Annotated in this window: 33 protein-coding genes and 1 pseudogene; 19 read left to right on the top strand and 15 right to left on the bottom strand. The window is 61.4% G+C overall.

Translation table 11 applies throughout. The features are described from left to right. Nucleotides 1–124 precede the first annotated feature (124 nt). Nucleotides 125–478 (bottom strand): hydroxyisourate hydrolase, encoded by a 354-nt coding sequence (uraH, locus tag HWE17_RS24280; RefSeq protein ID WP_070303439.1) that lies wholly within the window; start codon nt 476–478, stop codon nt 125–127. Nucleotides 479–599: 121 nt separating this feature from the next. On the opposite strand from uraH, the gene puuE reads away from it, so the two are divergent. From puuE to HWE17_RS24230, 10 genes are all read left to right on the top strand, one after another. Continuing rightward, nucleotides 600–1,553: an allantoinase PuuE gene (gene puuE / locus HWE17_RS24275; RefSeq protein WP_176390535.1), complete on the top strand. Its 954-nt coding sequence runs from the start codon at nt 600–602 to the stop codon at nt 1,551–1,553. Between the two features lie 99 nt (nt 1,554–1,652). Beyond that, nucleotides 1,653–3,119, top strand: a complete 1,467-nt coding sequence (gene xdhA / locus HWE17_RS24270; RefSeq protein ID WP_176390534.1) for a xanthine dehydrogenase small subunit — start codon at nt 1,653–1,655, stop codon at nt 3,117–3,119. Nucleotides 3,120–3,129: 10 nt separating this feature from the next. Further along, on the top strand, nt 3,130–5,475 hold the full coding sequence (gene xdhB, locus HWE17_RS24265; protein WP_176390533.1) for a xanthine dehydrogenase molybdopterin binding subunit: 2,346 nt from the start codon (nt 3,130–3,132) through the stop codon (nt 5,473–5,475). Nucleotides 5,476–5,484: 9 nt separating this feature from the next. Continuing rightward, nucleotides 5,485–6,552, top strand: coding sequence for a xanthine dehydrogenase accessory protein XdhC (gene xdhC / locus HWE17_RS24260; RefSeq protein ID WP_176390532.1), 1,068 nt, complete (start codon nt 5,485–5,487; stop codon nt 6,550–6,552). Nucleotides 6,553–6,561: 9 nt separating this feature from the next. After that, a complete protein-coding gene (gene guaD / locus HWE17_RS24255; protein WP_176390531.1) occupies nt 6,562–7,908 on the top strand; it encodes a guanine deaminase in 1,347 nt (448 codons plus the stop codon). A gap of 12 nt (nt 7,909–7,920) precedes the next feature. Continuing rightward, nucleotides 7,921–9,408: an adenosine deaminase gene (locus tag HWE17_RS24250; RefSeq protein WP_176390530.1), complete on the top strand. Its 1,488-nt coding sequence runs from the start codon at nt 7,921–7,923 to the stop codon at nt 9,406–9,408. A gap of 531 nt (nt 9,409–9,939) precedes the next feature. Next, nucleotides 9,940–12,363 (top strand): TonB-dependent receptor, encoded by a 2,424-nt coding sequence (locus tag HWE17_RS24245; protein ID WP_176390529.1) that lies wholly within the window; start codon nt 9,940–9,942, stop codon nt 12,361–12,363. Nucleotides 12,364–12,575: 212 nt separating this feature from the next. Further along, nucleotides 12,576–14,228: a bifunctional UDP-sugar hydrolase/5'-nucleotidase gene (locus tag HWE17_RS24240; protein ID WP_255206375.1), complete on the top strand. Its 1,653-nt coding sequence runs from the start codon at nt 12,576–12,578 to the stop codon at nt 14,226–14,228. A 16-nt stretch (nt 14,229–14,244) separates the two neighbouring features. After that, nucleotides 14,245–15,474: a phospholipase D-like domain-containing protein gene (locus HWE17_RS24235; RefSeq protein WP_176390528.1), complete on the top strand. Its 1,230-nt coding sequence runs from the start codon at nt 14,245–14,247 to the stop codon at nt 15,472–15,474. 8 nt (nt 15,475–15,482) lie between these two features. Then, nucleotides 15,483–16,553 (top strand): S1/P1 nuclease, encoded by a 1,071-nt coding sequence (locus tag HWE17_RS24230; RefSeq protein WP_176390527.1) that lies wholly within the window; start codon nt 15,483–15,485, stop codon nt 16,551–16,553. A gap of 49 nt (nt 16,554–16,602) precedes the next feature. Here the strand turns inward: HWE17_RS24230 and HWE17_RS24225 are convergent, their stop codons facing one another. Continuing rightward, on the bottom strand, nt 16,603–17,367 hold the full coding sequence (locus HWE17_RS24225) for a DeoR/GlpR family DNA-binding transcription regulator (protein WP_035824967.1): 765 nt from the start codon (nt 17,365–17,367) through the stop codon (nt 16,603–16,605). A 75-nt stretch (nt 17,368–17,442) separates the two neighbouring features. On the opposite strand from HWE17_RS24225, the pseudogene HWE17_RS28785 reads away from it, so the two are divergent. Further along, nucleotides 17,443–18,027: pseudogene (locus HWE17_RS28785) on the top strand (NUDIX domain-containing protein); the annotation flags it as partial. Between the two features lie 421 nt (nt 18,028–18,448). Here the strand turns inward: HWE17_RS28785 and HWE17_RS24215 are convergent. From HWE17_RS24215 to HWE17_RS24185, 7 genes are all read right to left on the bottom strand, one after another. Continuing rightward, nucleotides 18,449–19,420, bottom strand: coding sequence for an ABC transporter permease (locus HWE17_RS24215; protein ID WP_176390525.1), 972 nt, complete (start codon nt 19,418–19,420; stop codon nt 18,449–18,451). A gap of 4 nt (nt 19,421–19,424) precedes the next feature. Beyond that, nucleotides 19,425–20,504 (bottom strand): ABC transporter permease, encoded by a 1,080-nt coding sequence (locus HWE17_RS24210; protein WP_035824975.1) that lies wholly within the window; start codon nt 20,502–20,504, stop codon nt 19,425–19,427. Continuing rightward, nucleotides 20,501–22,030: an ABC transporter ATP-binding protein gene (locus HWE17_RS24205; protein WP_176390524.1), complete on the bottom strand. Its 1,530-nt coding sequence runs from the start codon at nt 22,028–22,030 to the stop codon at nt 20,501–20,503. Before HWE17_RS24205 ends, HWE17_RS24210 begins: the two co-directional genes overlap by 4 nt. Before the next feature lie 81 nt (nt 22,031–22,111). Next, nucleotides 22,112–23,107 (bottom strand): BMP family protein, encoded by a 996-nt coding sequence (locus HWE17_RS24200; protein ID WP_035824980.1) that lies wholly within the window; start codon nt 23,105–23,107, stop codon nt 22,112–22,114. A 503-nt stretch (nt 23,108–23,610) separates the two neighbouring features. Next, the gene (locus HWE17_RS24195) at nt 23,611–24,513 is read right to left on the bottom strand and encodes a LysR family transcriptional regulator (RefSeq protein ID WP_176390523.1); all 903 of its coding nucleotides are present in this window, start codon (nt 24,511–24,513) and stop codon (nt 23,611–23,613) included. Nucleotides 24,514–24,598: 85 nt separating this feature from the next. Beyond that, the gene (locus HWE17_RS24190; protein ID WP_099665374.1) at nt 24,599–25,528 is read right to left on the bottom strand and encodes a pseudouridine-5'-phosphate glycosidase; all 930 of its coding nucleotides are present in this window, start codon (nt 25,526–25,528) and stop codon (nt 24,599–24,601) included. Between the two features lie 3 nt (nt 25,529–25,531). Then, nucleotides 25,532–26,689, bottom strand: a complete 1,158-nt coding sequence (locus HWE17_RS24185; RefSeq protein WP_176390522.1) for a carbohydrate kinase — start codon at nt 26,687–26,689, stop codon at nt 25,532–25,534. A 523-nt stretch (nt 26,690–27,212) separates the two neighbouring features. Here HWE17_RS24185 and xapA point away from each other — a divergent pair. From xapA to HWE17_RS24150, 7 genes are all read left to right on the top strand, one after another. Beyond that, nucleotides 27,213–28,052, top strand: a complete 840-nt coding sequence (gene xapA, locus HWE17_RS24180) for a xanthosine phosphorylase (protein WP_176390521.1) — start codon at nt 27,213–27,215, stop codon at nt 28,050–28,052. A 118-nt stretch (nt 28,053–28,170) separates the two neighbouring features. Then, on the top strand, nt 28,171–29,364 hold the full coding sequence (locus HWE17_RS24175) for a phosphopentomutase (RefSeq protein ID WP_176390520.1): 1,194 nt from the start codon (nt 28,171–28,173) through the stop codon (nt 29,362–29,364). Further along, nucleotides 29,361–30,320 (top strand): deoxyribose-phosphate aldolase, encoded by a 960-nt coding sequence (gene deoC, locus HWE17_RS24170; protein WP_034785577.1) that lies wholly within the window; start codon nt 29,361–29,363, stop codon nt 30,318–30,320. Before HWE17_RS24175 ends, deoC begins: the two co-directional genes overlap by 4 nt. Before the next feature lie 12 nt (nt 30,321–30,332). Then, nucleotides 30,333–32,714 carry an aldehyde dehydrogenase family protein gene (locus HWE17_RS24165; protein WP_369681773.1) on the top strand — a complete coding sequence of 794 codons (2,382 nt, stop codon included), beginning with the start codon at nt 30,333–30,335 and terminating at the stop codon, nt 32,712–32,714. 170 nt (nt 32,715–32,884) lie between these two features. Continuing rightward, a complete protein-coding gene (gene deoA / locus HWE17_RS24160; protein ID WP_176390519.1) occupies nt 32,885–34,207 on the top strand; it encodes a thymidine phosphorylase in 1,323 nt (440 codons plus the stop codon). 82 nt (nt 34,208–34,289) lie between these two features. Continuing rightward, the gene (locus HWE17_RS24155; protein ID WP_035824999.1) at nt 34,290–34,697 is read left to right on the top strand and encodes a cytidine deaminase; all 408 of its coding nucleotides are present in this window, start codon (nt 34,290–34,292) and stop codon (nt 34,695–34,697) included. Nucleotides 34,698–34,707: 10 nt separating this feature from the next. Next, nucleotides 34,708–35,919, top strand: a complete 1,212-nt coding sequence (locus HWE17_RS24150; protein WP_217916874.1) for a nucleoside deaminase — start codon at nt 34,708–34,710, stop codon at nt 35,917–35,919. On the opposite strand, the gene HWE17_RS24145 is transcribed toward HWE17_RS24150, so the two are convergent. From HWE17_RS24145 to HWE17_RS24120, 6 genes are all read right to left on the bottom strand, one after another. Beyond that, nucleotides 35,916–37,079 (bottom strand): dipeptidase, encoded by a 1,164-nt coding sequence (locus tag HWE17_RS24145; protein ID WP_176390518.1) that lies wholly within the window; start codon nt 37,077–37,079, stop codon nt 35,916–35,918. The genes HWE17_RS24150 and HWE17_RS24145 overlap by 4 nt on opposite strands. 11 nt (nt 37,080–37,090) lie before the next feature. Continuing rightward, the gene (locus HWE17_RS24140) at nt 37,091–37,513 is read right to left on the bottom strand and encodes a VOC family protein (RefSeq protein WP_035825006.1); all 423 of its coding nucleotides are present in this window, start codon (nt 37,511–37,513) and stop codon (nt 37,091–37,093) included. 160 nt (nt 37,514–37,673) lie between these two features. Next, nucleotides 37,674–37,943 carry a hypothetical protein gene (locus HWE17_RS24135; RefSeq protein WP_176390517.1) on the bottom strand — a complete coding sequence of 90 codons (270 nt, stop codon included), beginning with the start codon at nt 37,941–37,943 and terminating at the stop codon, nt 37,674–37,676. A gap of 142 nt (nt 37,944–38,085) precedes the next feature. Continuing rightward, nucleotides 38,086–38,601, bottom strand: coding sequence for a hypothetical protein (locus HWE17_RS24130; protein ID WP_081922693.1), 516 nt, complete (start codon nt 38,599–38,601; stop codon nt 38,086–38,088). 91 nt (nt 38,602–38,692) lie between these two features. After that, nucleotides 38,693–39,370 carry a TetR/AcrR family transcriptional regulator gene (locus tag HWE17_RS24125; protein WP_176390516.1) on the bottom strand — a complete coding sequence of 226 codons (678 nt, stop codon included), beginning with the start codon at nt 39,368–39,370 and terminating at the stop codon, nt 38,693–38,695. Between the two features lie 10 nt (nt 39,371–39,380). Beyond that, nucleotides 39,381–40,838, bottom strand: coding sequence for a PLP-dependent aminotransferase family protein (locus HWE17_RS24120; RefSeq protein WP_176390515.1), 1,458 nt, complete (start codon nt 40,836–40,838; stop codon nt 39,381–39,383). Between the two features lie 202 nt (nt 40,839–41,040). On the opposite strand from HWE17_RS24120, the gene HWE17_RS24115 reads away from it, so the two are divergent. Beyond that, nucleotides 41,041–42,354, top strand: a 1,314-nt coding sequence (locus tag HWE17_RS24115) for an aspartate aminotransferase family protein (protein WP_176390514.1), incomplete at its 3' end; no start/stop codon positions are given.

Raw genomic sequence — 42,354 nt, 5'->3', positions numbered from 1 at the left:
CGGTTTGATACGCCGCGGGTGGTGTCGGCTTACGCGCTGCGCGCTAAGCCGACCTACGGTCATGTAAAGTCCGGTAGGTCGGATTAGCGTGGCGTAATCCGACAACATTGTTGGCCTCGTGGCATCAGCTACCGCGGTAAGTAGAATACGACCAGGGCGACACCACCAGCGGCACGTGATAATTTTCATCCGTATGCGCAATACCGAAGGCCAGCGTCACCAGATCGATGAAGCGGGGCGAGGGCAGTTCCACCCCTTGGGCGGCGAAATAGTCGCCAGCATTGAACACCAGCTCATATTGGCCCGCTTTCATGCTCTCGCCCTCCAGCAATGGCGTGCTGCAACGGCCGTCGCTGTTCGTCATATCCATCTTCAATAGTACTTTTCCTTCCGGCGCGACTGAAAACAGGGCAACCTTGACGCCGGCTCCGGGCCTGCCGTGGGCGATATCGAGTACATGCGTGCTGAGTTTTCCCATTTGCTATCCTGTATATAGGGTGAGTGAATGTGCTTATCGTGCAAATCATATACCGGTGACTGCGCCTGGCTATATGATTGGGCATATAGCCAACATTGTCCTCCTATAGGCGCGCTTCCGCATGAACAATTACGAAGATTATCCACGCGACTTGATCGGCTATGGCCGCACGCCACCCCATCCGCAATGGCCGGGCAAGGCGCGCATCGCGCTGCAATTCGTCCTCAATTACGAGGAGGGGGCGGAAAACAGCGTGTTGCATGGCGATCCCGCATCGGAAACGTTTTTATCGGAGATGATCGGTGCGGCCGCCTTTCCCGCGCGCCACCTGAGCATGGAGTCGATTTATGAATACGGTTCGCGCGCCGGGCTGTGGCGCTTGCTGCGCATGTTCGAGGAGCGGCGCCTGCCGCTGACGGTCTTCGGCGTATCGATGGCCTTGAAACGCAATCCGGAGGCGGTGGCCGCCTTCCAGCAATTGGGGCATGAAATCGCCTGCCATGGCTTGCGCTGGATTTCCTACCAAAACATGGACGAGGCGACGGAACGCGAACACATGCGCGAAGCTGTACAGATCATTCGCGAATTGACGGGTTCCGCCCCGCAAGGCTGGTATACCGGGCGCGATTCGCCGAATACGCGCAAACTGGTGGTCGAGCATGGCGGTTTCCGCTATGACGCTGATTATTACGGAGACGACCTGCCATTCTGGGACAAGGTGGCGTACACGGATGCCGCCGGCATGCCGGCCGTGCAGCCGCAACTGATCGTGCCCTATACCCTGGATACGAACGATATGCGCTTTGCCGCCATGCAAGGCTTTAATTCGGGCACGCAGTTTTTTGACTATCTGAAGGATGCCTTTGATGTGCTGTACGCTGAAGGCGATCCGAACGGCTTGAATCAGCCGAAGATGCTGTCGGTGGGCTTGCATTGCCGCCTGGTGGGACGGCCTGGACGGGCCGCGGCGCTGGCGCGCTTCCTCGACTATGTGCAGGGCCATGAGCAGGTATGGATCACGCGCCGCATCGATATCGCCGAACATTGGCATGCGACGCATCCATTCCAGGACTGAGTTCTATTGAGATAAGATGATAAGTAAAATCAGTCTTTGCATATAGTTGTCTCATATGCCGGTGTTAATCTCCTATACTGGGACTATACCGAGGCCAGCATGTCAGAACCTATCCGCTTTTACTATCGTGGTGCCGTACAGGAAGTACGTGACGCCGCCCTTACGCAGACTGTGTTGCAGCACCTGCGCGAGGATTTGCATTGCACGGGCACCAAGGAAGGCTGCGCCGAGGGCGATTGCGGCGCCTGCACGGTGGTCATTGGCAGCCTGGTCGATGGCCAGGTCGAGATGAAGGCTGTCAACGCCTGCATCCAGCTCACGCCCACCCTCGATGGCAAGGCCCTGTTTTCCGTGGAAGACTTGCAGCAACCCGACGGCGCCTTGCACCCGGTGCAACAGGCGATGGTCGAGTGCCACGGTTCCCAGTGCGGTTTTTGCACCCCCGGCTTTGTCATGTCCTTGTGGGGCATGTATCTGAAAAAAAACGGCGAGACGCCCACGCGTTGCGAAATCGACGACAGCCTGTCGGGCAATCTGTGCCGCTGCACGGGCTACCGGCCCATCATCGATGCCGCCAGACGCATGGGCGAGTTGCCACATGTGACGTTCGACCGCGATGCGTTGCGAGTGCAATTGCAGGCGCTGCAGCGTAGCAGCCTGACTACGTATGAACATGGCGGCCAGCACTTCCACGCGCCGCGCACCGTCGAGGAACTGGTGGCGCTGTGTGCGGAAAAGCCGCAAGCGTGTCTGCTGGCAGGCTCCACCGATATCGGCTTGTGGGTGACCAAGCAGCTGCGCGACCTGGGCGACATTATTTATCTGGGCAACGTTGCGGCGCTGAAAACCATCGCCGTGGACGATGGCAAGGTGCACATCGGCGCCGGTGCCAGCCTCAACGATGCCTATGCGGCGCTGTGCCAGCATTATTCTGATGAGCTGTCGGAACTGTGGCAACGCTTTGCCTCCTTGCCAATCCGCAACGCCGGCACTTTGGGCGGCAATGTGGCCAATGGTTCTCCCATCGGCGACTCGATGCCATGGCTGATTGCGCTGGGCAGCGAGATCGTGTTGCACGGTCCAGGTGGCCAGCGGATCATGCCGCTGGAAAACTTCTATCTGGCTTACCAAAAGAAAGATTTGCAACCCGGAGAATTCGTCGAAGCCGTGCGCGTGCCCTTGCCCCGTGCCGACGTGCATTTCCGCACGTATAAACTGGCGAAACGCTTTGACCAGGATATTTCGGCCGTGTGCGCCGCGTTTGCCTTTGAACTCGATGGCGAGCGCATTGTTGACGCGCGCATCGCCTTTGGCGGCATGGCGGGCACGCCGCAGCGCGCCGCGCAAACGGAAGCGTTTTTGCGCGGACAGGCGTGGACGGAAGACAATCTGCTTATCGCCATGCGCTTGCTGGCCGACGATTACGCGCCCCTGTCCGACATGCGCGCGTCGAATACCTACCGCATGACGACGGCGCAAAACCTGTTGCGCCGCTTCTGGCTGGAAACACGCCCCGGTGCGCCTTTGCAACGCGCCGCCGTCAACGCCTACGCTTGCCGCGCCTGAAAGGACCAGCATGAACCATCCTGCCACGCCCGAATTGCAAGCAGCCGCCTGGGCCGCCGTGGGCAAGCCCAGCCCGCATGAATCGGCGCAATTGCATGTGCTGGGGCAAGCCACGTACACGGACGATATCGCCGAGTTGCAGGGCACCTTGCACGCAGCGCTGGGCCTGTCGCAAAAACCGCATGCGCGCATTACGGCCATGGATTTGTCGGCCGTGCGCAGGGCGCAGGGTGTCATTGCCGTCTACACGGCACACGACATTCCCGGCACCAATGATTGCGGCCCCATCATCCATGACGATCCCATCCTGGCTGCGGAACTGGTGCAATACGTAGGCCAGCCCATCTTCATCGTGGTGGCCGATACGCATGACCATGCGCGCCGCGCCGCCCGCCTGGCGCAGGTGTCGTACGATGAATTGCCTGCGATCATGACGCCGCAAGCGGCCAAGGCCGCGCAATCGTATGTGCTGCCGCCGATGCAGCTGACGCGCGGCAATTACCAGGCAGCGTTCGAGGGCGCGCCGCACGTGGTCAAGGGGCAGCTGTATGTAGGCGGGCAGGAACAGTTTTATCTGGAAGGACAGATTTCCTACGCGATTCCGAAAGAAGCGCAGGGCATGCTGGTGCTGTGTTCGACCCAGCATCCGAGCGAAATGCAGCACGTGGTGGCGCATGCGCTGGGCGTGCATTCGCACAACATCACCGTCGAATGCCGGCGCATGGGTGGCGGTTTTGGCGGCAAGGAATCGCAGTCGGCCCTGTGGGCGGCGGCCGCGTCGATCGCGGCGGCGAAACTGAAGCGTCCCGTGAAATTGCGCGCCGACCGCGACGACGACATGCTGGTGACGGGCAAGCGCCACTGTTTTTACTATGAGTACGAAGTGGGCTACGACGACGATGGCAAGATCCTTGCTGCCAAGGTCGACATGACCACGCGCGCCGGCTACTCGGCCGACTTGTCCGGTCCCGTCGCCACGCGCGCCGTCTGCCACTTCGACAACACCTATTATTTGTCCGACGTGGACATCCGCGCCGCCTGCGGCAAGACGAACACGCAGTCGAACACGGCTTTCCGCGGCTTTGGCGGGCCGCAGGGCGCCATTGCCATCGAGTACGTGATCGATGAAATCGCCCGCCATTTGCAACGCGATGCGCTCGATATCCGCCTGCTCAATTTCTATGGGCGCAACGATGCGGAAGGGCGTAACGTCACGCCGTACGGGCAGACCATCGTCGACAACGTCATTCATGAGCTCGTTGCTGAACTGGAAGAGAGCAGTGATTACCGCGCGCGCCGCCGCGCCATCGACGCCTTCAACGAGGCCAGTCCCGTGTTGAAGAAGGGTCTGGCATTCACGCCCTTGAAATTCGGCATCGCCTTCAACGTCACGCATCTGAACCAGGCCGGTGCGCTCGTGCACGTGTACGTGGATGGCTCCGTGCTGGTCAATCATGGCGGCACGGAAATGGGGCAGGGCATCAATACCAAGGTCATGCAAGTCGTGGCGCACGAGCTGGGTCTGGACCTGGACAAAGTACGGGCCACTGCCACCGATACCAGCAAGGTGGCGAACACGTCGGCCACGGCGGCGTCCACTGGCGCCGACCTGAACGGCAAGGCGGCGCAGGATGCTGCACGCCAGATCCGTGAACGCCTGGCCGATTACGCGGTCAAACTGTATGGCGGCGAGGCAGCTTGCGTGCGCTTCTTCGATAACCATCTCCACGTGAATGGTCACGTCGTTGCGTTTGCCGAACTGGTGCAGAAGGCGTATCTGGCTCGCGTGCAACTGTGGTCGGATGGTTTTTATGCCACACCGGGTTTATCGTGGGATGCAAAGACGATGACGGGGCATCCGTTTTCGTATTATGCGTATGGCGCGGCCGTGGCCGAAGTGGTGGTCGATACCTTGACCGGTGAATGGAAGTTGCTGCGCGCCGATGCCTTGTACGATGCGGGCCAGTCGCTCAATCCCGCGATTGATCTGGGTCAAGTGGAAGGCGCATTTATCCAGGGCATGGGCTGGCTGACGACGGAGCAGCTGTGGTGGAATGCGGCGGGCAAGCTGATGACGCACGCGCCATCGACGTATAAAATTCCCGGCATTTCCGATTGCCCGGAAGACTTCCGTGTGAACCTGTTCCAGAACCGCAATGTGGAAGACAGCATCCACCGTTCGAAAGCCGTGGGCGAGCCACCGCTGTTGCTGCCGTTTTCCGTGTTCTTTGCCATCCGCGACGCCATTTCCAGCGTGGGCCATCATGCCGTGCAGCCACCGTTGAATGCGCCTGCCACCAGCGAGGAAATCCTCAAGGCGGTCATGGCCGTGCAAGCGGCGCATGCCGGCGCCTAGGAGACGCGGATGAGCGACTGGCTGACAGCAATCGAGAATGACACGCAGGCATCCGTGCTGGTGACGGTCGCTCTGGTGGAAGGTTCCGGACCGCGCGAGGCGGGTGCGAAGATGCGCGTCACGCTCGATGGTCAAATGGACACTATCGGTGGCGGCCACCTGGAATTGCGCGCCGTGGAAATCGCCAAGACCATGCTGGCGACGGCAGATACCCATGCGCGGCTCGAACGTTTCGCGCTGGGCCCCAGTCTGGGGCAATGCTGCGGTGGCGTCGTTCACCTGGCTTTTGAATATGTCGATGCCAGCCTGCATGCATTGCTGGCCGCCTTGCGCGAACGCCGTCAGCAAGACAGCTGGCGTTTGACGGCGCTCGACGGCGAGAGCGCGTCCGTTCTGTTCGATGCCGCCGGCAGCTTGATCGCCGGCATGCCAGGCCAGGCACCCGACACGTTTTCCCGCGAACGCGCAACCCACGTGGCGCAGGACAGTGAAGGGCGGCGCTGGCTGGTCGACCCGTGCCTGGCGCCGCGCGCGCACCTGACCTTGTTTGGCGCCGGCCACGTGGGCGCCGCCATCGTGCGCGCGCTGGCCCACTTGCCCTGCACTATCACCTGGGTCGATGAACGCGAAGACATGTTTCCCGCGCAACTACCCGATAATGTGCGCATCGCCGCCACCGATACGCCCGAGGAGTTTGTCGCCATGGCGCCGCCGGGCGGCAGTTTTCTTGTCATGACGCATAGCCATGCGCTCGATCAACGCTTGACGCAAGCCATCATGGAGCGCGAGGATGCGGGCTGGTTCGGCTTGATCGGTTCGCACACGAAACGCAAGCAGTTCGAGCACCGCCTGCAGGCGCGCGGCGTGCCCGCTGAGCGCATCGCCGCCATGGTGTGCCCGATCGGCATGCCCGGCATCCGCAACAAGGCACCGGCCGTAATCGCCGCCTCCGTTGCCTGTCAATTACTGATGGTGTGGGAGGAAGCGGCTGCCGCCGCCCTGGCCACACCGCTGCGGCTGGCCTCTGCCAGCGCGCCACCGCGGCGCCCAGCACGCGCCGCCATTCACCCGTTATAGAAAGAAGTCATGCCGATTGTTCCTGCCACATTGCAAGCTTACCGTGCCAGCTTGCTGCACTTCCACGCCGATCCCGCCTTTAGCGAGGAGGCGCACGCCTGGCATGCGGACGGCTTGCTGATCGTGGCCGATGGCAAGGTCGTGGCCGCCGGCGATTATGCGCAGCTGCAGCCGACTTTGCCGCCCGGCACGCAGATCGTCGATTACCGGGGCAAGCTGATCGTGCCAGGTTTCATCGATACCCATTTGCACTTCCCGCAAACGGAAATGATCGCCTCGCCCGCGCCCGGTTTGCTGCCGTGGCTGGAAACGTATACCTTCCCTACCGAGCGCGCGTTTGAAGACCCTGCCCATGCGCGCAACGTCGCCGAGTTTTTCCTTGATGAACTGCTGCGCTGCGGCACCACGACGGCCATGGTGTATGGCAGCGTGCATCCGCAATCGGTCGATGCCTTCTTTGGCGCCAGCGAGGCGCGCGGTTTGCGCATGGTGGCGGGCAAGGTCATGATGGACCGCAATTGTCCCGAGTTCCTGCGCGACACGGCCGAGTCGGGCGCGCGCGACAGCGAGGAGCTGATCCAGCGCTGGCACAAGCACGGTCGCTCGCTGTATGCGATCACGCCGCGTTTCGTGCCGACATCGACGAATGAACAGATGCACCTGGCGGGCGAGCTGGCGCGCGCTTACCCGGATACGTATCTGCAGACGCACGTGTCGGAAAACGAGGATGAATGCCGCTGGGTGCGCGAACTGCATCCGCAGGCGCGCAGCTACCTCGATGTATATGACCAGTACGGCATGCTGCGCCCGCGCGCCATGTTCGGCCACTGCATCTGGCTTGACGAGCGCGACCGCGCGCGCATGGCCGAAACATCGTCGGCGGCCGCCATTTGTCCTACGTCTAACCTGTTTCTCGGCAGCGGCCTGTTCGATTTCGAGCGGGCCGATGCGGCGAAAGTGCTGCTGTCGCTGGCAACGGATGTGGGCGGCGGCACCTCGTTCTCGATGTTGCAAACCATGAACGAAGCCTATAAAGTAGCACGCTTGAAAGGCAGCTATCTGCCCGCCTTGCGCATGTTTTACCTGGCGACCCTGGGCGCCGCGCGCGCCATGCAACTGGAAGGCACGCTGGGCAATTTCAAGGCTGGCACGGAAGCGGATTTTATTGTGCTCGACAAGCAATCGACGCCGCTGCTCGAGCGCCGCACGGCTGGCTGTCAAAGCCTGGAGGAATTGCTGTTTGCCTTTGCGCTGCTGGGCGACGACCGCGCCGTGGCCGCCACCTATTCAGGCGGGCAATGCGTGCATGTGCGGGGCAGGGCTGACCTACCCGTTGTTCCATACGATTTATCCTGAGCGAGAACGCGAATGCACAAGAAACTCACTGGCCTGGCGCTTGGCGCCGCGCTGGCATTGACCGGAACGGCGCAGGCCGCCCCGTCTTCCAACGAAGCGGCCACCGCGCGCCATTTTGCCGCCCTGGTCTCGGGCACCCAGCCGAAGACAGCCGAGTTGAGCCTGTTCTTTTCCATGATGCCCAAGGGCGGTGATCTGCATCATCATTACTCGGGCGCCATTTACGCCGAGCAATTCCTTGACTGGGTCGACAAGGAAAACTATTGCGTCAACAAGACGACCTATCGCATCGAAAGCAACAAGGACGTCGTGGCGGCCGAGCGCGCCAAGCCGGCCTTGCAGCGTGGCTGCCTGTCGTCCACGGAAGTGTTTGCCGATGCGGGCCTGTATGCGGAGTTGCTGCAGCGTTGGTCGACCAAGGATTTCTATAACCACGGCGCCATCCAGACGCCGCCGGACCGCACTTTTTTTGACACCTTCGGTTACTTCGGCCCCGTCGCGTCGAGCAACACGGCCGATGGCCTGAAAACCCTGAAGCAGCGCGCCATCGCGGAAAACCTCAGCTATATCGAGACGATTTTCGAACTGTCGCCATTCGTGCAAAGCACGCAGTTCGACCAGCAAGTGCTGGCGCCGGGCTTGCAGCCGGCGGCGTTACAAGCCGTGCTGGCCAACTGGACTCAAAACCTGGAGCAAGACGCCAGCTTCCAGAAAAGCATCACCGCCTACAACGACAACGTCAACGCCAGCAGCGCCGGCATCGACGATGCGAACTTCACCATGCGCTACCAGGCATATGTGCTGCGTTTCCTGTCCCCATCGCAAGTGTTCTCGTCCATGGTGGCCGCGTTTAAGGCAGCGAGCCTGAATCCGCTGCTGGTGGGCGTGAACATCGTGGGCCAAGAAAGCGTGAACGTGTCCATGCGCGACTACAGCCTGCACATGGAAATGTTCAAATTCCTCAAGGCTAAGTATCCGAACGTCAAGATCGCCCTGCACGCGGGCGAACTGGCGCTGGGCATGGTGCCGCCGGAAGGCATGACGTTCCATATCGCCGAAGCCGTCGATGTGGCGGGCGCCGACCGTATCGGCCACGGCATGGATATCGCGTACGAAAACAATGCGCTGGCGACCATGCAGAAAATGCGCGAGCGTAACATTCCCGTGGAAGTGAACCTGACCAGCAACGATTACATTCTTGGTATCAAGGGGCAGGCACATCCGATCACCCTGTACCGCAAGTATGGCGTGCCCTTCGTCATTTCCACCGATGACGCGGGCGTGTCGCGCAATACCCTGTCGAATGAGTACGTGCTGTTTGCCAGCCAGTACAAGACCGATTATGCGGAAATCAAAAAGCTGTCCTACAACAGCCTGCGTTATTCGTTTTTGGCGGAAGCGGACAAGCAACGCTTGCTGAAAGCACTCGATGCCCGTTTCACCCGTTTTGAAGCCTTGATCGCAAATAGTGTTCGCAAAGCAACTGTTGTAAAACCGTAAAAGTATTTCACCTCTCCTGCCTGCTACGCGACCGCAACTAGCGGTCGCGTAAGCTCCTGATCTTCATAGTTACAAAACCCTCCTTTTATCGTTTTTGTTGTGTCTTTACGACAAAAAATGATGCGCTGGTAGTGCTTTCTTGCAATTATTTTCTGAAACAATTTCCAAGTGTTGCCGCTCATCTATAATTTCGCCCCGATGAGGTGAGCTTGCTCGGTTGATACAAAAAATGCGGCTTCCAGCGGTGATTTATATTTTTTATATATAAATTATTAAAAAAAAACGTATTTGTCAGCCTACAGACCTTAATGCATAGTTGGACGGCGAAGAGTTGAATAAGTCATTTTTGCTATCGCTTTTGTGACAATTCAGGATGTCTAGCGGCTCCTGTCACATTGCGGTCATATCCGTGTAACGGATTTGAAATATTCGATCTTTATACTGCCGTGTCTAGTTGGATAGTTTCCGTGTTTCACCACAATATAAGCAAGTCAAAATCTTGTAAGTTACAACACACTCTAGGGGGTTCAAATGCAGTTCATTCAACAACCAAAATTGCGACTAAGTATGATCGCAGTGGCATGCCAACTGGCTTGCTTCGGCATTTCTACTGCGCATGCGCAAAGTGCTGAAGGCACGGTATCGCCGTCGACGGTGACCGTCACCGGGAAAAAAGTTGGTATGGGCTTGATGGTGCAGGAAGATGCGCCAAAGGCACGCAGTACCGTGACGGCCGAAGAATTGGCAAAACAGCGTCCAACCGGCAATGCATATGACGCCCTGACCCTGTTGCCATCGGTGAACACCTATGGTTACGATGCGACTGGTCTGTTTGGCGGTGGCTTGGCCATGCGCGGCTTCAACAGCGATCAGATCGGCGCGACTGTCAACGGCGTGCCTGTGAATGACTCCGGCAATTTCGCTGTATTTCCACAAGAATATGTAGACCAGGAAAATACCTGCTCGCAATTTGTGACCCAAGGTTCGACCGACGTTGACTCCCCGCAAGTGGGCGCAACTGGCGGTAACTTTGGTATTACTACCTGCGATCCAGAAGATAAATTCCGTGTGCGCGTCATGCAGACCCTGGGTCAGCTGAATCTGGCCAAGTCGTATGTGCGTGTGGATACCGGCCGTTTTGCCAATGACAAAGCCAAGGCATTCATGTCGGTGTCGAATGCGCAAGCGGATAAATGGAAAGGCAAGGGTAAAGCCGATCGTACCCACGTTGACGTTGGCTTCAATTACGACTGGAATCGTTTTAATTACATCCACGCCTCTATCGGTTATAACCGCGCGATTAATAACAACTTCCGCTCGCTCACGTTGAAAGAGCTGGCCACCGAAGGTTACGACGCTGATTACAGCTCCACTTATGCTGGCCAGGCTGCACTCAGCCCAGGCAAGGCAAGTGCTTCCGGCGCACAGGCAGGCACTGGCCAGCCAGCCGCTTACTACAAGCTGGCCCTGAATCCGTTTGAAAACGTCATCGCGTCGGCGATCGGTAAATTCCGTCTGGCCGAAGATCTGGATCTGAAAGTCGTACCTTACTACTGGTATGGTTTCGGCACTGGCGGCGTGCAGCAAAATACGCTGAAAGAAACCGGCAGCTTCCTCAATCCGGTCACCGGCAAGATCGCCGCCAGCAAGGATGTGAACGGCGACGGCGACAGCCTCGACACCGTATCGATCTATCGCGGCAGCCTGACACGCACCCATCGTCCTGGTGTCACGACTTCGATCACGTATAACGTGGGCGATCACCAGATCCTGGGTGGCATCTGGTACGAGCGTGCGAATCACCGTCAAACGGCACCTGGCCAACTGGTCAATGCTGATGGTTCCGCACCGGATATCTGGCTGCGCAACAACCTGATTACCCGTCCAGACGGCACCTTGTATCAAAACCGCGATTGGGAGACGATCAGCACGGCTTACCAAGCGTTCTTGCAAGATACCATCACCTTGATGGACAACAAGCTGAATATTAATATCGGCGTGCGTGCTCCCTACATCAAGCGTGATTTCACCAATAACGCCAGCGAAGGCAGCAATTCGCAAACCACGTACAACGTGTCGAAGACTTACTCGGATGTGTTGCCGCAATTGGGCGCGCGTTACCGTGTTACCAACGACGACCAGATCTTTGCCAGCCTGGCGAAGAATATGCGTGCGCCAAACAACTTCGTGCTGGCACCGAACAACCCACCGTACGTGACCGTCACGAATGGCGTTGCCAGTATCGTCAAGGACGTCAAGCCTGAAGTGTCGTGGAGCCTGGACGTTGGCTACCGTCATCAAACCAAGGACATTTCGACCTCGCTGACGGCTTTCTACACAGACTTTAAAGATCGCCAGGCAACCGCAATCGATCCAAACACGCTGACCAGCCTGACGACCAACGTTGGCAAAGTGCGTAACAAAGGTATCGAGCTGGAAGTCGGTAACACGCCGATCAACGGCTGGTCGGTTTATGGCTCGCTCGGCTACCTGAAGACCAAGATGGAAGATGATCTGGCCGTGGTCGCCAAAACCGTCAATGGCAAAACCATTGTTGGTTATGCACCAACCGCTGGCAAGAATTTCTCGCTGTCGCCTAAGCTGAAAGCCGGTTTGAGCGCTTCTTATGAAACCAACGCCTGGTATGTTCGCGTAAAGGCTCGTTACACCGCATCGCAATACGCTACTCTGGTGAACGACGAGGAAGTACCAGCGTACACCCTGGTTGACCTGGATGCGGCATATCAGTTGCCATCTTTCGGCATGTTCAAGAATCCCAAGCTGACCTTGAACGTATCGAATTTGCTGAACCGTGAGTACCGCAATCCAAGTTCCGGTACTGGTATTGGCGCCAATGATATCGTTACGGCTGCTGGTACATTCGCCGGTCGCGCACCAACTTACTACATGGGTGCGCCGCGCTTTGCATCGGTCACCCTGCGCGTCGACTTCTAAGCATGGCTGTCAACTTCGTGACTGTCCTGCCGGGCAGCACGGAGTTGTTTCTACCAGGCTGAGATAGCAAGAGTACAGGCCTTCGGGCCTGTTTTTTTTATGGGTAAGGATGTATCACCGTCTTTGCCATTGGCGCCGCCCCGTCCAGGAGTCTCCTCATGATCCCACCCCTTTCCCTCCACCGGCCTCCATCGAGGCTGCCATGTCTGCTCATGCTTGCTCTGTTGATGACCGGTTGCGCCACTTATCCCGTGGCGCCCGTCGACATCAACCTGGTCGCCCTGAACGATTTTCACGGCAATCTCGACCGCAGCAAATTTAGCTACACGAGCGTTGCCGATGCCGAGCGCAAGACGGTGCAGGCTGGCGGCATCGATACCTTGTCCGGCGCCCTCACCGCATGGCGGCGCGAAGATGCGCAGCTGATTTTTGTCGGCAATGGCGACCTGGTCGGTGCCAGTCCCGCCATGTCGGCGCTGTGGGCGAACGAGCCGAGCATCGTCGCCATGAATATGCTGGGCATGAAGGCCAGTTCTGTCGGCAACCACGAATTCGACCAGGGCAAGGCGGAATTGCTGCGCCAGCAGCGCGGTGGCTGTGAATCGTCGCGCGCCGACAAGGCGTGCAAGTTTACGCCGGACTTCAAGGGCGCCAGCTACACCTATATGGCGGCCAATGTCATCGATACACAAACGGGCAAGCCCCTGCTGCCGGCCTACCGCATCGAAGAGGCGCATGGCGTCAAGGTGGGCCTGATCGGCGCCGTGCTGAAAGATACGCCGTCCGTCGTGACGGCCGCCGGTATTGCCGGCCTGCAGTTCGGCGATGAGGCGGACGCCATCAACGCCACCTTGCCGCAACTGCGCGCGCAGGGCGTGGGCGTGTTTGTCGTGCTGCTGCACCAGGGCGGCGAGACGAAGGAAGCCGTCGACCAGCCCGACTGCAGCCAGTTGAAAGGCGAAGTGGTCGACGTGGTGAAACGCCTCGACCCGGCCATCCAGCTGGTCATCAGCGGCCATTCGCACCAGGGTTATCTGTGCCGTGTCGATGGCCGCCTCGTGACGCAAGCGCAGATGGGCGGTCACATGTTGACGCGCATCAAGCTCAAGGTCGATCCCGTCAAGAATGCCGTCGTCGATGCCAGCGCGCAAAACGTCGTCATGCTGCCAGGCATGTATGAGCCGGACCCGGCCGTCGCAGCCTACCTGGAATCGGTCAAGCAGCGCAGCGCGGCGGAATTGTCGCGTCCCGTGGCCGCCATCGCCGTGCCGAACGTGGGCCGCAGCACCAAGGGCGGCGGCGCTTCCCCGCTGGGCGACCTGGTGGCCGACAGCACCCTGTTCGGCGCGCGCGCCGCCGGCGCGCAAATCGGTTTGATGAACAATGGCGGCATCCGCAAGGATCTGGAAGCGGGCGCCGACATGATGACGAACGTGGGCCAGAACCAGGCAGTTGTCCCGTTCGGCAATACGCTGATCGTCGTGAGTCTGTCCGGTGCGCAAATCCGTACCTTGCTCGAGCAGCAATGGCCAGGAGCAGAGGCGGGCGAGGGCAATCTGCTGCAAGTATCCGAAGGGTTTACTTATCGCTGGGACAGCACCAAGCCGCAGGGGCAGCGTGTGCTGCCGGGCAGCATCATGCTGAATAGCATTCCCCTTGACGACAATCAACAATACAGAGTCGCCGCCAACAGTTTTCTGGCCGGCGGCGGCGACCGCTTCACCGTGCTGGCGGCCGGCACGCGCCGGCTCGACACGGGCGTGCGCGACATCGACGCCTTCAGCAATTACCTGATCGACCGTGCCCGTGCCGGCAAGCCGGCGGGCAGCGCCACGGCGGCCGGCCGCATCGTGCGCGTCAAATAATTTACAAGGAAAAACCATGCGTCGTTTATTTGTTTCCCTGCTTGTCACTACCCTGTTCGCGGGCACGGCCCACGCGGACTTCACCATTCCCGGCTTTGAGCTGGTGCACACCTCGCCCGTGGAAACCAGCCTGACGAATCCCGACCTGCGCGAGCCCGTTGCCGTGTGGAGCGAGCTGTTTGATTCGGCCAAGAAAGAGATCGTCATCGCGCAGTTCTATGCCGTCAGCAAACCGGGCACGGCTTTTGAAAAAGTGCTGGCCAGCCTGACGGCCGCCGGCCAGCGCGGCGTGAAGATCCGCTTCCTGCTGGACCAGAAGGGCGTGGGCTTGTCGGAAGCGGCCACCATCGCGCAGATCAAGGCGATTCCCAACCTGGACTTGCGCCTCATCGATTTCAATAAAGTCACGGGCAACGGCATCGTGCACGCCAAATACCTGGCCGTCGATGGCCAGGTGGCCTACATCGGCAGCCAGAATTTCGACTGGCGCTCGTTCGAGCACATCCATGAGACGGGCTTGAAAATCACGGAAGCCGCCATGGTGAGCCAGGTGCAAGCCATCTTCGAACAGGATTGGCAAGCCCAGGCATTGACGTCGCAAGGCAGCCGCGCCACGGTACTTAACAGCAAGGTGGTGCCTGCCAATTACGCGCAAAACGCTTTCCTGCTGGCCAGTCCGAATGCCTACAACCCGGCTGGCGTGGGCGACTCGGAAACGGGCTTGCCCGCCTTGCTGGCCGAAGCGAAAAACGAAGTGCGCATCCAGCTGCTCGACTACGCGCCGCTGTCCTACGGTCCGAACCGTACGCGGCCGTACTACGCCGTGATCGACAACGCCGTGCGCGCCGCCGCCCAGCGTGGCGTGAAAATCAAGCTGATGGTGTCAAGCTGGAACACGGAAGCGCCGGCCATCGCCTACCTGAAAAGCCTGGCCCTGGTGCCGAACGTGGAAATCCGTATCGTGACGATTCCCGCGGCGTCGACCGGTTTCATCCCGTTCGCGCGCGTGATCCACAGCAAGACCATGAGCATCGATGGCAAGCTGGCCTGGGTCGGCACGAGCAACTGGGCGGGCGGTTATTTCGACCTCTCGCGCAACCTGGAAGTGGTGCTGCGCAACGAACAGATGGCGCAGCGCATTGCCGCGCTGCATGAGCAGACGTGGAGCTCGGCGTATGCGCAGCCCATCGACATCAACAAGCAGTATCCGAGACCGGCCAAGGCCGCGCCGCAAGGCAAGGAGTAATAGTGAACATGAAAAAACTGCTGAGCGTGCTGGCGCTGGGTGCCGCTTTTGCTTCCGGCAACGTCCTGGCCTGGGGCAACGATGGCCACCGCGCCGTGGGCGCCATCGCCGATCAATTGCTCAAGGGCAGCGCTGCCCAGGCGCAAGTGGCGAAATTGCTGTTGCCTGGCGAAAGCCTGGAAAAGATCGCCAACTGGCCCGATTGCGTGAAGGGCACGTATTGCGGTCCGCAATCGCCGGAGATGCTGACGTATGTGGCGGCGAACCCGAAACACGGCGAATACCACTACACGAATGTGCCGTTCCAGAACGCGCACTATCACGACCATGGCGTGGGCACGGCCGATGACGATATCGTGCAAACGCTCAAGCAGGCGATCCTGGTGTTGCAAGGCAAGGCTGATGCGGCCAGCAATCCGCACGGTTTCAGCCAGCGCGAAGCACTGATTCTGATCACGCACCTGGTGGGCGACATCCACCAGCCGCTGCATGTGGGCAATGCGTTTCTCGGCAAGGATGGCCAGTTTTTCGTGCCCGCCACGCAGGCGCAGATCGATGACGTCGCCATTTTCAACGCGCGCGGCGGCAACGACTTGCTGCTCGACGATGCGAAGATGACGGCCTTGTCCGATGCCGTGATTCCTGCGCCGCTGCCGGCCGAGGATGGCGCGGCCAAGCCTGCCAGCAGCTATCCGAGATCGCCCACCAAGCCCCTGCATTCGTATTGGGATACGACCGTGGTCGATTACGCCATGCGTCGCCTGAGCACGCGCACGCCGCAGCAGTTCGCCCGCACCGTGATCGCCAGCGCGCCGGTAGTGAGCGCAAACACAGGCGACCCCGCCACCTGGCCGTATCAGTGGGCCGATGCCTCGCTGGCGGCGTCGAAGATTGCTTTCACGGACGTGGTGGCTGGCCCGGCCACGCAGCAGACGAGCCGCAAGGGCGAGGTCTACAACGTCTGGAGCTTGACGGTGCCCGACAACTATCCCGTGCCCAGCTCGGCACTGGCGAAGCAGCAGCTGATCGAGGGCGGCTATCATCTGGCCGCCGTGCTGCAGGCGATCTGGCCGCAGTAATTTGGCCGCAGTAAGATGTCATTCGAAAGCGGCCTGCGGGCCGCTTTTTTCATGCCAGTGTGATGGCGATTCCCATCTCGCGGTAGGGCGCGAGCAGGGCGTCGTCCACGTCGCGGTGCACGATGATATCGTTGACCTGGCTCAAGGGCGCGATTTGAAATGGCGAAGCCGTATTGAATTTTTCCGGCGACGCCAGCACGATGGTGCGGCTTGACGCCTCGCTCAGCGCGCGTTTCACGCACGCTTCTTCATAATCCCCGGTGGTGATGCCCGCTTGCGGATGCAGGCTGGACACGCCCATGAAATACAGGTCGGCACGGATGCGGCCGATGGCTTCCACTGTGGCGGCGCCGACACCCACGATCGAGTGCTTGTACAGGCGCCCGCCCAGCATCAGCACCTCGATCGATGGATGATGCACCAGTTCGACGGCAATCGAGGGGCTGTGCGTGACGATGGTGGCGCGCAAGTCGCGCGGCAGCTGGCGCGCCAGCTGCACGGCGGTAGTGCCGCCATCGAGGAACACCACTTGTCCCGTTTGTATCATGGCGCCCGCCGCGCGGCCGATGGCGGGCTTGGCTTCGGGCGAAATCTGTTCGCGCCCCGCAAACGGCGCCAGCGCGGGCGAGCGCGGCAGCAAGGGCAGGGCGCCGCCATGCACGCGCTCCAACAACCCATCTTTTGCCAGTTCGCGCAGGTCGCGCCGTATCGTGTCTTCCGACAAGCCCAGGCTATCGCTGACGGCCCTGGCGACGATCTGCCCTTCGCGCTGGAGCAAGTCCAGCAGGTATTGTTTGCGTTGATGTGTCAGCATGGTTTTTCTTGTATTTTCTTGATATTGCACGAGTTTGCATGATAAAGTCGACAAAGACAAGCACAAGGAGACACTATGCGCGAAGAAAACAGCAAGCAGGAACGGGTCCGCATTCAGAACGTGCAAACCCTGTCGCATGACTGGTATCTGCTGCAAAAGACCACGTTCGACTATCTGCGTCACGATGGTGAATGGCAGACGCAGACGCGGGAAACCTATGACCGTGGCGATGGCGCCACCATCCTGCTCTACAACAAAGTCCAACGCACGGTGATCCTGATCCGCCAGTTCCGCTTTCCCACCTACCGCGATGGCCACGATGGTTTCCTCATCGAAGCGGCGGCCGGCTTGCTGGAAGAGGCCAGCGCGGAGCAGCGCATCCGCGCCGAGGTGGAAGAGGAAACCGGTTACCGGGTGGGACAAGTGCACAAGGTCTTCGAAGCCTTCATGAGTCCCGGTTCCGTGACGGAGCGTTTGCATTTCTTTGTCGCCGAGTACGACCCGGCCAGCCGCATCGGCGACGGAGGCGGCCTGGCGCACGAGGGCGAAGACATCGAAGTACTGGAGCTGCCCTTGGCGCAGGCCATGCGCATGGTGGCCGATGGCCGCATCTGCGACGGCAAGACCATCATGCTGCTACAGCATGCGCAGCTGCATTTGATGCCGGTCAAACAAGGCATGCAGATCCTCGTTGCCGGCCCGTATCGCTCCGGCACGGGCGACGATCCGGCCCTGATGGCGGCGAATGTGGCGGCCATGCAAGCCGTCTGCCTGCCCCTGTATGCCAGGGGCCACATGCCCGTGCTCGGTGAATGGCTGGCCTTGCCCATGCTGGCGCTGGCAGGCTCAAGCCAGGTGGGCGACGCCGTGTATGAGGAACTATTTCACGCGCATGCAACGCGTTTATTGAGCCATTGCGATGCCGTGCTGCGTATTGGCGGCGCTTCCCAGGGCGCCGACCAGATGGTGGAAGTGGCGCGCAGCCTGGGGCTGCCCGCGTATTTCTCGCTGGACGCAATTCTTCAGGCGTAAAAAAAGCGAAGCCCGTGAGCTTCGCTTTTTTGCCAGCGCTCGCTGAAACTTAGCGGGACTTGATGAACGGAATGCCGATCGCTTTCGGCGCGATGGATTTCGCCATCAAGCCCGCCAGCACGATCACGGTGACCACGTACGGCACCATCTGGATCAAGGAGCCGGGGATGCGGCCCACGACCGGCAAGTCCACGCCTTCAATTTGAATCTGGATGGCGGCGAAGAAGCCGAACATCAGACAGCCGAGGAAGGTGTAGACGGGACGCCAGTTGCCGAACACCATGGCCGTCAGGGCCAGGTAGCCGGCACCGGCCGACATGTCGCGCAGGAAGAAGCCGCTTTGCACTATGGCAAGATAGGCGCCCGAGAACGAACACAGGATGCCGGCCACCAGCATGGCCAGGTAGCGCGTCGCTTCCACGCTCACGCCCGCCGAGTCGGCCGCGTGCGGGTTTTCGCCGCAGGCGCGCAGGCGCAGGCCGAAGCGCGTGTGGTACAGCAACCAGTGCACGAGCGGGATCAACAGGAACGCCACGTAGACGAGGATGGAATGGCCGCCGATCAAATGGGCATACACCCAGCCGATGAACGGGATATGTTCCACATACTGCGTGCCCGGCAAGACCACGTCGAACAGCCGCGCCGAACCGAGGTCGGGCGTGCGGCCGCCTTGCTGGAAGAAAAATTGCGCCAACACAAACGTCAGTCCGCTCATGGCGATGTTGATCGCCATGCCGGCCACCAGCTGGTTGCCCTTTTGCGTGATGCTGACGTAGGCCTGCAGCAGGGCCAGAGCGACGCACACGAGCATGCCGGCAGCCATGCCGTAATACGGGTTTTGCGTCGTGTAGGCCACGGCGGCGGAAGCGAAGGCGCTGGCCAGGATCTTGCCTTCCAGGCCGATGTCGATCATGCCGCTGCGTTCGGCGAACAGGCCGGCCATGGCGGCAAAGATCAGGACGGGCGCATTGCGCACGGTCGATACCAGGATGCTGGCGAATTGAAAGTCGTCGAGTGTCATGGTGTTAGCCTTTGGTGCGCTTGAGCAGGGCGGAAATGGCCGGTGCGTAGAAGTTTTCCATGGCGCCGCAGAACAGAATGATCAAGCCCTGGATGAAAATGAAAGTTTCCGTCGGGATATTCGGTTTTTCCAGCGACAGGTCGAAGCCACCCTGGATCAACGCGCCGAACAGCACGGCCGACAGGAAGATGCCGACCGGATGCTGGCGGCCCATCAGGGCGATGGCGATGCCGATGAAGCCGGCGCCACCGACGAAATTGAGCGACAGATAATGCGTCGAACCCATGATGGAATTGACGGAACCGAGGCCCGCCAGCGCGCCCGAGATCAGCATGACGATGATGATCATCTTGCTGATCGACACGCCCGCATAGTGGGCCGCGTGCTTGTTCAGGCCCGTGGCGCGCAGCTTGAAGCCCCACGACGAGCGCCACACCATCACGCCGTAGATCACCAGCGCGGCGATCGCCAGGATAAAACTGATGTTCAGCGGCGTGTCGCCCAAGGACGGGAACCAGGTACTTAAGCGCGGCATTTCGCCGCTTTCCGCGAACACGCGGCTGGCCGTGTTCTGCTCGCCCGGCGGAATCAGGTATTTCACGATCACGAAGTTCATCAGGCTGGCGGCGATGAAGTTGAACATGATGGTGGTGACGACGATGTGGCTGCCGCGCTTCGCTTGCAGGTAGCCGGGCAGGAAACCCCACAGCGCGCCGAACAGGGCCGCGCCTATCATGGCCGCTGGAATCAATAGCCAGGCGGGCAGGGTCTGGTCGAAGGCCAGCATGGCCACCGTCAAGCCCAGGCCGCCGATATACATCTGGCCTTCGGAACCGATATTGAACAGGCCTGCCTGCATCGCCACGGAGACCGACAGGCCCGTGAAGATGAAGGTGCTGGCGTAGAACAGGGTGTAGCTCAAGCCTTCCGGATTGAGGATGGCGCTGTGGACGAGGATCGACAGCGATTCGGCCGGGTCTTCGCCCAGCATATAAATCACCAGGGCCGCGACCAGCAAGGCCGACAGCAGGTTTAACATGGGCATGACAAAGGCTGTCGCCCAGCGTGGCAAGTCGTTATTCATGATTTATGCATTCCCCCCATCAACAGACCGATGCGGGTGGTATCGAATTCTTCAATTTTCAGTTCGCCGGTGATGCGTCCGCCGCACATGACGAGAATGCGGTCGGCCAGCGCCCGCACTTCTTCCAGTTCGACGGACACCAGCAGGATCGCCACGCCCGCGTCGCGCAGGGCCAGCAATTGCGTATGGATGCTTTCGATGGTGCCGATGTCGACGCCGCGCGTGGGCTGGCCCACCAGCATCAGTTTCGGCTTGGCCAGCACTTCGCGCGCGATCACTACCTTTTGCTGGTTACCACCCGACAGCAAGCCGATGCGCAAGTCCGGATTGGCCGGGCGCACGTCGAAGGTTTTCAGCAGTTCCGCGCAGCGGGCGCCGATGGCCTTGAAGTTGAACAGGCCCCAGCGGTTTTTCAGGTGATCCTGGTAACCGAGGATGGTGTTTTGCATGACGGAGAAATTTTTCACCACGCCATCGCGCAAGCGGTCTTCCGGAATGTGGGCGATACCCAGCTCGCGGAAGGCCAGCGGCAAGCCGTCGGCATCGTGGCGCTTGGCAAACGGCAAGTCCTTGTCGAGAAAACGCAGCTTGCCGGACGTCGGCAGGCGCATGCCCGACAGAATTTCCAGCAGTTCGCTCTGGCCATTGCCGGAGACCCCCGCGATGGCGACGATTTCGCCGGCGCGCAAGTTGAAACCGATGTCGGCCAGCAATTTGACCTGTTGCTCATCCGCCAGTTGCAGACCGTCCACTTCCAGCACCGTGGCGCCCGGATTGTACGGTGCACGGGGCAAGTGGCTCTGGATGGGGCGGCCGACCATCATGTTGGCCAGTTCCTCTTTCGAGGTGCCGGCCGTCGCCACGGCGCCCACCACCGTGCCGCCGCGCATGACGGTGACGTTGTCGGTGATTTCCAGGATCTCTTGCAGCTTGTGCGTGATCAGGATGATGGTCTTGCCTTGCTCCTTGAACAGGCGCAGGATTTCAAACAGCGACGCCGTTTCCTGGGCCGTCAGCACGGCCGTCGGCTCGTCGAGGATCAGGATATTGGCGCTGCGGTAAATCTGCTTGAGGATTTCCACGCGCTGCTGCGCCCCGACGGAGAGGTCTTCGATCTTCGCCAGCGGGTCGACGTCGAGGCGGTAGCGCGCGCAAATTTCGCGCAATTTCGCTTCCGCTTCCGTGCGGTGGCTGGCCAGGCGAAAACCGCCTTCCGTGCCCAGCATGATATTGTCGAGAACGGTGAAGTTCTCGACCAGCATGAAGTGCTGGTGCACCATGCCGATGCCGAGGTTGATCGCTTCCTGGCTGTTGCGGATAGGCTGTACTTTTCCGTCGAGCAGGATTTCTCCGCCGTCGGCACGGTAATACCCGTACAGGATGCTCATCAAGGTCGATTTGCCGGCGCCGTTCTCTCCCACCAGGCCATGGATACTGCCCTTGGCGATGGAGAAACTGACGTCGGCGTTCGCCTTCACATGTCCAAAATGCTTGGAAATGCTGCGAAATTCTACTGCTGGCTGCATAGGTTCATAACTGGATAGTTTCATGGAAACGCGCCGCGCGGAGACTGGCCCCGGCGGCGCGCTAAAAGATACGGAGAAAAATTAAACCGGGCAGCTGCTGCCGACGCGGTAATCGATCACTTTGATCTTGCCATCGATAATGTCCTTACGCGCACCCAACACGCGCTTTTCGATTTCCGGCGTAATCAGCTTGCGGTTGTTCGCATCGAGCGCCCAATCCACGCCGCCTTCTTTCAAGCCTTTATAGCTGACGCCGCCCTTCCAGGTGCCGTTCTTGACTTGCATGAAGCTGTCATAGACCGTGTTGTCGACGCGCTTGACCATCGAGGTCAGGATGCTGCCTGGATACAGATGATTCTGGTTCGAATCGACGCCGATGGCCAGCTTGCCTTTTTCCTTGGCCATTTGCAGGGTACCCATGCCGCTGCCGCCAGCGACGGCGAAGACGACATCGACGCCGCGCTCGAATTGCGAGCGGGCCAGTTCCCCACCCTTGGCCGGGTCATTCCAGGCGCCGGACGTGGTGCCGACCATGTTTTGCGTGATTTCCGTCTTCGGATTGACGGCCTTCGCGCCTTGCGCGTAGCCGCAGGCGAAGTTGCGGATCAATGGAATATCGATGCCGCCGATGAAGCCGACCTTCTTGCTCTTGCTGGCCATGGCTGCAGCCACGCCCACCAGGTAGGAGCCTTCTTCTTCCTTGAAGACGACGGAATTGACGTTGCTGCCGGCGGCCTGGCCGTCGATCAGCACGAATTTCACGTTCGGGAATTCCTTGGCGACCTTTTGCACGGCTTGCGTTTGCGCAAAGCCGATGGCGGCGATCATGTCGAGTTTCTTGCGGGCCAGGCCACGCATGACTTGTTCAGCCTGCGTATCGCTCGATGCCTGCACTTCGATGAAGGAAATGCCCGTGTCTTTTTTGAAGCGCGAGGCGCCTTCGAAAGCGGATTGGTTGAACGACTTGTCGAACTTGCCGCCCGCGTCATACACGACACCCAGTTTTGGGGTAGCCGCGGACGCTTGAGCAGTCAGAAATACGGCTGCGATCGTCAAACTAAATTGTGTAAGTTTCATGAATTGGCTCCTGGAAGATCGATATTGTATATTTTTTATAGGTGAAACATATAATTTGGGGCCGATTTAGCCTGTTTTTGATGCACGAGGTGATAATTCCTTATCAACATTGCACTGTATTGCACAAGATCATTGCTGACCTCGTCTGCTTTCATGCCGTCAGTGTGATACTCATGCAACAGTCGCGCCCCGTCTCTTTTATAGGTACAACATCGAATGGGGCTGCCGGAGCGGGCTGGGATGCGCCGTCAGATGACGGGCAGGGCAAGCACGGGACCGGCGCCACGATGGGCGTCCGAATCACTATGCATCATGCCAGATATGTATGACAAATACGTTTTTGTTTATGTATTTATATGCAGGGCATATAAATAGGTTTTAAGAACGCATAACAAAACCGTAGCGAGCGGCAGTGAGTTGTGGTCGAGAAGCGGAGCTGTGCGAATGCACAGTGAGCATCGGAGGCCGCAAATCGCGACGCGCAGTAGGTTTTGTTCGCGTTCTCAGGCAGCCGGGGGATTGAGGATATTCAGGAAAGCCCGCACCACGGGCGCGTCGTCCAGCGTGGTGTAGCTGATGTACAGATTCGCCGAGGGCGGATTGGTCTTGATCGGCAGAAACACGACGCCGGGCCAGCCGATACGGCTCGTTGTTTCCGGCACCAGGGTCACGCCCAGGCCCGCGCCCACCATGGCCAGCAGGGTTTGCGGTTCGCTCGCTTCCTGGAAAATCACGGGTTCGAAACCGGCGTTGATGCAGCATTGCACCAGATAGCGGGGGAACGCGGATTTGTCGAGGTTCAGGGTCAGCATCGGCTCGTGGGCGATGTCGATCAGCTCGATGGACGTGTTTTTCGCCAGCGGATGATGTTCATTGACGGCCACGCAGACGTTTTCGCGGAAGCACAGTTCCTGGCGCAGATTATCGTGACGCAAGTCGTCGTCGTTGAGCTTGGGTTCGCGCCAGAAACCCACGTCGATCTGCTTGGCGCGCAGCGCTTCATATTGGACTGTGGGACCGAACTCATGGATGGTCCAGGTGACGCGGGGAAATTTGGTCTGGAATTCTTCCAGCAAGCTGGGGATGGGGCCCCACATGGCCGAGCCGACGATGCCCACGCGCAAGCGGCCCACTTCGCCGCGGTCAATCTGGCGGATCGTGTCGATGGTCATGCGCATCTTGGCCAGCAGGTCGGCCGCCTCGTTCATCAGGGCCTTGCCCGCCACGGTCAGCTCGAACGTGCGCGTGGTGCGCGCAAACAGGCGCACGCCCAGTTCGCTTTCCAGTTTCATGATCTGCTGGCTCAACGGCGGCTGCGAGATATGCAGGCGCTCCGCGGCGCGGCTGAAGCTTTTCTCCTCGGCAACGGCAAGAAAATACTTTAACTGTTTCAGATCGATGGACATGCTTTCCTTGGCGTTGCGTGGTGCTTGGCGATGGAACGGCGCGCAGACCCGTGAAGGTACGCGCGCTTTCTTTACAGCAGTCCTATTATCGTGCCACGACTGCCTGCATGGCAATGGCCAGCGCGGTGCCGACTTGGGCATTGTGCTTGACCAGCGCGATATTCGTCGCCAGGCTGCGGCCATCCGTCAATTGCTTGATGCGCGACAACAGGAATGGCGTGACTTGCTTGCCCTTTACGCCGCCCGCGTCCGCTTCCTGCAGCGCCTGCGTGGTGATCGCATCGATCTCTTCTTTCGGCATGGCTTGCGCGGCCGGCACCGGGTTGCTGACGATCACGCCGCCCTTCAATCCAAGCTGCCACTTGGTGCCGATGAAGGCGGCCTGCTCGGCGGCCGTGTCGAGGCGGAAATCGGCCTTGAAGCCGCTTTCGCGCGTGAAGAAGGCCGGGAAACCTTCCTGGCCCACGCTGATGACGGGCACGCCGTGGGTTTCCAGGTATTCCAGGGTCAGGCCGATGTCGAGGATGGATTTGACGCCCGCGCAGACGACGGCGACCGAGGTTTGCGCCAGTTCCTGCAAGTCGGCGGAAATATCGAAGCTGGTTTCCGCGCCGCGGTGCACGCCGCCGATGCCGCCCGTGACGAACACGGAAATACCGGCCAGTTCCGCGCAGATCATGGTGGCGGCCACGGTGGTGGCGCCCAGTTTACCCTGCGACAGGACAAACGGCAGGTCGCGGCGGCTGACTTTCATGGCGTCGGGCGAGGTGCCCAGCAGTTCCAGTTGCTCGGGCGACAGGCCCACGCAGATCTTGCCGCCGATGATGGCGATGGTGGCCGGCACGGCGCCGCCGTCACGGATGATCTGTTCCACTTCGCGCGCCATTTCCACGTTTTGCGGATACGGCATGCCGTGCGAAATGATGGTCGATTCCAGCGCCACGATGGCCTTGCCGGCGGCGCGCGCGTCGAGCACTTCTTGCGAGAACAAGAGGAAATTCTGTAATTGGGTCATGGTTCAGTCCTGTTGAAAGAGGGTAGGGGGAGGCGGCGCCAGGTCGGCGTCGTCAATGCTGTCGAGCGCGCCGGCGGAAATCTGGGGCGAGACGGTGGCAGCCGATTCCAGTGTCATGGCGGCCAGCTTCAGGCCGCGCCGGCACGCCAGTTTCAAATCGCTGCTGTCGTGGTAGAGCGACCAGCAGACGGCGGCGGAAAACGCGTCGCCGGCGCCCGTCACGTCGACGGCGTCCACTTCGCGCGCGGCCAGATGCACGATGGGGGCGTCCAGGCTGTCGCCATCCGTGAAGTACACGCCTTCGCCGCCGCAGGTGACGATCACCTGGCGCGCACCCTGGCGCTGCACTTCGCGGCAGGCGGCGCGCAGGTCCGCCGCCGTGGGCAAGGCCCGCGCCACGCGCGTTTCCAGTTCGCCCCGGTTGAGTATCAGCAAATGCAAGCCCGTCAGGTCTTGCGGCAAGTGCGCCATCTTCGGCTGCGAGACGGCGACGATGACGAGCGGCGTCGCGTGCGTCGCATCCTGGCGCGCATCGGCCAGCAGGGCCTGCACGCTGTCGTGGCCCAGGTTCAGGTCGCAGACGGTGAGGGCGGCGGCGGCGCGCTGCGGCTGGCGGCTGTGCAGAAAAGCCGGTGTCAGCTGTTCATACAGTTGCATGTTCGCCATCGCCAGCAGCATTTCGCCATGCTCGTCGAGCACGGCCGTGTAGGTACCGCTGCTGGTGTTACTCAGATGCAAGCTGCCGCGCATGTCGATGCCCGCGTCTTCCGCGTGCGTCTGCAGGGCGTGGCCGGCCGCGTCGTCGCCCAGCGCCGTCAGCAGGGCGACGGGGATCGACAAGCGGGCCAGGTTTTCCGCGATGTTGCGGCCCACGCCGCCAAACACTTCTTCCGAACGCACGGGATTCGAGGTGCCCATCTGCAAGGTCGCCAGGGTGCGCATCTTGCGGTCGAGGTTGGCGGCGCCTATGCACAGCACGGGGCGGCTGTCGGGCAGCACGTAGGCGCGCCCCAGCAGGCGCCGCTCGCGGATCAATCCGGCGATGTGGCCGGCGACGGCCGAGCGCGACAAGCCCAGCTCGCTCGCCAGGTCTTGCTGCGAGATGAAGGGGTTGTTGCGGATCAGCGTGTACAGCTGGTCTTTTTTATTGGTATCGGTCACAGGGTTTTCGCTGAGGTTTAAACATTTGTCTGTGACTGTAAACATTTGTCTTGTCAGTGTCAAGCGCGTGTCAGGTGCATGCGAAAAACCTTCGTATGGAGCTTGTATGCACGGATTTCCCGGGCATGGCGGGCCTGGGCATGCCTCGACTATAATATCGGCGATTTATATTTGAATTGTATAAATGGGCAAGAAAAATGGTATTTGCCATACATATTCCGTTTGATGCATAGTGGCGGCAAATAGAGGCTATCCCAGTAGGGAGCGTCTTCTGCTGGCAGTGCATCAGGAGCGCGGACAAGGCGTGAGGAGGATGCGTGGCGAACCACGCGACGACGATCAACGCAGTCCCCGCTTCTGAGGGGCGCCAGCAGGGGATGTATTCATCTACTGGGATAGGCTCATTGGCAATACGCATTTCGATATACCTGTAACACCATACATACCCGATACCTGGGCGATACTTTTTGTACACCGTCGCGCAGGCAGCAACCCATCACCATTAGTCAATCAGAGGATAACCATGTCGAACAACACCCCTTTCCACGCCGCCGAAATCATCCGTGCCCGCGCTCCTGAAAATTTCAAGCCGCGCGTGGCGATGATCCTCGGCTCCGGCCTGGGCGTGTTGGCCGAGCAGATGACGGACGCCGTCAGCATCAGCTTTGACGAATTGCCAGGCTTCCCGATCAGCACCGTGCACGGCCATGCCGGCGAACTGGTGATCGGCACCCTGTCGGGCGTCGCCGTCGTCTGCATGAAGGGCCGTGGCCACTTCTATGAAGGCTATGGCATGGGCGTGATGACGAGCGCCATCCGTACCCTGAAACTGCTGGGCTGCGAAATGCTGTTCGTCACCAACGCCGCCGGCTCCCTGCGCCCTGAAGTGGACGCCGGCAGCCTGGTGGCCATCAGCGATCACATCAACCTGCTGCCAGGCACGCCGATGGTCGGCCCGAACGATGACCGCTTCGGTCCGCGCTTCTTCAGCATGGCCAACGCCTACGATGCGGACTTGCGCAATCTGGTCAAGGACACGGCCGCCGCGAACGGCATCACCCTGCACGAAGGCGTGTTCGTCGCCTACCCAGGCCCTAACTTCGAGACGGCCGCCGAAATCCGCATGATGGCCCGCCTGGGCGCCGACACGGTCGGCATGTCCGTGGTGCCGGAAGTGGTCTCGGCCCGCCATTGCGACCTGAAAGTGGTGGGCGTGTCCGTCATTACCAACCTGGCCGAAGGCATGTCGCCATTCGCCCTGTCGCACGAACAAACCCTGAAATACGCGGCCATCGGCGCGAAAGACCTGGTCAAGCTGATCCTGGCCTTCCTCTCCAAAGTCGCAGAAAAGCCGCAAGCCTAAGCACTTTTTTATGCAGTAGCGGCGCGCCATCTACTGGCGCTGCCGCGCGGCAGGCCGGGAAAATCCGGCCTACACTGTTCGCATCATCCCGCATTACATCCATAAAGCGAGCCTTATCATGTCACGCGCATTTATCCTCCTGCTTGATTCCTTCGGCCTTGGCGCGACGCCAGACGCCGCCAAGTATGGCGACGCAGGTGCCAATACCTTTGGCCACATTGCCAGCACTGTCGCCAAAAGCGGCAAGACCTTGAAACTCCCGAACATGGAACGCCTGGGACTGGGCGCCGCGGCGCACCTGGCCAGCGGCGAATGGGCCACGGGCTTCGACCAGCGCGACGGTTTTACCGGCGCCTACGGCGCGGCGCGCGAGCGCTCCACCGGCAAGGACACGCAGAGCGGCCACTGGGAAATCGCCGGCGTGCCCGTCGAATTCGACTGGGGATATTTTCCCCGCACCACGCCGTCGTTCCCGGCCGACCTGACCGACAAGCTCAAAGCCATGTCGGGCGTGCCGGGCTTCCTCGGCGACTGCCATGCCTCGGGCACGGACATCATCAACAAGCATGGCGACGAGCACGTCGCCACCGGCAAGCTGATTATCTATACCTCGGGCGACTCGGTGATGCAGATCGCCGCGCACGAAGAGTCGTTCGGCCTCGAGCGCCTGTACGCAGTGTGCGAAATGGCCTTCAAGCTGGTCGAGCCGTACAACATCGGCCGCGTCATCGCCCGCCCGTTCACGGGCAGCAACGGCAACTACACGCGCACGTCCAACCGCCACGACTACGCCGTCGCGCCACCAAGCAAGACCCTGCTCGACCACGTCAAGAATGCGGGCGGCGAAGTCGTCGGCCTGGGCAAGATCAGCGACATTTTCGCTACCCAGGGCATCTCGCGCGTCGTCAAGGGCGTCGACAACATGGCGCTGTTCGAGGCGCTGTTGAAGACGGCCGATGAAGTGCAGGACAAGTCGCTCACTTTCGTGAATTTCGTCGATTTCGACCAGGCTTTCGGCCACCGCCGCAACGTCGAAGGCTATGCCGACGCGCTGCGCGAAATGGATGGTCGCCTGCCGGAATTCATGGCCAAGCTCAAGGAAGGCGACCTGGTCGTGATCACCGCCGACCATGGCTGCGACCCGACCTGGCACGGCTCCGACCACACCCGTGAACACATACCGATGATCTTCTTCGGCCCCGGTGTCGCCCCGCGCGCACTGGGTATTTCCGAGACCTTCTCCGATATTGGCCAAACCCTCGCCAAACACCTTGGCGTATCACCACTTGCTAATGGAACCAGCTTGTTATGACACTCATGCACCCCGAATTCAAGCGTAATGAGGCCGTTGGCCTCGACCTGGGCTGGATCAACCAGATCCGCGTCAACCGCGCCGCGACGGACCGCCGCGCGGCCAGCCTGGCGAACCGCCGTACGGTGAAAAAGGAATACCAGGCCGCCTGGCTGGTCAAAGCCATCCAGATGATCGACCTGACCACCCTGGGCGGCGACGATACGCCGGGCAGAGTCGAACGCTTGTGCATGAAGGCCATGCGCCCGCTGCGCGCCGACCTGATGGATGCACTGGGCCTGACGCAATTGAGCACCGGCGCCGTGTGCGTGTACCACGAGATGATCCAGCCTGCCGTGAAAGTCATCCAGGGCCGCTTGCCCATCGCCGCCGTGTCGACGGGTTTCCCGGCCGGCCTGACGAGCATGGAAACGAAGCTGCGCGAGATCGAACTGTCGGTCGCTGCGGGTGCTTCCGAGATCGATATCGTCATCACGCGCCAGCACGTCCTGAACGGCAACTGGCAAGTGCTGTACGACGAAATGCTCGCTTACCGCAAGGCGTGCGGCGAAGCCCACGTGAAGGCGATTCTTGCCACGGGCGACTTGCTGACCATGGAAAACGTGGCCAAGGCGTCGTGGGTCTGCATGATGGCAGGCGCCGATTTCATCAAGACTTCCACCGGTAAAGAGGGCGTGAACGCCACCATTCCCGTGGCCCTGACGATGGTGCGCACGATCCGCGAATACCACGAGCAGACGGGCTTCCAGGTGGGCTTCAAGCCGGCCGGCGGCGTCAGCTCGGCCAAGAGCGCGCTGCAATACCTGACCCTGATGAAGGAAGAACTGGGCAACGAATGGCTGCAGCCGCACCTGTTCCGCATCGGCGCTTCCAGCCTGCTGACCGACATCGAGCGCCAGCTCGAGCACTACGTCACCGGCAGCTACTCGGCCAATCATCGTCACGCACAACCTTAAAGAACAATCGTCATGCCAACAATTAACGAGATTCTCAATACTATGGACTACGGCCCTGCTCCCGAAAGTCAAAAAGAAGCGCAAGCGTGGCTTGATGGCCACCAGCGCACATTCGGTTTGTTCATCGACAATGCCTGGAGCGCGCCGGCGGAACTGTTCGCCTCGACCAATCCTGCCGACGGCACGCAGCTGGCGGAACTGACGCAAGCGACCGACGCGGACGTCGAACGCGCCGTCGAAGCGGCGCGCCGCGCGCTGCCCGTCTGGCAAGGCATGGGCGGCCACGGCCGCGCGAAAGTCATGTACGCGCTGGCCCGTCTGCTGCAAAAGCATTCGCGCCTGTTCGCCGTGCTGGAAACCCTGGACAACGGCAAGACCATCCGCGAAACGCGCGATATCGACCTGCCGCTGGCCGCGCGCCACTTCTATCATCACGCCGGCTGGGCGCAGCTGCAGTCGGAAGAATTCGCCGACTACCGCGCCGTGGGCGTGGTGGGCCAGATCGTGCCATGGAATTTCCCCCTGCTGATGCTGTCGTGGAAAATCGCCCCGGCCCTGGCGGCCGGTAACACGGTCGTCTTCAAGCCGGCCGAATTCACGTCGCTGACGGCCATGCTGTTCGCCGAATTGTGCGTGCAGGCGGGCGTACCGGCTGGCGTCGTCAACATCGTCACCGGCGACGGCAGAGTGGGCTCGGCTATCGTCAACCATCCTGGCGTCGACAAGATCGCGTTTACGGGCTCCACGGAAGTGGGCCGTTTGATCCGTGAAGCGACGGCCGGCAGCGGCAAGAAGCTCTCCCTGGAGCTGGGCGGCAAGTCGCCGTTCATCGTCTTTGAAGACGCGGATCTCGATGGCGCCGTGGAAGGCCTGGTCGATTCGATCTGGTTCAACCAGGGCCAGGTGTGCTGCGCCGGATCGCGCCTGCTGGTGCAGGAATCGATCCAGGAGCGCTTCCTGAACAAGGTACGCGCCCGCATGGAAAACCTGCGCCTCGGCTCGCCCCTGGACAAATCGATGGACGTGGGCGCGCTGGTCGACCCCGTGCAGCGCCAGCGCATCGCCGCGCTGGTCGATTCTGCCAAGGCTGAAGGCTGTGACGTATGGCAGCCGGCGTGCGAACTGCCGGCTGACGGTTCGTGGTTCCCGCCGACCCTGATCACGGGCGCGTCGACCTCGGCCGCCGTCGCACAGGCTGAAATCTTCGGCCCCGTGCTGGTGGCCATGAGCTTCCGCACGCCGCCTGAAGCGGTGCAGCTGGCGAACAACACGGTGTACGGCCTGGCCGCCAGCGTGTGGACCGAGTCGATCAGCCTGGCCCTCGATATCGCGCCTGCCATCAAGGCTGGCGTGGTGTGGATCAACAGCGCCAACCAGTTCGACGCGGCGTGCGGTTTTGGCGGCTACCGCGAATCGGGTTTCGGCCGTGAAGGCGGCCGCGAAGGCATGCTGGAATACATGACGGCCCTGGCCGAAGATGCGCGTCCGGCCTTGCCGGTGGTGGAAGCGAAAGCCAAAGGCAATGCGAAACCGGCGCCAGCCGATCCGTTCGCCATCGACCGCACGGCCAAGATGTACATCGGTGGCAAGCAGGCGCGCCCTGACAGCGCCTACAGCACCCCGGTGTTTGGCGCGAACGGCGCCCTGCTGGCCGAAGTGGGCGTGGGCAGCCGCAAGGATATCCGCAATGCCGTCGAAGCTGCCCATAAAGCGTCCGGCTGGACCGGCGCCACGGCGCACAACCGCGCGCAAGTGCTGTACTACATCGCCGAAAACCTGGCAGCGCGCGCCGACGAATTCGCCGCCCGTATCGCCGCCATGACGGGCAGTAAAAACCCCGAGAAGGAAGTGCAGGCATCGATCGAACGCCTGTTCTACTACGCCGCCTGGGCCGACAAGTACGACGGCCTGGCGCACCAGCCGCCCACCAAGGGCATCACCGTGGCGCTGAACGAAGCGGTCGGCGTGATCGGCATCGTCTGCCCGAACGAAGCGCCTTTGCTCGGCTTCATTTCGCTCGTCGCCCCGGCCATCGCGCTGGGCAACCGCGTGGTGGTGGTGCCGTCGGAAGCGCATCCGCTCTCCGCGCTGGACCTGTACCAGGTCTTCGACACGTCCGACTTGCCGGGCGGCGTCGTCAACATCATCAGCGGCAACGCCGATGAACTGGCGCGCACCCTGGCCACGCACGCCGACATCGACGCCGTCTGGCGCCATGACGGTTCCGCTGAAGGTTGCGCGGAAGTCGAGCGCCTGTCGGCCGGCACCCTGAAGCGCACCTGGGTCGGTGGTGCGAAGGGCCGCGACTGGTACAGCGCCGCCCAAAGTGGCGGCCGCGCCGTGCTGGCGCATGCGTCGCAGGTGAAAAACGTGTGGATTCCTTACGGCGTCTAAGTTTGTAAAGCAGGACAGTGGGGCCGGTTCTCCCGCGCAGCGATGCGCCGGGGCACCGGCCCCAAGTTGCTTTCGCCAGCAAGGCGTGTAGGTCGGATTAGCCCGCAGGGCGTAATCCGACAAGGCCGCTGGATCGACATCAGTATTTGAACAAGACATCGGGAGCTATCATGTTTCTAACTCAGGAAATCATCCGCAAAAAGCGCGACAAGGGCGTATTGAGCGCCGAGGAAATCCAGTTTTTCGTGCGTGGCATCACTGACGGCAGCGTCAGCGAAGGACAGATCGCGGCGCTGGGCATGGCCGTCTATTTCAACGACATGAACATGGACGAGCGCGTGGCGTTCACCCTGGCCATGCGCGATTCCGGCCAGGTGCTGGACTGGCGCTCGCTGAACCTGCCTGGCCCCATCGTCGACAAGCATTCGACGGGCGGCGTGGGCGACGTCGTCTCCCTGCTGCTGGGCCCAATGGTTGCCGCGTGCGGCGGTTACGTGCCGATGATCTCGGGCCGTGGCCTGGGCCACACGGGCGGCACGCTGGACAAGTTCGACGCCATTCCAGGCTATTGCACGGTGCCGGACAATGTACTGTTCCGCAAGGTGGTGCAGGAGATCGGCGTGGCCATCATCGGCCAGACGGCGCAGCTGGCACCGGCCGACAAACGCTTCTACAGCATCCGCGACGTCACCGCCACGGTGGAATCGGTGGCCATGATCACCGGCTCCATCCTGTCGAAGAAACTGTCGGCCGGCCTGGACGCGCTGGTGATGGACGTGAAAGTGGGTTCGGGCGCCTTCATGCCGACCTACGACAAATCGGTGGAACTGGCCGAGAGCATCGTCGCCGTCGGCAATGGCGCGGGCATGCAGACGTCGGCCATTCTGACGGACATGAACGAATCGCTGGCGCCGTATGCCGGCAATGCGCTGGAAGTACGCGGCGCCATGGATTACCTGACGGGCCGTTCGCGTCCCGCGCGCCTGCACGAAGTCACCCTGGCGCTGTGCGCCGAGATGCTGGTGCTGGGCGGCCTGGCCGCCACCGAGGAAGAAGCGCGCGCCAAGCTGGTGGCGGCCCTCGATTCCGGCGCAGCGGCCGAACGCTTCTCGCGCATGGTGTCGGCCCTGGGTGGCCCGCTTGATCTGGTCGAGAACCCGGACAAGCACCTGGAAACAGCGCCAGTCATCGTGCCGGCGCCAGCGCTGTCAGCCGGCTTTGCCAACGTGCGCGATTGCCGCGCCATCGGCCTGGCAGTGGTGGCCCTGGGCGGCGGCCGCCGCCGTCCGACCGACAGCATCGATTTCGCCGTCGGCCTGACGGACCTCGTGAGCCTGGGCGAGCAAGTGGCCGTGGGCCAGCCGCTGGCCATGGTGCACGCGCGCACGGAAGCGGCGGCGCAGCAAGCCGTCAGGGAAATCCAGCAAGCGTATGCCATCAGCGCGGTGGCGTTGACGGGCAATCCGGTGATTTACCGTACCATTCGACCATAACTTAACCCTTGAGGCAAAATCTGGGGTCAGACCCTGAGGGTCTGACCCCGGCCTTTCGCGGGTTTTACAGATAGATAAGCAAATGAACAACCAAGAACTGATCGCCGAAGCCAATGCCGGCCGCGAACTGGCCTACGCGCCATACTCGCGTTTCAAGGTGGGCGCGGCGCTGCTGTGCAAGGATGGCCGCGTTTTCCGTGGCTGTAACGTGGAAAACGCCGCCTATGGCCTGTGCAACTGCGCCGAGCGCACGGCGTTTTTCAGCGCCATCGCGCATGGCTGCAAGCCGGGCGACTTCGCCAAGCTTGCCGTCACGGGCGACACGGTCGAACCGATCTCGCCGTGCGGCGCCTGCCGCCAGGTGATCTTCGAGATGGGCGGCGCCGACCTGCCGGTCATCCTGACGAACCTGAAAAACGATGTCATGGAAGTGACGGCGGGCTGGCTGCTGCCGCACGGCTTCGGCAATTCCGACCTGGACATGAAGTAACAGGATCCGCTTGAACAAGACGATCGACATCCAGGCCGCCGTGGCGATTGCCGCGGCCGAAGCCATGGCGGCCAAGACGCAGGGCACCTTTGGCGTGGGCGGCGTGCTGCTCGACGGCGCCGGCAACGTGCTGCAATCGATGCACAACAACGTCGTGCGCCAGGGCCTGGTGTTCGACCCTACGGCGCATGGCGAACGCCAGCTGGTGGACTGGTATTTTGCCGAACGGGCCAAGGGCACGTCCTTGCCGCCGCCGGGCGAACTGACCATCGTCACCTCGCTCGACCCCTGCTGCATGTGCACGGGGGCGATTCTGGCGGCCGGTTTCAACGTGGTGGTGGCCGCGCCCGACGTCAAGGCGGGCATCAATTACGATGGCAGCGCCACGTTCACGGCTTTGCCGGCGCCGCTGCAGGCGCAGGCTGGCCGCAGTTTTTGTTATCCGGCCGTGCGCGGCGCCACCGAGTATGCGCGCCTGCCGTCCGGCGCCGCGCCCAAATCTTTTTTTATCGGCAAGAGCATCCACGAGGCGACGCAGGCACTGTGTTCGCTTGTGTTCGAAGCTACATCGGCGCAGGTGATGCAGCTGCTGAACGCGGGCGACGACGTGCATTTGCGCGATCCCGCCACCTTGCCATCCGAGCATGCCGTGGTGCGCGCTTTGCGCCGCCGCTATCCGGACGCCCTGACTTACCGTTGCGCGCCGCACGCGCCCGATGCCGGCCTGGCACCGTTCCTGCAGGCGGCCATGGAGCAGGATGTGCGCGATGGCGGACAGGGCGACGCTGCCGCCTTGCTCGATTCCTTCGGCAACCTGCTGCTGTGCATGCCCGGAAAATTGGCGCAGTCGGTCATCCGCACGCCGTTCATGGAATGCACGCGCCAGTACGCGCAGCTGCGCTTTGAATTGATGACGAATGCGGCGCCGGCGCTGCAGGAAGAAATCAAAAGTTATCTGGGCCACCCCAAGCACGGCACCTTCGTGCTGGCCATCGGCCCGGACGACAGCGCCGCCAGTTTCATGACCCTGGGCGCCTACGGCTCCACCATGGAAGGCGCGCTGCCGGAGAATAATCCCGCGCAATTCCAGTACGTGCGCCCGGCCATGGAGGAAGACGCGCTGCTGGCGCTGTGCGAGTCGATGCCGCCGCTGTACCGCAAGCTGATACGCATCCGGCCGCGCCAGGTGGCGAGTCTGGACTTGATCAGTGCCCTGGGCTAAGCATCATCGTCGGGCAGATTTTTGAGTAAAAAGTCGCGCACGTTCTCGCCCGCCACGCGGCGTATCTGCGCTTCCGACAGGCCAGCGTCGAGCAGCGCCTGCGTCAAGCGCGGCAAGCCCGTCGCATCAATGGCCGTGGTGACGGCGCCGTCGAAGTCCGAGCCATAGGCCACGTGGTCGGCGCCGATCAGTTTGACCGTGTACTTGATGGCGCGCGCGATGGACGCCACGTCCTTGCCGCAGACGGCCGTATTCCAGAAACCGATACCCACCAGGCCACCTTGGGCGGCGATGCGTTTCAGTTGTGCGTCGCTGAGGTTGCGGCCGTTGGCGCAGGTGCCGCGCACGCCCGTGTGCGACACCATCACGGGGCGTTTCGCCATCGTCAATACGTCGTCGATGGTGGCCGGCGAGGCATGCGCCAGGTCGACGATCATCTTGCGCTGCTCCATGGCGCGCAGCCATTGCTTGCCCAGCGGCGTCAGGCCGCCTTTTTTCAGGCCGTGCTGGGAACCGGACAGTTCCGTGTCGAAGAAATGCGTGGGCGCGGCCATGCGGTAGCCGGCCCGGTACAAGGTATCGAGATTGTCCAGCTTGCCTTCGAGCGCATGCGCGCCTTCCAGTGTCAGCCAGCCGGCCAGCAGGTTCGGATTTTTTTCGCGCGCGGCGATGTAGCTGCGCAGCTGGGCGCGGCTGCCGATGACGCGCACCTTGCCATCGCTCCTGGCTGCTTGCTGGCGCAGCTCGCCGGCCTGGTAGGTGGCGCGCGCCAGCAGGCTGTTCCAGGTGGCGGGCGGCAAGCCTTGCGCCACCACCAGGGCCGTGATGTTGTCCGTATCGCTGCCATTGCGCTCGATATTCATCTTGCGCGGCGTCTTGGTGACGACGGAAAAGGCTTGCAGCGCCACGTTGGCCCGCTGCAGGCGGGGGAAGTCGACATGCCCGCGCTGGCTGTCGCGGTTCAGATTGCGTTGCCACAGCAGGCTGTCCGCGTGCAGGTCGGCGATCCACAGGCTCTGGTGCAGGGCCGTGGTGGCTGCCGATGGCGCCTTGCCGGACGGCGGATGGACACGGTTGAGGTGCTCGTCGACGAGGACGGGAGCGGACAGGAAACCGCCGACTAGCGCAAGGCTGGCGGCGGTGAGGGTACTGATAATCATTGTTCTCCGTTTTACCATGGATCGTAGGTGCCCAGGCTCCAGATGTGGCCTTCCGGGTCGCGGCAGGTAAAGCCCCGTCCGCCGTAATCTTCATCCTTGATGTCGAGCACGATTTCGGCGCCGGCTTCGCGCGCGCTGCGGTAGACGGCATCGGCATCGCTGACGACCAGGTAGCAGTTTTGTGTGTTGGCGCCACCGATGTCGCCAGGCAGTTTCATCAGGCGGCCATAGTCGCTGTCGATGGCTGGCGCCACCATGACCATGCCATTGCCAAAGCTCAGTTGCGCATGGGCGACGCCGCCGTTGCCGTCTGGCACGATCAATTGTTTTTCAAAGCCGAGCGCCTTGCACAGCCATTCGATGGCGGCGGGCGCGTCGCGGTAGCGCAGGCAGGGTATGGTTGTCGCTGCTGTCGCTTTTGCTGTCGTGGTCATCAGAAAACTCCTATGGCTGTGGGGGAGTAGCTTCGATCATGGATACTGTCTGGCGTTCCATATCCATACCAACCATCGGGATAGGGTTGATGCCCGTCAGTGCTACGTCCCGCCATAGTGCCATAGAACAATCCTTGCACTCTTGCCACAACGCAAATTTTTATTGCGGTGACTGCGACGAGTTCGCTGCCTTCGTGTCCGTGTCCGTGTCGTCGCCGTTGCTTGCCCATCTGAGCAGCATCACAAGCGCAAACAACATGATGGCCAGCGGCAAGATGGTGATCAGGAACGCCAGGCCCAGGCAGCATGCCAGCAGCATGGGCCAGGACATGGCGCGCAAGGCAGCCATGCCCTGGCGCGTGTAGGCGCACAGCTCGTTCCAGAAAGCGCTGAAGGAAGTGCTGCCCGGTGCCGCATTGAGGTCTTTCATGCCGTTCTCCTGTCGTGTGGATGCCGCTGCCGTATGCATGCTGGCAATGAATCCACTATAGGCAAAACCTTGCTGCCGGGCATCGCGTATGCGACGAATGGCAGGAATGGCGGACCGAACGGCGACAGGCCGGGACAAGCGGTTATTCAAATACCTTGAGTTTCAGCTGGAAACTGAGGGCGCCATACAGGCGGTCCTTGTAGGAAGGCACGATGGCGATATTCACGCCCACGCGCTGGTATTCATAGCTGATGGTGGGCACCAGGGCCGGGAACCAGCCGCCATCGCGCATCTTCGGATAGCCGCTGAAGCCGCCAACGACGGCGCCGACGCGCAGCGGGCCTACCTTGATCGGCTGGTAGTACACGCCCAGGTAGTTCGAGTAGGCGCGGTCGCTATTGTAGAAGCGGCCAGCCGTGACCGAGGCGACCGTGGAAAAGCGGTATTCGGCGCCCAGGCCCGGATTGCTGTCGTTCAGGTTCTTGTCGCGCTGAAAGTGATACGAATAAAAGCCCGCGTTGAGCCAGGTTTCGCTCAGCGGCTGATTTTCTATCATGCCGACTGTCTGCGCCTGTGCCGCGCCCGCCACTGCCAGCAGCGCCGCGCAGGCAGCTTTGCCCAGCAATGACGCGGTGCGCGCCGATGACCATTGTTTCATGCCTGTTCCTTGTCCTGTCGATATGGCGCCGCCAATGCAAGCGCTCCAGCGCGTCATGCTATCACTGCCAGATTGTTCATTGGAAATTTCATCACGTGCCCGGCGTAGCGCCAGGCAGGGCGATGGCCGCCTGCACCATGTGCGTGAGCAGGATTTCCGCGTCCTCGTAATCCTTGCGCGTGAGCTGCTTGCGCTCCAGCACCAGGGTCATCTGCGCTGAAAAATCCGCATACGATTGCGTCATGGCCCAGATGGCGAACATCAGGTGAGTGGCGTTGACGGGCGCGATCCTGCCGGCGGCGATCCACGCTTCGAAGACGGCGATATCCTTGCGCAGCAGGGGCACGACTCTTTCTCGTATCTGCGCGCCGTACAGGGGCGCGCCATTGATCACCTCCAGCGCATACACGCGCGAAGCCCACGGCTGTTCGCGCGAAAAACGCAGCTTGGCGCCGATGTACGCGCGCAGCACGTCGCGCGGCTCGTCGTGTTCATTGGCCAGCATATCCATGCGTGCCAGCCAGTCGTCGAGCACATCGTCGAGCACGCGCTGGTACAGCAGCTGCTTGGACGGGAAGTAATACATCAGGTTTTGCTTCGACAGGCCGGCCCGCTCGGCGATGGTGGCGATCGACGCGCCTTCATAGCCGCTTTCCGCAAATACGCGCACGGCTTGTGCCAGGATGTCCGCTTCCAGGCGGTCGCGGTTTTGCAGGCGCCGGCCGCCGGCGTTTTTCACGGGAAGGGCAGGGGATTTGTCGCTGGCCATGGCGGGTTCTTTAGCGTGGGCGTATCGATTGCAGGAATGCCTGCAGCACGGGGGTATCGGTGTAGGCCACGTTGAAGCGGAACCACACCGTCTCGGGCGCGCGCAGCATGAAAAATTCGTTCGGCGACAGCAGGATGCCCGCCTTCAAGGCCATGTCGGCGATGACCTTGCCATTCCATTCCGGTGTCTGGATAGAGGGCCAGCCAGCGCTGACGAACATGCCGCCACGGGGACGCGCCACGGGCGCCATGCCCGCCTGCGCCAGGCAGTCGATGCTGCGCTCGCGGGCCGCATCGAGCTGCGCCACCAGCCGTTCCACCATGCGCTTGTAGGGCCGCGCGGAGATGGCGTGGTAGACGGCGCGCTCGTTGATTTCCGACGTCGTCAGTCCGGCCAGCATTTTCACGCGCACCAGTTCGGCCACCAGCGACGGCGAGGCGCAAATCGACCCCACGCGCAGCACGGGCGACAGGGTTTTGGAAAAACTGCCGACGCGGATCACGCGGCGCAAACCGTCCATCGCCGCCAGCGACGCTTCGCCGCGCGCCGCCAGTTCGCGGTAGATATCGTCTTCCACCAGCCAGAAATCGAATTGCTCGGCCAGTGCCAGCAGGCGGTGCGTCTGCGCCTGGCTGAGCGATGTTCCCAGCGGATTTTGCAGCACCGTGTTGACGAACATGAGCTTGGGCTGCGTGCGCGCGGCCTCGCTGGCCAGCGCATCGAGATCGAGGCCGGTCTCGCCGCGTGCAATGCCGACGGGGATGCAGCCGTGGTGGCGTATCAGCGATTGCAGATTGCTGTAGCCGGGGTCTTCCACCAGCACCGTGTCGCCCGGCTTGGTCAGGCTGCGCAGGATCAAGTCAAAAGCATGCGTGGCGCCGTGCGTCAGCAAGACCTGGTCCGGCTCCACCTGGAACAGCTCTTCCGACAGGCTGGTGGCCAGGTGCTGGCGCAGCGAGGGAAAGCCGAGAGGATGGCCATAGCCGCGCAATCGGCTGGCGGGAATGCGCATGGCCTGGCGCACGGCATCGAGCACGGTCGCCTCGCCATACATCTCGGGCGGCAGCCAGCCCGCGCCCACGGGCAGGGCGTCGGACACGCCCGAATACAGGTCCGGCGTGAGGGCGTCGATGGCGGTGGGACTCGCGTGTACGGTGCTCTGTGGCGTAGCGGCGATATCGTGGCGCGCGACGAAGTAGCCGGAACCGCGGCGCGACGACAGCAGGCCGAGGTTGACCAGCCGATCGTACGATTCGACGACGGTAAACGTCGACACGCCATTGCAGCGGGCGAACTGGCGCACGGACGGCATGCGCGTGCCGATGCGCAGGGCGCGGCTGCCCACCATGACGCTGATGGCGATGACGATCTGATCGACGAGGCCGCCCTTCTTCTGGCGGTCGATGTCCAGCACGGGCCAGCCGCTTGCTTGCTCGGGGGCATCGTCTGTGCTGTCGCTGTGCTTCACGGTGGCTCCTTATGCTGCCTTGCACAAAACTGTAGTGGTTTTTTTGACCTGTACGGTTGGGGTACTTTGCCGTTTGTGTATCTGTGCCATTGGGGATGGCCTGTCTATTATTACATCAGCTTTTTGCCAACTGGTAAATTATTTTACGCTTCGTCAAAAACGATCCTGGCCCCGCGCCAGCCCCCATCCCAAGGAGAAGGTCATGAACGAAACAAGGCCGGAATCGATGTCGGCATTCTGGATGCCGTTTACGAACAACCGTGATTTCAAGGCCAACCCGCGCCTGCTCGTGTCGGCCGAAGGCATGTACTACAAGGACGTCGATGGCAACGCCATCCTCGACGGCACGGCGGGACTGTGGTGCGTGCCGTGCGGCCATGCGCAGCCGAAAATCGTCGGCGCCATCCGCGAGATGGTGGGCCAGCTGGACTTCGCGCCCACCTTCCAGATGGGCCATCCGGCCGCCTTCGAGCTGGCGGAAAAGCTGATGGACTATACGGGCCACAAGTTCGGCCACGTCTTCTACACCAACTCCGGTTCCGAGGCCGTCGACACGGCGTTGAAGATCGCGCTGGCCTACCACCGGGCGCGCGGCGAGGGCGCACGCACGCGCCTGATCGGCCGCGAACGCGGTTATCACGGCGTGGGTTTCGGCGGCATTTCCGTGGGCGGCATCGGCGGCAACCGCAAAACCTTCGGCCCCTTGCTGCCGGGCGTGGACCACCTGCCGCACACGCACAACCTGGACAAGAATGCCTACACGGTGGGCGAGCCGGAATACGGCACCCACCTGGCCGATGAACTGGAACGCATCGTCGCCCTGCACGACGCCTCGACAATTGCCGCCGTCATCGTCGAACCGGTGGCCGGTTCCACGGGCGTGCTGATCCCGCCGAAAGGCTATCTGAAACGCTTGCGCGAACTGTGCACCAAACATGGCATCCTCTTGATCTTCGATGAAGTCATCACGGGCTTCGGCCGCATGACGACGCCGTTCGCCGCCGACTATTTCGACGTCGAGCCGGACCTGATGACGACGGCCAAGGGCCTGACCAACGGCATGGTGCCGATGGGCGCCGTGTTCAGCAAAAAGTATATCCATGACGCCTTCATGGACGCGCCGGCCGGCATCGAACTGTTCCACGGCTACACGTATTCGGGCCACCCGCTCGCGTGCGCCGCCTCGCTGGCGACCCTGCAAGTGTTCGAGGAACAGGACATCCTCGGTCACGCCAAAGCGATGCAGGCATATTGGAGCGACGCCGTGCATTCGCTGAAAGGCCTGCCGCACGTGATCGACTTGCGCAGCATCGGCCTGATCGCCGGCATTGAGCTCGATCCCATCGCCGGCAAACCGGGCACGCGCGCCTTCAACGCCTTCAAGCAAGCCTTCGCCGACGGCGTGCTGATACGCACGACGGGCGACATCATCGCCCTGTCGCCGCCGCTGGTGCTGGAAAAACAGCATGTCGACGAGCTGTTTGGCAAGCTGGCGACCGTGCTGAAAAATCTCGAT

Source organism: Janthinobacterium sp. BJB401, assembly GCF_013372745.1.
Taxonomy (GTDB): domain Bacteria; phylum Pseudomonadota; class Gammaproteobacteria; order Burkholderiales; family Burkholderiaceae_D; genus Janthinobacterium; species Janthinobacterium rivuli.
Note: the sequence above shows the minus strand (reverse complement) of the source record. Positions and strands in the feature narration are given on the sequence as shown.

Coding starts and splice junctions, on each gene's coding strand:
- uraH (WP_070303439.1), bottom strand. CDS start 478: ATGGGAAAACTCAGCACGCATGTACTCGATATCGCCCACGGCAGGCCC.
- puuE (WP_176390535.1), top strand. CDS start 600: ATGAACAATTACGAAGATTATCCACGCGACTTGATCGGCTATGGCCGC.
- xdhA (WP_176390534.1), top strand. CDS start 1,653: ATGTCAGAACCTATCCGCTTTTACTATCGTGGTGCCGTACAGGAAGTA.
- xdhB (WP_176390533.1), top strand. CDS start 3,130: ATGAACCATCCTGCCACGCCCGAATTGCAAGCAGCCGCCTGGGCCGCC.
- xdhC (WP_176390532.1), top strand. CDS start 5,485: ATGAGCGACTGGCTGACAGCAATCGAGAATGACACGCAGGCATCCGTG.
- guaD (WP_176390531.1), top strand. CDS start 6,562: ATGCCGATTGTTCCTGCCACATTGCAAGCTTACCGTGCCAGCTTGCTG.
- HWE17_RS24250 (WP_176390530.1), top strand. CDS start 7,921: ATGCACAAGAAACTCACTGGCCTGGCGCTTGGCGCCGCGCTGGCATTG.
- HWE17_RS24245 (WP_176390529.1), top strand. CDS start 9,940: ATGCAGTTCATTCAACAACCAAAATTGCGACTAAGTATGATCGCAGTG.
- HWE17_RS24240 (WP_255206375.1), top strand. CDS start 12,576: ATGCTTGCTCTGTTGATGACCGGTTGCGCCACTTATCCCGTGGCGCCC.
- HWE17_RS24235 (WP_176390528.1), top strand. CDS start 14,245: ATGCGTCGTTTATTTGTTTCCCTGCTTGTCACTACCCTGTTCGCGGGC.
- HWE17_RS24230 (WP_176390527.1), top strand. CDS start 15,483: ATGAAAAAACTGCTGAGCGTGCTGGCGCTGGGTGCCGCTTTTGCTTCC.
- HWE17_RS24225 (WP_035824967.1), bottom strand. CDS start 17,367: ATGCTGACACATCAACGCAAACAATACCTGCTGGACTTGCTCCAGCGC.
- HWE17_RS24215 (WP_176390525.1), bottom strand. CDS start 19,420: ATGACACTCGACGACTTTCAATTCGCCAGCATCCTGGTATCGACCGTG.
- HWE17_RS24210 (WP_035824975.1), bottom strand. CDS start 20,504: ATGAATAACGACTTGCCACGCTGGGCGACAGCCTTTGTCATGCCCATG.
- HWE17_RS24205 (WP_176390524.1), bottom strand. CDS start 22,030: ATGCAGCCAGCAGTAGAATTTCGCAGCATTTCCAAGCATTTTGGACAT.
- HWE17_RS24200 (WP_035824980.1), bottom strand. CDS start 23,107: ATGAAACTTACACAATTTAGTTTGACGATCGCAGCCGTATTTCTGACT.
- HWE17_RS24195 (WP_176390523.1), bottom strand. CDS start 24,513: ATGTCCATCGATCTGAAACAGTTAAAGTATTTTCTTGCCGTTGCCGAG.
- HWE17_RS24190 (WP_099665374.1), bottom strand. CDS start 25,528: ATGACCCAATTACAGAATTTCCTCTTGTTCTCGCAAGAAGTGCTCGAC.
- xapA (WP_176390521.1), top strand. CDS start 27,213: ATGTCGAACAACACCCCTTTCCACGCCGCCGAAATCATCCGTGCCCGC.
- HWE17_RS24175 (WP_176390520.1), top strand. CDS start 28,171: ATGTCACGCGCATTTATCCTCCTGCTTGATTCCTTCGGCCTTGGCGCG.
- deoC (WP_034785577.1), top strand. CDS start 29,361: ATGACACTCATGCACCCCGAATTCAAGCGTAATGAGGCCGTTGGCCTC.
- HWE17_RS24165 (WP_369681773.1), top strand. CDS start 30,333: ATGCCAACAATTAACGAGATTCTCAATACTATGGACTACGGCCCTGCT.
- deoA (WP_176390519.1), top strand. CDS start 32,885: ATGTTTCTAACTCAGGAAATCATCCGCAAAAAGCGCGACAAGGGCGTA.
- HWE17_RS24155 (WP_035824999.1), top strand. CDS start 34,290: ATGAACAACCAAGAACTGATCGCCGAAGCCAATGCCGGCCGCGAACTG.
- HWE17_RS24145 (WP_176390518.1), bottom strand. CDS start 37,079: ATGATTATCAGTACCCTCACCGCCGCCAGCCTTGCGCTAGTCGGCGGT.
- HWE17_RS24140 (WP_035825006.1), bottom strand. CDS start 37,513: ATGACCACGACAGCAAAAGCGACAGCAGCGACAACCATACCCTGCCTG.
- HWE17_RS24135 (WP_176390517.1), bottom strand. CDS start 37,943: ATGAAAGACCTCAATGCGGCACCGGGCAGCACTTCCTTCAGCGCTTTC.
- HWE17_RS24130 (WP_081922693.1), bottom strand. CDS start 38,601: ATGAAACAATGGTCATCGGCGCGCACCGCGTCATTGCTGGGCAAAGCT.
- HWE17_RS24125 (WP_176390516.1), bottom strand. CDS start 39,370: ATGGCCAGCGACAAATCCCCTGCCCTTCCCGTGAAAAACGCCGGCGGC.